Genomic DNA, 52,970 nt, shown 5'->3' on the forward strand with positions numbered 1-52,970 from the left:
CGGCGCGAGCGCGGTGTCGCGAGCCAATTCCAGTTTGGGCTCGTCGCGGTCAATCTCTGTTTCCCATTCCTCGCGGGCGATCAGTGCGCTGGAGTTGGCTTTAATGGTCTGCAGCCGCTGTGCACCGGCCTGACGTACCCGCACGCTGATGCCATGTTTGCGGAGTACGAAATCATCGGTATCAAAATACACGGAGGTGAGCTCTTGCTTGCGGCTGACATCGTTGGCCTGCTTCTTCAGCCACGGCAGCGCCATCGCCTGCTGCAGACCGCGCTTCGACGTGGCGAGCTTGAGTTCAATCTCCGCGCCCACGGTTCCTTCTCCTTACGATGTATCCAACTTAAACGGCCTTAATCTCTCAAAGCTCCGGTAAGGCTGGATCGTCAGCCGCCAACTAGGCTGTCTCCGGGCTAGTGAATATCGTTCAGTGGAAGTCGCAGCTCTGCGGCGCGCTCCTCTCGGTCCTTCTTACGGAACTCATTTTCCCGACGCTCGAAATCGAGCAATTCCTTTCGAGCCTTCTCTAAAAGGCGGTCACGCAGTGCCAGCGTCATTTGTGTGCGTTCAGTCATTGCTTACCCGTCCGCTGTGCCCCAGCGTATGGCAAAACTGGAGCTCCAAAAAGGTTCATTGGCGGAAGATTACGAATTTATGACGGCATCACCCGTCGAATGGCGCGCCTTGATTGTCCTAGTGGAGAGTCGGTTCGCCAGTACGTGTGAGCATCCTTTGGTTTCCAAAAATGGCTTAATTGCAATATCGGGCAAGGTTTCAAAAACGACAGTCTCATGCCCAATCCGGTCGGAACGGGCTGCCCGCGATAGAGTGGATCAAAATATCTGGCATACGAATACTCTGTGAAAATCTTGCGCAGCTTACCGCTTCGCTGCGCGGCTCCCACAACAAGCGAGAAGCCTTGATGCGACCGAACGTCTGTTGAGGGCCATTCGGGTTGGTTTGGCGCTCGGACGCAAACTTCCGGTCTACCTCTGTGAGCCGACAAATAGCTGCACCACGCTAACGGAAGCGAGAGGTTCGATGACAGTGATTTTAGTTCTTGCACACGGCTCCCGATCGATCGCAGCTTGATCGCGGAGAAATCATGGTTGCCCTAGTTCGCCTGGCAGGAGCCGCGGCCGTCGTTGGTGTCGGCGTCGCGATCGGCGTGGTTCATTATCTGCGCGGTCCGAGCCCCTTGGATTTCAGCGGCGGCGCGAAGGTTGCGCTTGCTGACTACAGGGGAGCCGACCCGACCGGCGTTCCGGCAGACCTCAGCCAGGCCAGCCTAGTCAAACGCGGTGAATATCTCGCCCGAGGCTGCACCAAATCTAACCGCGTCGCTGTTGTCGCCGACGATGCCGACGACGATGGTGTGGCGGGATGATTGCGCGAAGCTGATTCTGCTGATCGATCGCGCACGAGTCGAGTTGCGCGCGCAGGAACTCGCGGAGAAGCCGGCCGCCATAGTCGAGTTCGAGCCGGACGTCGATCTTCGCCTGCCCTTGGGACACATGCTGAGGGCACAGCTCGATTATATCGCTTCGATCGCAGAGGCCGGTGGGCCGACGCAGGGATTGTCGAGGGTTCAGACGGCGGTGATGCGGGAGTCTCTGATTGGGCTGCTCCTCTCCGGGCAACGGCACAATCTGAGTGATGCTATCGAAAGCCACTCAACGCACGACACTTTGCCGTCGAGCTATCGACGCGCCTGGGATTACCTCGAAGCGCACGCCGCGGAACCTTTCGATCTCGCCAACTTTGCCAGACAAACGGGCATCGGCATCAGATCGCTACAGATCGGCTTCAAACGTCATTTTGGCGTTTCGATTTCGAAGGCGTTGCAGCATATCCGACTGCGCCAACTCAAAAACAGGCTGTCCAAGGCGAGGCCGGACGATCGAGTTACGGATATCGCATTCGATCTTGGTTTCGGCCATCTCAGCCGGATGGCGCACGACTATCGTGCCAAGTTCGGCGAGAGTCCGTCTGCAACTTTGCGAAATCGTCGCGAGCAGATATATCGCACCTTCCATAGCAAGCCGCAGCGCCTTTGGGATGCGCTGCTTTTCCGCCTGAGATGGAGCGCCACCCTCCGAAGGCAAAGATCACACGTTCGAATCGTTCCGGGCGCGCCACTTCGGTACAAAACTGGGCACTCCAAAACCTGCCGTTTTTGCGCCCGAAGCTGCGACGAGCGCACGCAGGAGCACGCTTTTCGACCCCATGATGCGAACTTCTTTCGCCCCCACCTCGACGCGTTGTGCGAGCGCGCGGAGATGGTCGCGGCGATAGCCGCCCGTCTCGGTGCGCATGTGCCTGCGGGCCTGGCTGGCGGGCGAAGCTCTTTAGCACCTGCGGTGTGATGCTCGGCGCAGCCCGATCAAGCGAACCCTCGGCCCGCTCTGCGTCGGCGCGGGCCTGATCGCGGATGGCCTTCAACTCGGTCACGCGCTCCTTGAGCATCGGATCGGACACATCGGCGATTCCGTTTTCGATGGCGTCGTAGAGGCGCTTGAGCTTGGCGTCCGCCTCGGCCGCACGCTTGCGCAATTCGGCGATGTGCGCCGTTCGGCGCTTGCCGCGCTCCTCACGGCGGTCGAGCACGCATGACAGGATGTGCTCGAGACGTTTGGGCTGCAACAGCCGATGCTCGATGTGCTCGGCCACGACACTGTCGAGCTTTTCCATCCGAACGGTCCGACCCTTGCAGCCAGTCTCACCCTGCCGAGCCTTGGTGCAGCAGGTGTAATACCTGTATCTGCCGCTCTTCCCGGTCCTCAATGTCATTGCTCCGCCGCAGGCAGCGCAAAAGCAGATGCCGGTAAGGAGGGTGGGACCGCTCACAACGCGCGGCGCGGTCAGTGTGGGGCTGCGCGTCTTGAGCCGTGTCTGCACGGCCTCGAACTCGGTGGCGTCAATGATCGGCGGCACGGCCATCTCGACCACCTCCGCCTCTGGCTTTCGCTCGCGTGTTCTCCAGAATTTGGCGTTGAAGCGGTGGCGGCCGATATACGTGGTTCGGGTGAGAACTTTGTGCACGGCATCGACACCCCAGCGTCCGCCGTCACGCGTTCGAATGCCAGATTCATTCAGATGTTTGGCAATGGATTTGACGCCCATTGACCCGGAGGAGCCGCTTCCCTCGCGCGTCAGGCGGAAGATCAGCCGCACGGTTTCGGCCTGGATGGGGTCGATCTCCAGCGTCTTCTTGGTGCGGTGGCCGCGCTGCTCGGTGGCTTCCACGATGCGGTAGCCGATCGGCGGCAGCGCGCCATTCCAGAAGCCCTGGCGCGCATTCTCCTTCATCGCCCGCAGCGTGTGCTTGGCGTTTTCCTTGGACTGGTATTCATCGAACAGCGCCATGATCTGGCGGATCATGTTGCTCATCGTGTCGTCGCCAAGCTCCTGCGTGATCGACACCAGGCGCACACCGCTTTTGGCCAGCCGGCGAACGTAAAACTCAAGCTGGAACTGGTCGCGGAAGAAGCGGCTGAAGCTGTGGACGAGGATCACGTCGAACGCCGGCGGCTTGGTGGTCGCGGCGTCGATCATGCGCTGGAACTCCGGCCGCCGATCGTCGGTCGCAGACGCGCCGGGCTCGACATAATCGGCGACGATCTCCCACCCCCGCGACGCGCAGTAGCCCTTCGCCTGTCGGCGCTGGTCAGGGATGGAGAGGTCACTGTCAGCCTGCCGCCCCGTCGAGACCCGGAGATAGAGAGCCGCCCGAACCGCCGCAGTCATGCTGATGTCCCCCTTAGCCCTCTCCAAATAACTCGTCGAACAGATCGCCGAACCACGCTTCGAACACGTCGATCTCAGTTTCAGTCACCGGCACGCCGCTCGGCCAATCATCCGTCACTGTCCATGTCGCCGAAACGCGCTTCGCCCGTCGTCGACCAGGATGCGCGGGCGCACGCACATAGTCGTAGAGTTCGTCAAGTAGGGCGCGATCCGGCGGACATCGTAGCTGCGATTTGTGAGGGGGAGCCATGGCGCTACTGTGGCAAGCTTGGCCGATCCACAGAACGGCCGATGTCTACGCCAAGGCACGCTGCCGCGCTGCGACCTCGCACTTCCTCCGCAGCGCGAGCGCAGTCCCGCACAGCAAGCCATGAACGCATGGAAGCAAAAAAGCCGGGCCAACGGAGCGCAGTCAAGGCCGCAAGCCGGCGGAGCCGGTCGCGCGCAGCGCGAGCCTTGACGGCGCACCGTTGGTCCGGCAGCGCCTCCCATGCGATCATGGCCGACATCCTGCCGAAAACGCGCAACAAGACGCTACGCCGCGAACGATGGCGCTCGGAACGTTGATTTTGAATGCTTTCTCAGTTCGAGCGGCACCAGGCCGCTTCATACGGTGCCGCTGCAGTGCCATCCAAAATAATGTGCAGACAAACACTTACGACCCCCGACGGCCCGGAGCGACACCGTCGCTTTTATCTTGCCGTCGATCCCAGACCTTGAGACCTTGGTCGGCGCTCTCGGTCCCGCCGTGGCAATGTCCGGTGTGGCGGATAGCGGACAAGTGAGCGAGACACGGCAAGATCGTCGTGAATGACCCGCCTCCTCCGACATCGGGACCTGCGCCAAGTCCGTCGCCACGACTAAATTGGAGCTTCGTTGAAACGGACTGTGAACCCAAACTCGCTAGAACATTCGCCAAAACGCGACAGGAAAACGCCGATGACGAAATTCAGGTTACCTGGCCTGTTTGCAGCTTGGACTGCCGCAGTTCTTGCACTGGGATGGTCGAACGCATCGGCGTGCCAGGGCCCGGGATTCCACGGGAGTATTTTCTTCTCGGAGCAGGGGCTGCCGGAGGTCGGCGGCACCATTGCGGCCTATGTCGAAATCGTCGACCGGCCGCCGCCCGGCACGACCGGCGACAATCCGCAAGCATCGTATGCGGTGGTCGCGCACGTAACCAAGGTCGTGAGAGGAAAAATCGATCAGGAATATGTGACCTTGGATACGCAGGCTTCATCTTGCGACCACCCGCCCAGAGCAGGTGAAAAGGGCCTCATCATCGGCTACGCAAAAACGGACGCGGACTCGAATATCAGGATTCGGACGCTTTCCGAATCGAGGTACGGATTTGGATTCAGGATAAATGAAAGAATACGCGCCTGTCCTATGCCGCAGGCTGCCGCTGACGCCTTGATCATCGCCTACGGCACCACCTGGGGAGAGATATATTCGTCGGTCTCGACAGTTGGACTAGGCAGGGAAACCAGAGCCTCGCGGGTCGTCGTCGAGCCAGGCAGCCGGCCGATTTACGCTATTCTCGGCAGCAGCGGTCCGCTGATATGGAAAATCGAGGGCGACACTACCCGCATCGACCGCGTCATCCTCGTGACGCCCCCCGGCAGCGAAAGTGCCTTTCCATCCGCAGTTGTCGGTGTTCCGAAAGACCGAATCGGCTATCTGACATGCCTGCCGATCGCTCGCGGCGGACTGGAGGAAGACACCCTGGCGTATGTCATCCGACGTGAGCTTGGCCACATCGACAAGATCGCCGCCGCCCGGTCGACTTACCGTGTCTCGTTGCCGTCGCTCGCGACCACCGATATCAGCTTGTCTCCCACGAAAATTCCGGGCTTCGAGAAGCTATTCGATATCTCTGAAGTCAATTGGATCGGAGAGCCGAAGGAGTATGATGTAGCTCCGGGAAAATTCGGCATCGCGTCCCTTCTCGAGGAAGGACGGTTGGTTGAGCTGGACAAAATTCCGGATCCCCTCAAGAAGCGGCACATCCCGGTCTACAAGATCGTAAAACCTGTCAGACGGCTTCCCGCCGGCAACAACTATGCGCTCTACGTCCTCGGCTCGGGCATTGCTCTTCCGGAAGACCCCAGATGGTCCTGCATATTCCTTGAGGAAACAGGGAAGCTTGCGCCGGCATCGGCCGGACACGAAGGCTGCATGGTCGTCAACATGAACAGCTCCGACGGGCGGGGTCCACAATGACCAGGCTTCCCCTCCGTCGTTTCCCGTCCTGCGGGAAGGATGTCGGCTAGGGAAGACAGCCGCCAGCGAGGCGTAGTGCAGAATCGCAGAATGTCGCAGCTTTGCCGCTTGGAGCGAACGGCGGGCTGCGACATCATAGGGGAACAGCGAACGCGTAGTGCCCATCTTCATCGGCCGTGGCGCGCCACTGTACGATTTTGCACGAAATTGTTGCCGATTGGCGCGCAACCGCCGCATCAAAGCGCCGACGGCGCGCCTCCTTTGTAAATAGGCGCCGAAGTATGACCCCTTCAATGTCATATAGATCAGAAACTTATCGTGCCGATCGGCGTAAGGACCCCATGCCGAATAACAGTTGGCGCTTGCTCGCGAGGCGGGAGGCTGGCATCGAAGGTCAGATTTGCTGACCTCATAAACGACTCGCATATCGGGAAAACTTGGCTAGTCTAATGCTTTCCCGCACGGGGGCGTCTCATGTTCGACACAGCCACCACTGCGCTTTTGCGCGCGCTTCTCGACGAGGTTTGCGAGAGCGTTTCAGCGCGCGAAACCGGAGCGCGCACGCACGTCGCGTCAAAGATCCTGGAAGCCGCGACCCGTGGAGACGTATCGCCCGAAGACCTTAGACGGGTCGGCCGCGAAGCCCTTTCCGGGCGCCGACCATGTGGCGCTGAAAGCGAGACGCGGCGGTGAATTTTCAGGTCACGGTGTTGAAGGTCCTGGTGTCCTACCCGGACGGATTCGCTGTGATGGACGACATCAAGCGCGACATGGCGATCTTGGCGACCAGCGGCCGGGACTGGGCCGACCGGACCAAGCGGCTGGCTGCGCGCGTACCGGACCTCGATATATTTTCGCAAGGACTGGTCGGTCGCGAAAGCGGTGGGTGGAAGATCACGGAAAAAGGTCGGACCGTGCTCGAATTCATGGAGGCGCGCACCGTACTCAATCAATCGGTCGAGACGGCTCAGTCCGAGACGGTCGATGCACACGTGCCCCCTCTGCCGCCGCTCGCGGACCGGGCGAAGCGACGCCGTGAACGACGCGAGCGCCGCCGTGAAGGACGCGAGCGGGCTCGATCGAACGCGTCTTGAAGCCGCAAGCGCGTCAGAAGCAACAGGACACACCTCCACGCCTGATGAGGATTCGACGGAGAAGGCGTAAGCGGTCGATCCGGCCTCTGCGAAGTATTGCGGAGTTGCATTCGCAATGAAGCTGGCGTCGGTGCGCAGCAGGAATACAGGCCCGCATCGTCACAGCCCTGACACTACGTTGCTGTCAACGCCTGGTCCAAGTCGGCGATGATGTCATCGATATTTTCGATGCCGAGCGAAAGCCTGACATACCCTTCTGTAACATTCGTCTTCGACTGTACATCAGCGCTAAGTTGCTTTGCGGGATCGATCCGTCGCTCTTCGGCTTCTTGGTGATGCTCATACTGTTGATTAGAAACCCGAAAGTTATGGGCGAACACGTGGTCCGGCGCTGGCTCTACGCACTTGGTTGGGCATCCGTAGCCTTCTGCATCGTTGGGATGTTCGCCAGCTTAGTTTGTCCTGAACCGGACGCCAAAAATCGAAAATATAAGGGCTGCAGACAATCGCCGCGTCTCCTTGGTCGGCTCCGGGACATCGCATTCGAACCGCTGCGCCGGTAAGGAACTCCTGCTCGCCGCTCGTCTTGGTTCTGCGGAGGCGCAAATGCCCAAGCTCGAGAACCTGCGCAGCGAAGAAAGACGTCTTGGCGGCTGGAACATTGCTGCGGCCCTCGGCCTGTTAGCCGTAGCATTGCTGATCGATCGCGGCGCTCCGCCGAACCAAGATGCAGATGACGCATCGCCGATGCCATCCAAAGAAAAACGCGGCGCTTCCGCGTCCGCCCTATCTACGGAAGCTGAAAACGGCGGGCGCCACGCTAAATCGCCATAGCGGCCTTCCTCGCCTCCCTTTCGTATGTGCCCCAGGTCCGCAAGGCGTGGCCTCGCGGCTCGACGGACGATCTTTCTCTCTTCATGCTCGCGACGCTGACTCTCGGTCTCGGGCTCTGGATCATCTACGGCTCAATCCGGGGCGATTGGATGATCGTGGCCGCGAACGGGTAGGCGCCACGCTCGCGGCCATTGTTCTCGGCTGTAAGGTCCGCGATCTTAAATCGCGCGGCGGCTGAAGCCTCATCCACCGCCGAGGAGTGCTGATCATAGGGGTCGTCGCCGACCGAAACCACCATTTCAGCAAATCCGAGCAATGCGATATGCTGGTCCAAGGTCACGGCATCGAAGGTGATGCGCCCGCCGGTGCCTTGCGCTCCCTCACGGCGTTCTGTTCGAAGAGGAGTTCCTATGCCCTACGCGCTGTTTGAAGACGACCAGAAGCTCAGCAAGGAATTCCCTACCGAGGAAGAGGTTTGGGCTCACGCCGAAGAGGCCGGCCTTGTTGATTTTGTTGCTGGAAAGACAGTTCTGGAGGATGGGTACACTATTCAGCCGTGCCAGCCAGATGATGAGACCGGCATCCCTGTCCCGCCACCTGGGCTGTAGAGGTATCTGACACCCGCTTTGCGGACTTCGGACCCGACATTCTTATTGGTCCGCAAACTGTTTCTATTTGCGGTCAAACCATAAGTCCGCGACGTCTTTTAGGTGCAAGGCGGGTCGCGGCTTAGATCGGCAGGTTGTCGGTCATGCCGGGCGGTAGCTCGCCTTGCGTTGATCGCTCGGCAAGGAGCTGCTTCTCGGCTTCATACCAGAACGTATCCATCTTCCCGCACGGTTCGCCCGCACCTTTCCAAAGCTCATAGGCGCGCTTGCGGATCTCTTCTTCGCTTAAGTCTGACATCTCAAATTCCCTTGTTGCATGAGGCCCAAGCCGTCAATGGAACGGGAGTTCCTTGTGCAGCATCTGTCGTCCTTCGGACCACGCCGCGAGCCCGCTTAGAAATCCTTTATAAAATTGGAAACGTCGTTTCCTCCGCACGTTGGTGACAACAAAACCTACGGAGGAACTTTCATCATGCGGCTATTAGCATTCGCAGCACTCGTGGCGATCTCCAGTGTGACGGGACCAGCCATTGCCCAACAGACGACGCCATCGCAAAGCCTCCAGAACGAGGCGGACAAGGGCATCAAGACACAAAACTCAGGCGCATCGGGATACGTCGGTGAACAGGACAAGCCCGGCTCGGCCTCTCGTATGCCAGGCGACGCGACTCGGGCGGACACATCCGGCACGGTTTCGACAGCTCCGAGCGCCCAGAATTCTGGGGCGGGGATTAGCGGAGCGCCAGGCGGCAAAAACGGTCCCTCGCAACAGGGCACCGTCGGCTCGGCGTCCCAGAACCTCTCCGTGCAGGAACAGGATCCGGCGAACGTAAAGGGCCTGCCGGGAAACAAGAGCGGGCCGCCCGCAAAGCGATGACTTGCAACGTGCAATGCTATGCGCCCCGCATCGGCAACGGTGTGGGGCCTTCCGTCGCTCAGGGACGAAACGCAGGAGCGTGGCTTGGTCGCTGAAGGAGTTGCGCCATGAGGATTTCGAGCGTTGCACTTGTCTTGGCTATAGTCGCCCCCTGCGTAACTTTTGCCCAGAGCGGAGGCGGCGGAGGCGGTAGCGGTGGTGGCGCCGGCAGTTCCGCTGGTCGCGGCGCTGGTGGGGCGGCTTCCTCCGCGGGCGCGGGAGGCTCAGCCGCAACGTCTTCGTCCGGCACCGGCGCAGGGGGCGCGGCGAATCCGGTTGTAACGGCAGCTCCGTCGACTGAAGCTCCCAGCACGAATACCAATTCGACGACAGGCAACGCTAACAGCACCGCGGCAGGCCGATCTGGACCAAACCAAGGAATGGCTAATGGTGACCGAATCGGAAACGTCCCATCCCCCGGCACCAATAGCGTCGGAGCCGCAGCCTCATCGGCAACGCCGGCTGCAAATGCGCAGGCAACCGCGCCTGCGGGAGGAATCGGCCGGCCAACAACCACCGATCAAAGCGACAGCGATGCGAGGATAGATCAAGAGAACAATAAGGCCGACAGAACGGTAGGCAAAATTTGCAAAAACTGTTGAAGCACGTGTTGTTATTGGTAGTTGTCGCATCCCTTCCGACAGTGGCTGCGGACGCGAAAGGCTGGCGGCACGATCATCGCACATCCGCTGCTCCGGTAGCAGAGCGACAGGACCGGGCAAAAATTACGGCCGAGCAGAACCGCGACCCCGCTGACAAAGCTTTGGACAAGAAGATCAGAAGTATCTGCCGGGGGTGCTAAATGAGGGCTCTGCCGTCAACCCGCGCGAGGCCAGAACTAGGACGCGCCCGCCGTCGGGCGCCTAAGACCAGTAGCGCGGATCTGCTGCCGTCGCTCTCTCTCAGTGGCGAACGGCGCTCCGATTTCCCGAGCTTTGTTCTGCACGGATGCCTTGCTTCTCTTCAATGCGACGGACGCTCGCGAGGCCGAAGCGCCTTTGCGCACTAGGTCCCGCAGTTGCTCAATTTGTTGCTCAGTCCAGGATCGCGATGTCACACGCGGTATCGTTGTTCACATCATCAATGTTATTGGACCGCGGCCAGCCCGGTTCTCAACTGAGATTTGCTGCGGGCGTTCCTAAGCGCGAGGAGCCAGACCAGCCGGTTCGAGGTGGACTCAAGGATGCAAATACACCGTCCAGATGGTGACAACGGTCACCGCCGCAATGGCGAGGCTGATAAGCAGGAGGGCCAGGACGCTTGGACCGGGTTCGACGGGTCCGTGGGCGATACGGCGGTCGCGATTGAAGTACATGACGCAATTCCTCTCTCCCTGGGAAAGTGGCGGCAGCAGTGATCTTTCCCGCGTAGGAACGATGGGCCATACTCCCGCGTTCAGACTCGCCGAAGCACCAGACCAGGAAATGATGATGGCTGAAAAATTTGATCCGGCGCCGACAGACAATCATGCATCCGACCCCAAGCGGGATATTCGCCGCGACAAGGCGAAAGATGACGAGCTGCAAAAGGGATTGAAGGACAGTTTTCCAGCTTCGGACCCAGTCAGCAGCACACAGGCATCGAAGGCAACGCCGGACGCGTGACAGGAGAAGAAGATGGGATTAGCGGCTTATGATATTGTTGGCGGAGCCGGCGAGTGGCACGTGCGGCACGATGGTGAGAGTAAGAACACCTATGAGACCAAGGAGGCCGCGTTTGAGGCGGCCGTTGTGGCAGCGTCGCTGGCGCTGCGCCAGGGCCACGGCGTGACATTGACGGTACCTGAAAGCGAGAGCACAACCGGCGCGGCAAATGCGGGGTAGGATTGACCGCGCGGGCAGGGCAGCGGGCCTTCAGCTCAAACCCGGCCAGCGCTCGAGTCTCTTGTTTGTCGTCGCGACCTCAATTTGAATATCGAAACGCTACTTATAGATCATCGCGTCGTGACTTTGGTCAGCCGAACTGCATAAGGCAATTCGGCCAATACAGCTCGGTCGCCTATTTCAATGCCCCCGAGGACCATTTGCGAAAACGCACACGTCGCTTTCGCACCAGAGATCACCAGCGTCTCGACTTGACGCCAGAAGCCGTTGCAACGCGCCATTGGCGAACGCTCCATAGGTTTGTCTGTCCATCCAACAGCGGGCGGGTAAACCGGTTGAGCGGCTCCACAAGTTCAAGCAACTGCGGGTCAAGCCGCTCGCCAGTGACGCATTCCCCATTTCTCGTAATACGCCCTACAGGCCCCTCGGGCGGCTTCTTTGTTTTGAGGGAGGAATGAACCGGGTGAAGATGGTCTGCTCCGGGGCGTGTCCGACGATCTCGGCAGCAGTGGCAAAATCCGGTTCATCGACGGCGTCAGCCATGGTCCGTCAGGTCCGAACAGAATTTGGAAATCAATGCGAAGATGAATCGTGGGGCCCAAGTGGCGCCAACAGCCTATCATCCTCGTCTCCGTTAGAGCTTCCGATAGGTCACATGGGCGGTCGCAAATGGAATGCCTGCCCGCCCCGCGCGGCCTCGCACAATGCAGGCGTGGCCATCGATGGCATAAAACCAGTCGTCGAAGTTCAGCTTGGTGGACTTGCCGTCAGCTTGCGGGACATCCCGTGTGTATTTCCAGTGGAAGGCGCAACCGGTCTGTTCGCCCGTTGCTTCGCCTTCCAAATGATTTTCATGCCCCACGTACTGCCCCCTACCAACCTTACGGATGGTCCAATGCAAGGTGTCGCTGTGGCCGTCATCGAACTGGTAAGTCTCGGTAAAGAGGACCGTGTCGGTGTCTTCTTCCAATTTACCCTGAGCCGTGATGGTCGCCCTGCGCTGCAAGCCGCCGATAAGGCTCTCCATGACGGCCCAGCCCTCCAGGCTGCCAAGGAAGAAGACCTCGGGCAAGAATACCGGAACGCTCCCTTTGAAATCGTCGAGTTTCACTGCTGATGATCCGTGTTGAGGCGCGAAGCCTATCGGCGCGCGGCGATGACCCCGATCATGAACGCGACCGCCAGTGACGGTAACGGTGCCTCGCGAACCAAATCGCTTAGAATCGCTTTCCATTGACCCGGCGCAGTTCCGTCCTCAAGAGTGTGCCGGACCCCGCGCGCCGCTTCCCGTATAGTGGCGGTTGTCTCGGAGAACGTCGAGGTCGAACTTTCAGATTGATGTTCATTCATGGCGCATTCTCCTCTCCGAACAATGAGCGCGTCGAAAAATTGTTCCTGGCTTACGTCCGACGGTTCACCCGCGGCGATGAGGCGGGGCCCGCGAGTTTGGTCCATTCACTGCTAAGGCGAAGCCATACTTCCTTGTCGAGCGGGCTGGTGGTTCTCTCCGCCTCGCGTTCACAATCCCTGGCTTCCTTGCGGCAATGGTCTGCAAATCGCTCGTCGGTCATCACTGCTAACGCGCGGGCGAGCGCTTGGTTGTCAACGCGCAATTGCGATTGAGACGATTGGGTCTTGGTTTGCACGCTATGGAGCTTAGGAACATCTCCGTCCGACTCTTGTTGGGCCGATGATCGTCGCAGAGTGTCGCTTAATGCGGCGAAAGGAGTCCTGCGGTGGCCAGAACAGCGATCTTGAGGAAAGATCTCGAGCTTGTCGCGCTTCAGGAGATCCGCAGCTTTCCAGGTGGGGAGCATGTTGTGTCCGTCGAGATCGAATGCGGCGCAGAAGAGGACAGCGACATGGGCTGGCGACTTCATGTGATCGCCAAGGATGAAGCCGAGCTCGACCGCATCAACTATGCCGCGAAGACCACAACTGAGAGATTGAAACGCCGATATTGCCTCAAGTGGTGACCAGATGATCCATCACGTTTCTCTCGGCAGCAATGACGTCAAGCGCGCAAGAGCCTTCTACGATCCGCTCATGTCCCTCGTTGGACTGCGGCTCCTTAAGCACTCGGAGCGTTCGCTCCACTACGGCGCCTCCGACATCATTTTCAGCATTCAAACTCCCACAGACGGACAGCCGGCAACCGTCGGAAATGGGGTTCACGTAGCTTTTCAGGCGCCGGATCGCGAGACGGTCAGACGCTTTCACTCGTCCGCCCTGGCGAACGGCGGCGTCGACGAAGGGGCTCCGGGCATTCGGGAGAATTACAATGCCAACTACTATGGCGCATTTGTCCGCGACCTTGATGGCAATAAGATCGAGGCGGTGACTTACACCGCAAGAGAGAGCTTCTAAAGTCGGACCGACAAACGGCGCATCGTCAGCGGCCAGCTCACTCTGACGTTCCCGGAGCAAGTGCGAACTGCGATCGATCTGCTGAACAGTTCCACAATGCGCCCAGCCTTGCGGGTATCCTGGAAAGCCCGGTCCGCTCGTGACATCCGAGAAGCCTCCGTGTCCATCACCCGTCGATATTGCAACCTTCGGGCCGGCACCGCGTTCGTTTCTGGAACATTTTCGGAGGTTTCGTATGCCCGATACATCTCAGGTCAAAGAGCACATGGACGTCATTTCGTCCGACCGGAAGACAGTGGGAAAGGTTGACCACCTCGATGGGCCCGACAAGATCAAACTCACCAAGCAAAGCTCACCGGACGGGGAGCACCATCATTTCATCCCGGTGTCTTGGATCGACCATGTCGATCAGCATGTGCATCTGAACAAAACGGGTGCCGACGTCACGGCGCATTGGCAGCACGGGCGCGGTTAGGCGGACCAACGGCTCGGTTTTTAATGTGTTAGCGGACACAGCAGGTGTGCTCGTCCGGCAAAACGGCGGAGGCCGTCATGACTGATCCTGAGGACAGAGCCCTCACGTGGAGCTTTAACAGGCGCGCATTCATCGGCGGAGCGGCCGGTACCGTTGCATTGCCTCTTGTTGCCAAAGCCGCCGGCGATGCAAACACGGCCGCGGTCGCGGCGGACCTGAGTTTACCGGTTGACGTAACGCTCCAGATCAACGGCGCGACGAGACCCCTTAATATTGATATTCGCACGACGCTGCTCGATGCGCTCCGAGAGCACGCCGGTCTCACCGGTTCCAAAAAGGGTTGCGATCACGGCCAATGCGGCGCTTGCACCGTCATGGTTGACGGGCGACGGGTGCTTTCGTGCCTGACATTGGCGCTGACTGTCCAGGACCAGCCCATCACTACAATCGAGGGGCTTTCTCAGGGTGACCAATTGCACCCGATGCAGCAAGCCTTCATCGACCAAGATGCCTTCCAGTGCGGGTACTGCACTCCTGGCCAGATCATTTCGGCGATCGCGTGCGTGAAGGAGGGCCACGCGACCACCGATGGCGACATTCGCGAGTTCATGAGCGGCAATATCTGTCGTTGCGCGGCCTACCCCAACATCGTAGCGGCAGTCAAGCAAGCCGCGCCAGCAGTGTCGGACGAGCAGAAAGGCTGAGCATGCGACCCTTTGCCTACAGCAGACCAACCGACGCCAATTCTGCCGTGCAGGCCCTGTCGGCGGCCGCGTCCGCCAATTCACCGGTCGCGGATGCAGCCATTCAGGCACTCGCCGGTGGCACCACCTTACTGGATCTGATGAAACTCGACGTGATGCGTCCGAGCGCCCTCGTCGACATCAATCCGCTGTCTGACGTGTGGTCGGCCGTGAACCTCGATGGGGGCAATCTGAAACTGGGTGCGCTGGCACGGATGTCTGATGTCGCCGCGCATGCCGACATTCAAAAAAATTATCCGGTCGTCGCGGATGCCCTCAAACTAGCGGCCAGCCCGCAGATCCGAAATATGGCCTCGCTCGGGGGAAACGTCCTGCAGCGAACCCGCTGTACCTACTTTCGCGACGTCAGCTATGAAAACTGCAACAAGCGAAATCCGGGATCGGGATGCGCTGCCATGGACGGCTTCAACCGGACCCATGCGGTGCTTGGGACGAGCGGCCAATGCATCGCGACCTATCCGGGCGACTTTGCGCAGGCGCTGATTGCGCTAAACGCTACCGTCGAAATCATTGGAAAGTCTAGCGCGCGTACCGTCTCCTTCGCCGAGTTGCACAGGGCGCCCGGCAATTCCCCGCAGATCGAAACGACGTTGATGCCGGGGGAGTTGATCTCGTCCTTCTCGATTCAGGGGCGCTGGCCTCGGTCGACGTACTTCAAGGTGCGTGACCGACAATCATACGAATTCGCGCTCTCGTCAGCCGCGATTGCGCTCGAGGTTCAGGACGGCACGATCCGGGATGCCCGGATCGCGCTCGGTGGCGTAGCGACCGTGCCGTGGCGGGCGCGGAAGGCCGAGGGTCTACTCAAAGGCGAGAAGTTCGATGATGCACTCGCCTCGCAGGTCGCCGAAGCGGCATTTGAGGATGCTGTAGGCAGTAAACATAACGCATTCAAAATTGCGCTCGGCAAGCGCGTCGTGGCACGGGCGCTACATCAAGCCGCCGCGATGGAGATTTGAGATGTCGACAGCAGCGCCCGAACCAAAGGCCAACATGGGCCAGCCCATTCCGCGCTACGACGCCGTAGCCAAGGTGACCGGAAAGGCCCAGTACGGCGCAGACGTGGCGTTGGTGAATCCTGTTTACGCATACCTCGTCACCAGCTCGATCGCCAAGGGACGCATCGACAGCTTCGACCTGGCGGACGCCAAAACGGTTCGCGGTGTCGTCGATATCGTGACCCACGAAAATGCGGAGAAGCTAAAGGAAGCCAAGCTGTTCAGCAACGGCGGCTATACATCTAGCACGATCCAGCCTCTGAAGTCGGCCGACATCGCTCAGGATGGCGAAATAGTCGCAGTTGTGTTGGCGGAGACTTTCGAAGCCGCACGGCAAGCCGCCTACGCGGTGAAAGTCAACTACACGGCAGCGGTTCCGACCACGACATTCGGATCGCCAGGAACCACATCCGCGCCCGCCAAAGGACAGTTGGCGCAATTCAAGGAAGACCCGAAGGTCGGCGACTTCGCAAAGGCTTTCGAGTCTGCAGAAGTTAAAATCACGGCCGAATACGGAACGCCGGCGCAGCATCACAATCCGATGGAGCTATTCGCCACCAGTTGCGTCTGGAATGGCGACAGCCTGACCATCTATGAGCCCAGCCAGTATGTGCATGGTCTCAAGAACGGTGTTGCCGAGCAGCTTGGCATCGATGCCGACAGGGTCAGGGTCATCAACTCCTATGTCGGGGGCGCCTTTGGCTCGAAAGGGTCTATGACGCCGCGCACCGCGATCATTGCGTCGATTGCTAGGCGACTGGGAAGGCCGGTCAAGCTGGTCGCCACCCGCGACCAGGGCTTTACAATCGCCACGTTCCGGGCTGAGACGCGCCACCAAGTGAAGCTCGGCGCCACTCGAGATGGCAAATTGACTTCGCTTCGTCACGAAGGTTGGGAGATCTCGTCCCGTGCCGATCCCTATGCGGTCGGCGGAACCAAGACCACGACACGAATGTATGAGTGCCCGAACATTGACAGTCTCGTCTCGATTGTGCGCGCCGATCGCAATACCCCCGGCTTCATGCGCGCCCCTCCCGAGGTACCGTACATGTTCGCGCTGGAAAGTGCGATGGACGAACTCGCCTATGAGTTGAAGATGGACCCTATAGAGCTTCGGCGCGTCAACGACACGATGAAGGAACCGATCAAAGGTAACACTTACACCTCTCGGTCGTTAATGGCGTGCTTCGATGAGGGCGCGAAGGTCTTCGGATGGTCGCAACGCAAGGCAGAACCGAAATCGATGACGGACGGCGATTGGTTAGTGGGCTACGGCTGCGCCACAAGTTGCTATCCGACGCAGATGGCGCCTGCCGCGGCGCGCGTCCGTCTCCAGCGCGACGGCCACGTGAAGGTACAAATCGCCGGACACGAGATCGGCAACGGCGCTTACACCGTCATCGGTCTGGTCGCCGCAGAAAGGCTCGGCGTACCCATCGACAAAGTATCGGTCTTTATCGGCGACAGCGATCTTCCGCCAGCGCCCGTGGCTGGCGGTTCGAACTCAACCGCCAGCACCTGCTCCACTGTCATAATGGTCTGCGAGCAGATCCGACAGAAGCTGTTCAAGGCTACTATGCCCGACGAGACCCTCATCGATAAGGCCAAGGAAACGGTCGGCGTAGGACAGACCCCGGTCACCCGCGCAGCCAAAGGCGATCGCCAGATCGACTATGAGCGCGCGTTCGATGCGTTGGGCGTCAGCGTGATCGAGGAATACGGCGAGTGGAAGCCGGACGGCGCTCCCATGGACGCGTTTCGCGCCATGAACAAGGGGCAGATGAGAATGGTTGGCGGTCCAGAGATGAAGGACAAGATCGCCTACGCATTCGGAGCCGAATTCGTCGAAGTGCGTATCAACAGATGGACCCACGAAATAACGGTGCCGCGCCTGCTCGGCGCGTTCGCGGCCGGCCGCATTATGAACCCTACGACTGCTCGCAGCCAACTCATGGGTGGGTTGATCTGGGGCATGTCTTCGGCACTGCATGAAGCCACAGAGCTCGATGAGCGCTATGCGCGCTACGTCAATGACAATCTGGCCGACTATCTTTTGCCGGTGAACGCCGATGTGCCGAGCGTCGAGGTGATCATGCTGACCGAGCAGGACGACCACATCAATCCGGCAGGTGTCAAGGGCATCGGCGAATTGGGTAACGTCGGGACCAATGCCGCTGTTTGCAACGCGATCTTTCATGCCACGGGCCAGCGGCTCCGGAAACTACCCATCAGGCTCGAGCAACTGGATATTTGATAGATCCTATAGCGTCACGGAGGGCACGCCGCGATCTAAGACTGGCCGCGGCATTCCATCGACCCAGAGGAAGTTCTCCCAAAGCCTGTAGCGATCGGAAAATCGGCTCGCAACAGCGGGCGCGAGGCTGGCTGCCGAAAGTTGCTCGTGATGTGAAGGCGTCCAATGAGGTCGAGTTCTCCGTACTCCGTCACGCCGTTTCAATTCTGGGGCGCCGGCGGTCTTGTCGATGTCCAAGGACGCAAGATCCGGTCGACCGCGGCACCAAGCGCAAAACCCGCAACGACGTCGCTCGCCCAATGCGCAAGCAACGTGATCCGGGTCAGCGAAAGCGCGACTGCGATGGAGCGAACTGCGCGGCGCCGCGCCGGCGGGAGCAGGCCGGCTGCGGACGCCAGCGCCCCCATGTGGACGGCATGACCGGATGGAAAGGCATCGCGGGCCCGCCCGGAAAAGGGAACGCCATGCCGATGGCCGACAATTGTGAGCCGGTCCGGGCTGGTCTGGTCGAACGCGGATTTCAGGATATGAGGTAGCACGGTCGTCACCAGCGAAACCGTCAGAATGTGATTTGCGAGCGGCGCCTGCTGCGGCTTGCGGAGCTGAACGTAGAGCCAGCCTGCCGCCGCCAGCGCGAGCAGCACATGTTTCGTCGGCGCCCCAGGTGAGTGCCTCCGCGGCATTCTCAACGTCATCATCGGTATGAGCTGCGATCGCATAAGCGATCGCAGTATCGATCCGAGTGGGCTTGATGGTTACGAGCGCCATCGGTCCACAGCTGGGCAAATGTTCTCCATGATAGTTTTGTAAAGCTCGGGCGCCGGTGATGGTTCCTGAGCTGAGCTATCGGCGACTACGGCTGTCCTGATCCGCCTGCCGAGCCGTAGACCTGGCCGGTCGCGTAGCTCGCGTCGGCCGCGGCAAGCTGCACGTAGATCGAGGCGAGCTCGGCGGGCTGGCCGGGGCGGCCGAGCGGCGTCATGCCGCCGAACTTTTCGAGCTTCTCCATCGTAGCGCCGCCCGAAACCTGGAGCGGCGTCCAGATCGGCCCCGGCGCAACGCCGTTGACCCGAATGCCCTTCGATGCGAGCTGCTTCGCCAGCGACTTCACGTAGTTCATGGTCGCCGCCTTGGTCTGCGCGTAATCATAGAGATCGGGCGAGGGATCGTAAGCCTGCTCGGACGTCGTACCGACAATGCAGGAGCCGGGCTTGAGATGCGGCAGCGCCGCCTTGATGATCCAGAACGGCGCGTAGATGTTGGTCTTCATGGTCGCATCGAAATCCTCCGATGAGACGTCGAGGATGGAAGCGCGCGTCTGTTGACGGGCGGCGTTGTTGACGATGATGTCGAGACCGCCGAGGCCCTGGATGGCTTGCTCGACCAGCTTCTTGCAGAAGGCTTCCTCCTTGAGGTCGCCGGGAAGCGCAAGGCCGGTACGGCCTTCCTTCTTGATCAGCGCGATCACCTCCTGCGCGTCCGGCTCTTCCGCGGGCAGATAGTTGATGGCGACATCGGCGCCTTCGCGCGCATACGCGATCGCAGCCGCGCGGCCCATGCCGGAATCGCCGCCAGTGATCAGCGCCTTGCGGCCGGCGAGTCGCCCGGAGCCCTTGTAGCTGGTCTCGCCATGATCGGGACGCGGCTCCATCTTGCGGGCAAGGCCGGGCCAGGGCTGCGACTGCTTCTTGAACGGCGGTTTCGGATAGCGGGTGACGGGATCGATGAGGTCCTGCTCGGCCATATCGGTGCTTCCTTTCGCTGTCGAAGATGCCAGCGAAGCCGCAGCAAACGTGGCGCTCGCCGCGCGGACGATCTGCCGGCGGGATAGTGAAGTCTTGTTGAGATCTGCCATGACGGCCTCCGCAGTTTTGCAATCCTAACCAGCGGAGAAGAGCATTGTTGCTAACGGAGGACGCCGGCAGAGCCGACGTCCTCCAAAAGACTTACTTCGACTGTCCGACGCTTGGCGCCTTGCCGAGCTCCTGCGCCATGTCGAGATGGTGGCGCAACGCCGGAAGCGTCTTGCCGGCCCAGTCCTTCAGCGCAGCGGTGTCGCCGCCGTTGGCGTAGCGCTCGAACAGCGATACCGCGTCCTTATGCGCGTTGACCTGGTAGGAATCGAAATCCGAGCTGAAATCCTTGCCCGTGGCACCCTTGAGCTTGTCCAGCTTGCTCTGGTGCGCGCTGTCGAGCGCGGTCGGTAGCGTGGCCTGCACCTTGCCGTCCCCGACAAGAGCCTTGAGCTCACTGCTGGTCTTGGTGTGGTCCGTTACCATCTGCTGAGCGAAGCTCTTCTCCTGCGCGTTGCCCTTCTGCTCCGCGAGCTTGCTCGATTCGATCTCGAACATGTCGCTGACGGCGACCTCCTTAACGAAATCGGCAGTCGTCGGCGCGACGCCGAGCGCCGAGTTCACGCCGGTCTTCTCGCCGAGCGACTGGGCGAGCGCTGGGCCTGCGAGCAGTACGCAGGCAGCGGCGATGATGGTGTGTTTCATAGTTCGATCCCTCTGATTGGCCGCGCGGCCGCTTGCCGCGCGAATCTTTGCGCCGACCAACACTGAGCCGGGGCCGATGTTCCTAATCCGTCGGGTTGCGGCCGGTGCGGGGATTGATCGGATCGGTCGGCTTCCGCCGCAGTCGCTCCGGCAGGAAAGGTTCGGACGGCGAGGCCGACGGCGTCGCGCGCACGTCGGCATGATGCTGCGCCCGCTCGTGTGGCGTCTGATTGGCATTGATCTGGTGCTTCACATCGACGCCGTCGACGGGATCGTTGACGCCATGTTGAATGTCACGGAAATCACCCATGGTTCACCTCATTCCTTTCCAGGCATGATCTTTTCCAGCACCTGGCGTGCTGCGCCCACGATCACGCCGCTCTCATTGGGGTCGCCTTTCATCAGGGCGAGCGAGAAGTTTTTGGCCTGCTGCAACGTGATGTGCGGCGGCAGCGGCGGCACCTCGGGATCGGTCTTCACCTCCAGCACGACCGGCGTCTCGCTCGCCAGCGCCTGCTCCCACGCGGAGCCCAGCAGTTGCGGGCTGTCGACGAAAATGCCGGTGAGACCGATCATCTCGGCAAACCGCGAATAGGACACGTCTGGAATCTGCTGCGAGGCCTCGAATTTGGGGTCGCCATTGATGATGCGCTGTTCCCAGGTCACCTGGTTGAGGTCTTCGTTGTTGAAGACGCAGACGACAAAATGCGGATTGCGCCAGAACCGCCAGTATTTCGCGACGGTGATCAGTTCCGCCATGTTGTTCATCTGCATGGCCCCGTCGCCGACCAGCGCGATCACGGGTCGTTCCGGGTGGGCGTATTTCGCGGCGAGCGCGTAGGGCACCGCGGCGCCCATCGAGGCGAGGCCGCCGGAGAGCGAGGCCATCATGCCGCGCCGGATCTTGAGGTCGCGCGCAAACCAGTTGGCGCAGGAGCCGGAATCGCTGGTGATGATGGCGCGCTCGGGCAGGCGCGGTGACAGTTCCCAGGCGACCAGCTGCGGATTGATGGGGGCTGCGGGCTGATGGGCGCGCTCGTCCAGCGTCTTCCACCATTTGGCCACGTCGTCCTCGATGCCCTGGCGCCAGGCGCCGTCGCTCTTGGGCGCGAGCCGCGGCAGCAAGCTCCGCAACGTCTCCGCGGCATCGCCGACGAGGCTGACCTCCATGGGGAAACGGATCGACGTCATGCTGGCATCGATGTCGATCTGTACGCCGCGCGCGGCGCCTTCTTTCGGCAGAAACTCCGCATAAGGGAACGCGGAGCCGACCATCAACAGCGTGTCGCAATCCATCATCATGTTGTAGCTGGGCTCGGTGCCGAGCAGGCCGATCGAGCCGGTCACCCAAGGCAGGTCATCGGGCAGCGCGGCCTTGCCGAGCAGAGCCTTGGCGCAGCCGGCGGCCAGGCGGTCGGCGACCGCGATCACTTCGTCGGTGGCGTGCAGCGCGCCAGCGCCGATGAGCATCGCGACCTTCTTGCCGGCGTTGAGCACCCCTGCGGCGCGATCGAGTTCGGTCTCGCGCGGTATTACGCGCGGAGCACTATAGCCGACAGCGGAATGCAGGGTGCCGTGCGCACGGGGCGGCGCTTCGTAGGGCTCTTCCTGCAGGTCGTTTGGCAGGATGATCGCGGTCGGGGCGCGGCGCGCAAGCGCGATGCGCACGGCGCGATCGATCAGATGACGCACTTGAGCGGGTGTGGACGCCTGCTCGACATACGCGCCCGCGACGTCCTTGAACATCGAGACGAGATCGAGTTCCTGCTGATAGCTCCCGCCGAGCGCGTTTCGCGCCTGCTGGCCGACGATCGCCAACACCGGCTGGTGGTCCAGCAGCGCATCATAGAGACCGGTGATGAGATGTGAGGCACCGGGTCCCGATGTGGCGATGCAGACGCCAAGCTCGCCGGAAAACTTCGCATAGGCGCTGGCCATGAACGCGGCCATCTCCTCGTGCCGGGCCTGTACGAAATTGATCTTCGCCTCCGCCCGGTTCATCGCGCCGAACACGCCGTTGATGCCATCACCGGGGTAGCCGAAGATATGGCGGACGCCCCACTGGTGCAGACGCTGGACGATGAAGTCGGAGACTGTCTGGGCCATGGTGGGGCGGCTCCCGGTTTTCTGTTCGAACACGGAGAACGGCGCGTTGCGGATGATGTTCCTGCGCGCCTGGCGGATTGCCGAGCCGTTTAATGTCGGGCACGCCTGGTTCCTACATTCCCAGCGACACTCCGTTTTGGGAACCGTGCATAAGGCCCAACATCGGTTCGCACTCGAAGCGCCCGTGCCCCTCTCATTGAGACCGTGGTTCGGCTTAGGATAAAGGATGCGGTCAGACAACGTCGCGGAAGGGCTGTAATGCGCGTCTCGATCTGTCGGTTCTAGCGAGCTTGAAGACAATGAAAAGAAACAAGCTGCCGAGATAAACTCGGCAGCCCATTTTTCGTTGTCAGGCCTTAGGGCGGAATGTTAGCGACCGGTTGGATCTTGGCTTCTGCCCGGACGAACATTTTGGGGGCCGCCTTGGCCGCTGTTGGCACCTCCGTTGGATCCGGCGCCCGCAGTGCCAGCACCGCTGCCTGTGCCACTTGTGCCGCCGCTGGATCCGCTACCGGCCCCGGAGCCTGTTCCTGCACTTGTGCCGGCGCCGGCACCCGCGCCAGCCCCTGCCCCGCCGCCCGCCTGCGCGTGGGCCAGACCGATCGACGCACCGGCAAGCAACGTACATACAGCCATCGAGAAAATTGCCTTTCGCATTTTTCAACTCCGTTTGACGTTGATGCTAATCAACCGAAGCTACATGCGGACGTTCCTGAGAACTGGCGTGCCGCCTCGATGATGCTTAACGTCACGGCGCCTGCCGCAGGAGCCACTTTACTGAGGTGCTTGCAAACAATTTACTCGCGTCGCATTTTTCGGTCGCTTACCCCCATGGCAATCCGAGATTTGGTCGTGGGGTAGCGTTCTGTCGAGTGCGACTGAGTTGATCGTTGATAGCAGGCCCCATTGCCTGCTATCAATTCGTAGCAACGCATTACGGCGGAGGTCGGGGACCCCCGACACGGCTTTTATGCCAGCGATTAGAATGGGCCATCCATTCGGCAATCGGCTCGCCATCGCGATGCCGGCCTCCAGCCTCCGCGCCGGCCCAAGCCGCGACAGCCCCGAACAACAATGCTGCAGCCGTCGAGAAGGCGATAATAATGCTCGCCGCACGGGCCCTTGAGATCGCGCTCTTGGCATTGGCCAACGTTGTATCTACCCGCCTTTCGGCGTCCGGCGCTGCCAGCCCGGTCAACGCAGTGACCTGCTGAACAAGATAGGCGCGATCCTCGGGAAGGACACCGTTGTGGCTCGAAGCGGTTGCCAGAATTCGCGCGGCTTCAGCCCGCTCACTGGTCAGATCAACGTTCGGCGGCCGCCGAGGGGCACGGAAAAGATGGTCGAGCTCGTAACTTAGGACAGATGGCTCGGTAGCCGACGGCGGCTGCGTAGTTGCGGACGGACGGTTTGCGGCACCCGCTATCAACGCGGTCAGAACGGCTCCGATCAAGACCCCCAGCGCCCAGGCAGCAACGCCATGCAGTCCGTCGCGCGTCTCAATGTCGTCGGTCGCCGAAGCGTAGGGTGGCCGGACGCGCCCGGCAAGATAGCCGCCGCAGCCAAAACTGATAAGGGATTGGAAGATCAGGTAGACACCCGACAACAGCCATAGCGCAACGGAGGCATCCCTCCAGGTCGGCGCAGCGGAGGCCATGCCTAGGCCGAGCGCTGTTCCAAAGGAGATCAGTATCAGCGACAACGCCGTCGCGACGAAGGCTCCGACAATGACGGACGTCCACTGCAACCCCCACGGCCTGGTCAGGCCGGTGGCTGGGAGAGTCTCGGTTTCGATCCCGGAGAGCGGTTCAATGGTCATGGCGTCTTACCGAAGACCGAGCAGCGACAGGATGAACATGACGACTACGATCAGGCCCACGAGATAGATGATCCCATTCATGTGAAGTCCTCCTTCTTCGCGACTTCAATGCTAGGCACGCGATCAGGTTCCTTGCTGGCCCACAATCTGCCGCCTGTAATCAAGGAAGGCCGCGCTTCTCGATGGCCGAGTAATCACCGGAGGACTGCAGGGTTGCTTCAGCTGTCACTCCCGTCCGGACGGGCGCCCCGGACAGAGGCGTCAGGCTTCATCGGGCCTGGAAAGACACCACGAGCCCGTGCCGTTAATGCTACGCCGAAGTGCCTTTTCGCACGACGATCGCTGGGACAGGCAACAGCCATCAACCTAAGTCGACTCAGCGTGGCGTGCTTGGTTCCTGGCCAAGGTGTTCAGGCGCCCGTACCCCAGCGCTTGGCGCGAACGGCGTGATACCGCGCATTCGTCTGCGGCTTGATGAAGAGAGCCGCGACGGCCGGATGCTGTCTGCGTATCTCGGTCTCGATCGAGACGACGCACTGCTCGATATCATCGGCGCGCTTGTCGTCCGCGAACTCGACGCTCAGCGCCGCGACGACCTCAGCCGGCGACAGTTGCACCGTCAGCAGCCCGTTGGCCCGGAGCACGCCGGGTGACCGTCGCGCGATGTCGAGGATGGATCGTGACAGATCGGAATGAGCGGGTTCGCCGATGAGCAGGCTCTTGCTTTCCCTGGCGAGCCCGATGGAGGTGATGCCCAAGAGAATGCCGATCAAGATCGAGCCGACACCGTCCCAGATCGGCTGGGCGAACAACACCGCAGCTGCGGTCGCGGCAACCGCAATGACGATGCCGACCAGCGCCGCGCTGTCCTCTAGCAGCACCATGAATGCGGGCGGGTCCTTGCTGCGGACGAAGGCCTCGTACCATCCGATGCGCGAGGTCTCCGACCGGAAGCGCCGCCAGGCGAAGAGCCACGAGATTCCCTCGAATACAAAAGACATGCCGAGCACGATGAAGCTGACGATGGGATCTTCGATTGGCTCTGGCGCGGTGACGTGGAGAACGCCCTGATAGAGCGAGGCGCCCGCTCCGAGCGCGAAAATCAACAGAGAGACAATGAAACTCCAGAAGTACAGCTCGCGCCCGTAGCCAAGCGGATGGGATTCATCAGGCGGACGGCTCGCGCGATGGTAACCGTAAAGCAGCAGCACTTCATTGGTGGTATCGACCACCGAGTGCACGGCTTCGCTCATCATCGCCGAGCTTCCCGTCCAGACAGCAGCTCCGATCTTGGTGACGGCAACGAGGAGGTTGCCGACGAGCGCGGCATAAACGATGGTCTTCGACGATCCTTCCGCCGTCTTGCTCACCCGACGACATCCTCAATTGGCGACCGCGATCAACCCGCGGCGATTGGCAGCGACAGCCATGTCGCTCCTCATTTCGGATCCGGATCCGAGAGTTCGGCCCCCGGGTCCTCGAACCGACCGCTGCGGGCGAGCTTGACAGCGCGGCCCAGCGCCTTGGCTGTATTCAGCACCTCCTGCTGAAACGTGTGGTCTTCGTCCAGCTCCCGGTGAGAGGTCGCATATTGTTCCATGTAACCGACATAGCCGTCCGTCTCACCGAAGCGGCCGGCCGAAATCAGGTGCATGTCGGTCAGCCAGTCGGATAGGGTTCGCCGCACGCCCTCGGCGCCGACGCTGTCGCCGTGAACGATGAGGCCGAAATGGCGGCCGGCGAGATGACGCGGATACGGCCAGCCCTTCAACTCGAGCGCCTTGGCTTCGGCGGCTTTCTTGCCGTGCGTCGATGTCGGATCCGGGTTGCCGCCGTCGGCGCAGACTAGGCGATCCATCATCGCCTTGAGGCCGCCCGGCACGTGGTACCAGTTCACCGGCGTCACGATCAGGATGCCGTGGGCTGCCACCCAGAGCGGATAGATCTCGTTCATCCAGTCGCTGGTCTGGCCGAGCGAATAGTTGGGATAGCAGCTGCACGGCCAGTGGCAGAGCGGCATGGCGGTAGAGACGCACGACTTGCAAGGATGAATATACTTGCCGAATTCGGAGGTCAGGCGGGAAAGATCCAGGATGTCGACGGCGAAGCCCATCTCGACGAAGACGGGCTCGGCGAGCTTGACCAGGCGCCAGGTCTTGGACATCTCGCCCGGACAGGTGTGCTCGCTGCGCGCCGAACCGTTGATGACGAGAATACGCGGCGTCGCGCTAGCGTCGTCGTGCCGGCGCTGTGCCTCGAAGATGGCGGTACGCGTCGCCAGCCAATCGACGGCGAGCTCGTAGTCAGGATCGGCGAACCCCACACCCGCCTTTCGCGTTACTGGCGATTTGCGCGAATGGCTGTAGGCATCCCAGGCGGCCCCAACGATCGCATCGAGTTCCCGCTTTAGCGGAGCGAAGGCAGGATCGACGAACTGGCTCCTGTAACGGCTCTCAAATTCCTCACGGGACAGCTTGACGGGCGGCATTCCCTTGCGCACGTCCGGTTCCGTCATGCGGGCGCCCTCGTTGGATTGGTCCAATCCGACTAACCCGAGGATCGGGACACCGTTCCTAGGCGGTGGGGTGGCGGAGGCAGTCTCGCCGTCGACTGAAATCCGACAGCATTGCACCCTTCGCGACTTCTTCGGCCAATAGGAACGCTCGCCGCCTTTCGGCGTCAGCCGGTATGGCAAAACTCATCAAGGTTCGATTTCACCAGTTCGGCGGCACGACGTGCTTCGTGTCGACCGGCTCGAACAGTCAGGACCCGACGCCGGTCAGATCCTGGTTTCCGTTCGGCCGCCAGCGTCAATCCGGTCGACTTCAAGATGAGGTCCGCGCGCTGATCGAGAAACTGCGCAAGGACAAGCAGCCGGTCGCGTAGTCATTCGCGCCAGAATTCCGTCAGCTCCTCGGCGGTGACGAGATCAACCTGGCCGTGGAAGCGCGTGCGGTACATCGTCATGAGCGCATCGTGCCCGACGTCGGAAGAGCTGCACAGCGCGTCCTCCACGAGGACGACCCTGAAACCAATGTCGACGGCACTCAGAACCGTCGATAACACGCAGACATCCGTCTCCGCACCGGTGATGACGACCGTGCCGACGCCCTTTTCAATCAGTAGACTTGCCAGGGCTGGATTGCTGAACGCGGAATAGGCCGGCTTGTCGATGATGCGAACCGGCGGGACGTAGCGGGCCAGCGCCGGCACGAGGTCGAGAGCGAAAGGCGGAAGATGATCGCGAGTGGCCTGCCGCCAGCGCCGGAAATAATTCTGCCACTGCCCCGGGCGATCCTCCGGCGCCGCCGGCGTGACGAAGCGCGTAAAGATGGTTCTCGCCTGATAGCGCGACACGATCGACACGATCATCGGCAAGACCCTCTCCATCCAGGGCGTTTGCCAGAGGCCGCCTGGCGCAAAGATATTCTGCATATCGATGCACAGGTGCACGGCATCTTGGATTTCGGCAACCTCGGACCTGCTGCTTCTCATCGTCCCGACCGATACTGTTCCAGCGCCCGCGCCAGATAGGGCGCCGTGCGGCTCGACTTGTGCTGCGCGATCTCCGCCGGCTGTCCCGGTGCGACGACCCGCCCTCCCTCATCGCCCGCACCAGGCCCAATATCAATCACCCAATCGCTCGCCGCGACGACGCTCATGTCGTGCTCCACCACAATCACGGTGCTCCCCGCCTCCACCAGCCCGTCGAGCTGAACGATCAGCTTTTCGACATCGGACGGATGCAGGCCCGTGGTCGGCTCGTCGAGGATGTAGATACTTCCGGACCGCTGGGTGCGCTGAAGTTCCGTGGCGAGCTTGACCCGTTGCGCCTCGCCGCCGGACAGCTCCGTCGCCGGCTGACCAAGACGGATGTAACCGAGGCCGACTTGCCGGATCACATCGAGCGATTTCGCAATGGGGGCATTCTCGACGAAGAATGCAGGGGCCTCGTCGACCGTCATTTCCAAAACCTCGGCAATCGACTTGCCTTTGAACTTGATCTGAAGCGTCTCCCGATTGTAGCGGGCACCCTGGCACTCCGGACAAAGCGCATAAACGCTCGGCAAGAACAGCAACTCGACGCAGACGAAACCCTCACCTTGGCAGGTGGGGCAGCGCCCCTTCGGCAGGTTGAATGAGAACCGCCCTGCATCGAACCGGCGTCGACGTGCCTCGTTCGTCTGCGCGTACAGCTTTCGCACGTCGTCGAAGAGACCCGTGTAGGTCGCCAGATTGGAGCGCGGGGTCCGACCGATCGGCTTCTGGTCCACGACCACCAGCCTTTTCAGGCGATCGAGTCCTTCAGCGATTTTGCCGATCGAGGTCTCAACCGGGGCGCGTTCAAGGGCGCCTTCGTCGTCATCCTTCGGCACATGAGACTGACCAAAATGCCGGCTCAGCGCCTCGACGAGAAACTGGCTGACGAGGCTTGACTTGCCCGAGCCCGATACGCCGGTGACCGTCGTCAATACGCCCAACGGGAATGCCACGTCGATAGCTCTGAGATTGTTGTGCGTGATGCCGCTCAGCCTGAGCCAGCCCTCCGGCGTACGCTCCATTTGCTGGGGTGGAGTAGCGTGACCAAACAGATATTTTGCGGTGCGCGATCTCTCAACGGATTTCAGTCCATCGATCGGGCCGCTGTAAAGGACCTCGCCGCCATGCCTACCCGCATCAGGCCCGACATCGATGATCCAGTCCGCATGGCGCACGACGTCCAGCTCGTGCTCGACGACGAAGAGTGAATTTCCTGCCCTCTTCAGCCTGTCGAGCGCACGGAGGAGTGCCTCGGTGTCAGAGGGATGGAGCCCTGCGGACGGCTCGTCGAGCACATAGACCACGCCAAACAGGTTGGAGCGTACCTGCGTCGCCAGACGCAGGCGCTGGAGCTCTCCCGGAGACAGGGTAGGCGTGCTCCGCTCCAGGGTAAGATAGCCGAGACCCAGATCAAGCAGCACACTAAGCCCTGCGCTCAGATCCTGCGCGATCCGCTGCGCGACAATCGCCTTCTCCGGATGAGCGTCCTTCCGACCGGGTGTGCCATTACAATAGGGCCCCATAAGCTCCGCCAGCTGCTTCAACGGAACGCGCGCCATGTCGGCGATATCCATGCGGGCAAACTTGACGGACAGCGCCTCGGGCTTCAGCCGCTTGCCGTGGCAGGCCGAGCATTCGGCGCTCAACATGAATTGCGAGGCCCGCTTCTTCATCATCGCGCTGGTCGTATTGGCGAACGTCTCCATAATGTAGCGCCGGGCGCCGGTGAAAGTGCCCTGGTAGCTCGGCTCCTCCTTCCGCCGCAGCGCTCGCTGCACCTCCTTGAGGTCATAGCCCGCATAGACCGGAACCGTCGGCTGCTCGTCCGTGAACAGGATCCAGTTTCGAGCCTTTTTGGGAAGCTCGCGCCAGGGCGTATCAATGTCGTAGCCAAGCGTCGTCAGGATATCGCGCAGGTTCTGGCCGTGCCATGCCGTCGGCCATGCCGCGACGGCGCGCTCGCGGATGGTGAGAGTATCGTCGGGCACCATGGAGCGTTCGGTCACGTCGTAGACCCGCCCCAGGCCGTGGCACTTCGGACAGGCCCCTTCTGCCGAATTGGGCGAGAAAGATTCGGCATAAAGCAGCGGCTGCGACTTCGGATAGTCGCCGGCACGCGAATAGAGCATCCGAATCAGGTTCGACAGGGTCGTGACGCTGCCGACGCTGGATCGCGTGGTCGGTGATCCCCGCTGCTGCTGGAGCGCAACAGCCGGCGGTAGCCCTTCGACTTCGTCGACTTCAGGCACGGCCATCTGATGGAACAGGCGGCGGGCGTAGGGCGAGACAGATTCGAGATATCGTCGTTGCGCCTCCGCGTACAGCGTCCGAATGCCAGCGACGACTTTCCGGAGCCGGAGACGCCGGTAAATACCACCAGAGCCTCACGCGGAATGTTCACGTCGACGTTCTTCAGATTGTGCTCGCGCGCACCGCGCACCCTGACAAACCCGCGAGCGGGTTGCCCCGCGCCCTGTTCCAGCTTGGAAACCTTGTCGTCCATCAATCGCCGCCAATGCCGTTAGGGCAGATAACGGGCCCCAAATCCCAATGATCCACTCGCGCAGTCACTTGGAACATTATCGATCGCGCTGGTTCGTTCTAACGATCGCCGGATATGAGAGCGCATTTTGCTGTTCCCATCCTGGGTCGACAAGTGATGAGCCATCTCTGCCGACCGTCTGGATCCTGGCGGATACACTTGCGATACGCTCTGCGGGCCGGCGATATCGATCGTGACGAACGCGCTGGCCGATACCGCCAAATTCGCGTTGGCCACCCTCGCGCTTGCGAACATCACTCGCGCTCCATCAGGAGCGGCGTTTCACCCCGCGCGGATGCGCCTCTTCATCGACCTGTTTGACGTGATAGCCGGCCGGCAGGAGCTGGCCACCTTCCTCGTCCGCGACCGGAACATCTGTGACAAGCCCCTCGATCAAGGCGGTCTCCCAGACCTCCTTTTCCGTCGCGAACGGGTTACCGATTTGTCTTTCGCCTTCAAAGAGTGCGTACATGTTGCCTCCTACGACTAGATGCTGATCAGCGCGATAACGAGATCCGGCCGCTTCTTACGGCGCGGATGAACCACGGTTTCCGTGATCGTCACCTCGAGCGTTGGCTGCACCGATCCAGACAGAGGGTGGGCTCCGCGCAGCATGCCATCCTGCAGGCCGATCACAGCGTGAAGATGCAGGCTGGCCTGCCGTCATCGCCTTGCGCGACGTCGCCGAGCAGGCTCAGCACCTCGCATTGCTCGTTGACTTCGATCGGTTTGAACGTCTTGGCCGCAAAATCGAACCAGCTGACCTCCGCTTGTGAAAAAGCGCCGATCGCCGAGACCGAAGCGCCGGTAATATTCTCGCGATTGGCGAACTCCGTGACGGATTTGAAAGCCTCCTCGCCCTGATCCAGAATCAAGACAAAGACCCGCTCGACGCCGTCGTTGATCGTCTTCGATTTCATCCAAAACTCTCGCTGTTGTGATATCCGCTGTGCGATCCTCGGTCCGGTCAAGTGGCCGAGATCGGCATCTCTCACGCTTCAACGACACGGCGCTCGCAAAGTAGGACGACGAGCGGCGCTGCGCGGCTACTCTTGCGGTGGTTGTCCATTGGAGGCGGATACACCCCCGTCCACCGCTACGTTGGCGCCAGTCATGAAGCTCGCATCGTCGCTTGCGAGAAACGCGATCACGGCGGCGACTTCCTCCGGTTCGCAGACCCGGCCTAACGGGATCCGCTCGGCGAACTTCGCCAGCAGCTTCTTGTCGTTCATCATGTCTTCCGTCATGCCCGTACGGGTGAGACTGGGACAGACCGCGTTCACACGGATGCCCTTCTTGCCGAGATCGAGGGCAAGGGCACGCGTCAGATTGACGACGGCGCCCTTCGCCGCGTTGTAGGGGCTCATGCCCCAATCGCCACCAGTCCCGGAGACTGATGCCGTGTTCACGATCGAGCCCCTGGTCTTTTCAATATGGGGCAGTGCCGCACGGCAGCCGTAGAACACGCCGTCGACATCGGTCGACATTACCTTGCGCCATTTCTGGTCGGTGATTGAAGCCGGGTCGCCGCCTTCATGGACGCCGGCGTTATTCACGATGACGTCCAGCCGGCCGAAGTGGCCGACGATGGCCGCGACCATTCCATCGACGGCACGCGAATCCGAGACGTCGGCAGCCTGAACCAGGACCTGGTCGGCAGGCAGGCTCTTGGCCACCTTTTCGAGTGAGGCTTCAACGCGGTCGACCAGCGCCACTTTCGCGCCCTCCGCGACGAAGCGGCGCGCCGTCGCTTCTCCGATACCGGAAGCTGCTCCCGTGACGATGACGACCTTGCCGTGGAACCTGTCGGCCATGCGAATCTCTCCTGCTGCTTTCAATCCTCATAACCGTCGTCGCGACGATCGGGTCCTATCTTCCCACCAGATCCAGTCTTTTCAGGAACGATGTTCGAGACGATCGATTGTTGGACAAAACCCCGAAACGAAGGATTGGCCCCATGGATCTGACCGGCAAAAAGATCGCCATTCTCGCCACGAATGGCTTCGAGCAGGCCGAGCTGGAAGTGCCGCAGGAGCGCTTAAAGAAGGCCGGCGCGACGGTCGATGTCGTCTCGCTCGCCGCAGGCGAGATCAAGGGCTGGAACAAGAAGGATTGGGGCCGGCCGGTAAAGGTCGACAAGACGCTCGACGAGGCATCGGCCGCCGACTACGACGCAATCGTATTGCCCGGCGGGCAGATTAATCCGGATCTTCTACGGGTTGAGCCCAAGGCGCTGAAGTTCATCAAGGATATTTTCGATGCCAAGAAGATCGTGGCGGCCGTCTGCCACGCCCCTTGGCTTCTTATCGAGACCGGGATCGCGAAAGGTCGCAAGATGACCTCATTCAAGTCGATCAAGACCGACGTCGCGAACGCCGGTGCGAAGTGGGAAGATGCAGAGGTCGTCGTCGATCAGGGCGTCATCACCTCCCGCAACCCGGGCGATCTCGAGGCGTTCTGCGCCAAGATCGTGGAAGAGGTCAAAGAAGGTCGACACACCCAACGCAGCGCGGCCTGAAGACGATGAAGAGCGCCAAGTTATCGGGCGAGGCTGGTTCGGAGACCCGCGTGGCAATCCTCGAATCCGGCGAGGAAGCATTCACGACGCTCACGAAATTCGCCAACGACGCCGGCATCACGGCGGCGTCGCTCACGGCCATCGGCGCCTTCGAAAGGGCGACCGTTGGCTGGTTCGACTTCGAGAAGAAGACCTACAAGAAGATCGAGGTCGCGGAGCAGTGCGAGGTGCTGAGCGCGATTGGCGATATCGCGGTCGGCGACGACGGAAACGCGAGCCTTCACGTGCATGTGGTTCTGGGCTTTGCCGACGGCACGACCCGCGGCGGGCATCTCCTCGAAGGAAAGGTTCGGCCGACGCTCGAGGTTGTCATCGCGGACACGCCAGCACACCTCAGACGCAAGAAGAACCCAGATCTCGGCATAGCGCTGATCGATATCGCCAAGGGAAAGACGTGACGAGTCGGTGTGGTCGACGTCAACCAGACCGACCGCCTCGCACTAGGTTTCGTTCTTTCGGTACCTCAGGCGCGTGACCTGTTCGGCCACGCGATCCAATGCCCGATTTCGATAGCGATAGCTGAGGACGCCGTAGATCAGCGCCGTGAGGAGCACAAGCGCCCCAAGGAAAAAGACGGCTTCGAGACCCATCTTGCTCTCCTTTTGATGACCTACGCCGCGCGTCGCTTTCGGGTCTTTGCCGCCTTTTTGGCGGACCTCGAACGCTCCGACGCCGGCCGCTTGGCCGAAGCCGCGCCGCCCAATCGGCCACCCTTGCGGGACGGCGAGTGATCTTCCTTAGTGCCGCGTCCTGAACCGCTCTTCTTTCCGCCGTGGGTTTCCTTGTTCACGGTGGCCCAGGCGCGCCGTTCGGCTTCCTTTTCAGGAACCCCGCGGTGCTCATAGCCTTCTTCGATATGCTCGGCCTGCCGCTTCTGCTTGTCCGTGTAACTTGACTTGTCGCCACGAGGCATGTCGTTGCTCCCGTCAGTTGAAAATATTCGTTTTAAGACCGGGAAAGGCCGCCAGTTCCAATCTTAGGACGTCTCTCAACGCGGAAGCGATGCGAGGCCTAAGCATGCAAACCGATGAAGCGGCCCCCGCTGCTCGCTCGCGGATCAGGAGGCGGAGCATCGATTCACTGGGTATGTTTGCGGAGGCACTCAAGGACAAAATTGGGCCAAGGACGACCGCCTCGAGGAAGCCGGCTGACCTTTTGGAGGGGTAAATGCGACGGGGAACGTTTTGGCGGCCAGCGCCTTTAGCGCTGTCTGCTCCTCGGCGAGGCGTCTCTCGATAAATTGGCGCTCCATGTCCGACAGCCTCGTCCCTAGCAGGCGTTGATAGCGGTGGATGTTGTTGCGGTGCGCACGAATGCGGGCAAAGTCTTCGTCGAGCATCGTCGTCACTCCTGACGGTCGTCACGGTCCTTCGGTGTTTAGAAAACTGGGAAAGAGAATTTCCCGACCCAAAAAATATTCGGGGCGATACAGGAGTCAAGATTCCCGCGGCGGTCGAACGTCCAAATTCTTGACCGGATCACCCAACGGCGTTTGCTGCGCCGCAATGGCTGACAGCTCTGCACCGCGACCGAGCGCGCATGGATTTTTTTCGATCCGCCCCTTGAAACGACTTCTCGTTTTTCTAATTGATTTTTCGCCGCGAGAGCGGTGTGCCGGGCGCCTTCACGGGTCCGGCGCGGGCGCCGGGCCGGGCACCAGACCCGCTCTGACTCCAGCCTTGCGCTCCTTGTATCCATTTGCTCTTTGGAGGACTTGGTTATGAGGACGACCTTTGACTTCGCGCCCCTGTCGCGCTCCACCATCGGCTTCGACCACCTGGCTGACCTTGTCGACAGCACGCTCCGCCAGGCGAGCGAAGACCACTATCCCCCGTACAACATCGAACGCACCAGCGAGGATCACTACCGGATCTCGGTCGCCGTCGCCGGCTTCGGAGCCGACGACATCGCCGTGACGGCCGAGCAGAATGCGCTCACGATCGAGGGCAGGACGCCTGAGGAAGCGGCCGGCGAATACCTGTACCGGGGCATCGCCGCGCGTCCTTTCCGGCGCGTGTTCAACCTCGCCGACTACGTTCAGGTGAAGGAGGCCTCCTTCCGCGACGGACTGCTGATCGTCGATCTCGTCCGCGAGGTGCCGGAAGCCATGAAGCCGCGCCGGATCCAGATCGGAAGCGGCGCCTCTCCCGCCTCGCAGATCGAGCAGAAGAAGGCGGCCTGACGCCTGATCGAGGTTCGACGGCGGAACGCGGCGCGCGCAAGCGTGGCCGCGCTCCCTGGTCCATGCAACGAAGGAGAAAAACTATGGCAGTTCGTGATCTCATTCCCTGGTCTAGAAACCAGGAGCTCGCGCCGGCGCGCGCCACCCACGATCCGTTCATGACGCTGCATCGCGAAATGAACCGGCTGTTCGACGACGTCTTCCGCGGCTTCGGCGGCACAAGCTTGTCGCCGCTCATCGAAGGGCAATTCGGCTGGCCCAAGATCGAGCTCAGCGACACCGACAAGGCGCTGACAATCTCGGCCGAGCTTCCCGGTATGACGGAGAACGACGTCCAGATCGAAATCGCCAAGGGGGTGCTGACCATCCGCGGCGAGAAGAAGAGCGAGCGCAAGGACGAGGGCAAATACTTCACCGAGCGCTACTACGGCTCGTTCCAGCGGCAGATCGCGCTCGAGGACGTCGCGGAGGACAAGGCCGAGGCTTCATTCAAGAACGGCGTCCTGTCGATCTCGCTGCCGAAGTCCGAGAACCCGCGGGCCGGCGTCAAGCGCATCGCGATCAACTCGCAGTAAAGGACCATCACGGGCGGCGGTCGTCGCCGCCCGAAACCCGTCCCGACGAAAGGAGCGTAAAGGGAGGCAATCGATGACCAACGCCAACACGAACACCGGCAATCTCAATCCATTCTTCCATCCAGCAGCTCACTATGCGTCTCCGGAGGACGTCCTGAACGACGACGAACTCTCCGTACCGGAGAAGCGGATCATCCTGTCGTCATGCGTCCGACATGTTCGCGGTCGAATCCTGTCCCGCGCTACGCGAAATTCCCGGCATGGGCCACACGATCCGGCTCGCGGACATCCTCGCCGCGCTGAGGCGGCTCGACGGCGACGACGATCCGCCGCCCCCCGGGGGCGTGCCGATGCGGCTGCGGCGGCCTTGGGCCGCCGCCTTGCGGAGGTAAGCGGGATGCTCACGCAGGCTGTCGTGACGATAGTCCTGCTGGGGCATGCTTCGGCGACGTGGGCCGTCCCGTTCATTGCATTCATGAGCGAGTTGGGTGACCGGCCCGTGCAGCGAACGTAGGCGACACTCTGACGCTAATCTCGCGCCCGGCACAGGACGGCCGATCCGGATGCTGCAGCGAACCGGCGTTCCGACGGCAGCCGCGGAGCTTCTGCTGTCGTGGATGAGAGCGAAAGTCGACGACCTCTGCGAGGAGCGCGAGGCGCTCCGCAAATCAGGCGCCTCACTTACCGGTCGGTCTTAGCGATCGAGGAAGCGGAGGAACGAGCACGTGCCGATCGCAGTTGTCCTGCATAAATATTTCCAAGGAGGAGGATGACGATGGAAACGGAAAGGCGTGAAACAGGAACGTTGATCGGTAGCGACAAGGTCGAAGGCACTGCCGTCTATGGCACCGACGCCCAGAAGATCGGCTCGATCGAGCGCGTGATGATCGACAAAGTCAGTGGCCAAGTATCGTACGCGGTTCTCGGCTTCGGCGGCTTCCTGGGCATCGGGGACGATCACTACCCGCTGCCGTGGCAGTCGTTGAAGTACGACACTGGCCTTGGCGGGTACCGAACCAATCTCACCGCAGACAGGCTCCAGGGTGCGCCGAAGTATGGCAACGACAACGCCTGGGATTGGGAAGACCCCGGACGAGCGAGAGCAATAAATGATTACTATTCTGGATTCTGACGCTTGCCGGCAAGTGGGCTAGCCGACGGCGATCAAGGCGTCAGCCGTCGGCAGAAGCGCAGAAGCGCTCTGTCCAGAAACTTGAGGTGTCGGCGGTGCGAATACTCCTCGTCGAGGACGACCCTCTCATCCGCGAGTTCGTGGTTGAGGCTCTGCGAGAGGAAGGATTCCACGTCGTCCATGCAGCGAATGGCGAGGAGGCGCTGGCGTGGTGCGGGCGGCGGGTCGTCGACCTTCTCATCACGGACGTCAAGCTGCCCGGGAACGTCGACGGGATGGCAGATCGCCGAACGCTGCCGCGAGCATGATTCCGGACTCCCTGTGATCTATGCGACCGGTTTCTCACCCGTCTCGCCCCGTCCCGTTCCCGGAAGTCTGACGTTGCAGAAGCCCTATCGTCCGGAGGACATCGTCAGGGCCGTCAGGCGGGTAGCTCCGGATCATGCGTAGGCGCCGCCAACGCCGCAGCGGGAATTCCGCGAACGGCGAGTTTCGGCGACGCCAAGCTGATCCGGAAATTCGGGGACGCGCCGGGCGACCGGCTCGCGTTGCTAAGCCCGACTAACCCGGGAGCGGATGCTCGAGGAAGAAGCGCAGCATCTCCGTTGTCGCATCCGGCCCGCGCGGATCGGTGTAGGAGCCGGCGGGACTGCCGCCCGACCAGGCGTGGCCGGCACCGTGAACGTTCCAATGCTCGGAGACGGCGCGCCCGTCCGCGTCGGCAAGGATCGTGCGGGTGTAGGCGTGCCCATGGGGCACTCGTCCGTCGCTCACCTTCGCTTTCAAACCTGCCCCCTTGACGGACTGCTCGATAATCCGGTCGCCGTTGTTCGGATGCACCGTGGCGTCGCGATCGCCATGGAAAACGATGGTCGGCACCGGCGGTCCACCATCGGCAATTTTAGACCCGCCGCCCTGCCGCATGGCCAAGAACGCGGAGGGAAGATCGCTTGCCGCCCCGCAGGCGAGGCCGGAATGGATCCCGACGGCCGCGTACAGATCGGCGTGGGTCGCTGCCATGATGGCGGCGGCCGCCCCGCCGGCCGACAGACCTGCGACGTAGACCCGCTTCGGATCGATCGGATAGTCGCGCATGATTTGGCGAGTGATGCCTGCGATCAGCGAAGGCTCTCCGCCCTCCCGCTGCTGGTCGCCCGTGCGAAACCAATTCCAGCATTTCGCTTGGTTGGCTTCATTGGGCTGCTCCGGATAGACCACGAAGCAATTCAGCTCTTCCGCCAGGAAATTCATCCGGGTGCCCGCCGCGAAGTCGTCTGGCGACTGGGTGCAACCGTGAAGCATGACCACGAGGGGAAGCGGTTTTTCCTGCGAGTGGCTTGGGACGAACAGCTTGTAGTTCCGGCTTCCATTCGCGCTGCGGAAGGTGCCTGCGATGAACCTCGTGCCTTCGGGTGCGATATCCGTCGTGGCAGGCGGAGCGCGGGTCATCGGACCACGCAGGTTGAGTCCGGGGAAGTCTTTCAAGCGATCGAAGCGCTGCAAGGGAGTGGGAGAAACCCGGACAGCTCGTCGGCTTTCCTTCTCCTCGACGACGCTGGCCTTCACGTCGATGGTCGGCGGCTTGAGCCGAGCTGGCGCGACACGAGTCTGGGACGGTTCTGGCGACTCGCCGCGGAGCATGCGCTGCAGGAGCGCGGTGGCCTCGACCAGGTGGCCCGCACGCGTGAGGCGCGTGGCCTCAGAAATCCTGTTCTGATTCAGCATCGCATTCACCTAGTTCTGTCGGAGAGTGCGGCCTTGACCGCGGGAGTGGCGTGAAGGGCACCGAGCACCGAGACCGAAGCAATGGTGGCGCGGGCCAGCTCGGGGGTGACGTCCTGGGCGATGGTCGCGAGACCCAGCACGTTGATGTGCAGCATCTCGCCGGCGCGCCGCGCCGCTTCGAGATCCTCGCTGCTGTAGTTCCGCAAGCCCAAGTCCAAGCTCTTTCGGACCGTCGACTGCTTCACGACGTCCGCGTGGCGTTCGAGCTGGTTGCGGATGGCCGTCCGGATGAAATCCGTGCGGTTCGAATAGAACCCTTCCTGCACCATCAGATCGACCTGACCCAGATCGACATAGCCAAGGTTGATCGTGATCTTCTCGGTATCGGGGATCCGGGGTCGCAGCTCGCGAATATTGCCGGCCATGAAAGCATCCATTCAACCATCCAATTGGATGGCTCATGGATGTCATATGGATGTTCATGGCGGGGTTTCAAGGGAGCGAAAAATCGATTAGCTGGGCGCTGGTAGTTCGTCGGCCGGCCTCGGTTCGCGCCGATGTTCAGCGTTTGGCGCCGCGAATGCCGCAGCCGAGTGCCCCGCCGCGGCAGAGATCAATCCGCGGTACGCGCTTTCATACGCTCGCGCCATTCGGTCCGCGGAGAAGCGTTCCTCGAAGCGGGCGCGTACTTTTCGTCTGTCGAGCCGACCCAGATCGCCTACGGCTCTGACAGCCTGCTCCTCGTTCTCGACGATGAAGCCGGTCACGCCGTCCTCGACGACCTCTGGCACGGAGCCGGAACGGTAGGCGATCACTGGCGTCCCACAGGCCATCGCCTCGATCATGACGAGGCCGAAAGGCTCCGGCCAATCGATCGGAAACAACAGGGCCGCGGCCTCTGCGAGGAACGGCTGCTTCTTCACCTCGTCCACCTCGCCGACGAGCTGGACCGCCCGACCGTCGATGTGGGGCTCAAGTTGCTTCTTGAAGTAGGCTGTCTCGCCGCGCGGAATCTTGGCGGCAATGCGCAAGGGCATTCCGGCGGCGCGCGCGATGCGGATGGCGTCCTGGGGGCCCTTTTCCGCGGTCAGGCGGCCGAGGAACGCCAAATAGGATCCTTGATCGAAAGACGGGCGAAAGTTGTTCGATGGCAGTCCGTGCTGGATCGTGGCGATCCAATTCGCCTCCGGTAACGGCAGACGCTGATGGTCCGATATCGACACGAAGCCCGCGCCGGGAAACTGCCGCAGCACCTCGGAAAGGCCCGGCAGGTCGAGCCGGCCATGCATGGTGGTCACGAAGGGCACGCCGAGCCGACTGAGCAGCGGAAGGGGCAGCCAGTCGATGTGCGCGTGGATCACGTCGAAGTCTTTCGCACGCTTTGCGATCGCGTCCAGCAGCACGGCGCAGGCGGCATTTGGATCGGCGCCCTTCCGTCCGAGACGCAGCGCGCGGGGCCACACGGAATGAAGCTCGCCTTTCGTCCGGGAGTCGCCGCTCGCGAACAGCGTGACGTCGTGGCCGAGCTCGACCAGTTCATCCACCAGCCATGCCACGACCCGTTCCGTGCCTCCGTACAGCTTCGGAGGGACGCTTTCGGCCAGGGGAGCGAGTTGAGCGATGCGCATCAATGCCGATCCTCTAGACCGAAAACATCGAGCGGAAGAACAGGACGATGGCCGCGGAGGCGAGTTCTGAGACGGCCAACAACGTCCAATCCGGCCTGGCGCTGCCGACCGCAGTTCGCCTGACGAACCCCTCCACCAGCCTCAACATTCGTCTTCGGGAAGGCGCTCAAGGTAAGCCAGGCCGAATCCCGTGAGTTCTTCGGCATCGCTCACACGCGCTTCCCATCTCCCTTGCAGATGACGCTCCAGCAGGCTGCGGCGGGTGTCGGAAGCATCGACATCGCGGTGCTTCGCCAGGTAGAGAGACCAGACCGTATGTACCGCCGTGCGCAGCGGGACGTCATCGACCATGTTCGGCTCCGACGAGAAGAGATATCGCTGGATGCCAACTCGTCTCGGAAGATCGAGTTTCTATTTTTTCCCGAAAAATCGTGTCCCGTCGAGGCGAGTCATTTGACGGGAGCGAGATGTTCACGCACGCCTGCAAGCTCGGACTTGAGGGCGTCCGTGACTGCGCCTACGTGAGCGGCAGCGGCAACAATTGGGTGAAGAAGACCTGCGCGGAGCGGTAGACCCTGACCATCGCCGGTTTCGCGCTCGACGAGGGTCAATGAGACGGTATCTACCTCGGCCGACGCAAGGACGGCGAGCTGAGCTACGCCGGCAAGGTCGACCATGGCGTCGACAAGGCCTCCGCCGCCGACCTGCAGAAGCGGCTGGAGCCGCTGATCCGGAAGATGCAGCCCTTCGCGAAGCGCGTCGGCCACAAGGGCATCCAAAGTTGTTAGCGGAGATCGAGTACCGGGCCACATCCGCGGAAGGCAAGGTCCGGCATCCCTTCTTCAAGGGCTTGCGGGAGGATCTGTGTTCGGTAGGCGCCTCGCCGCTCGACCTGGACGCCGCTGCATTGTCCCCGCCCGCAAATGCCTCGACTTGCAACGGCGACCCTGAACCTAAACGCCCATCGCGTTCAACGTGGCCATTTGCTCGCAAGCGCCCTTACCAGGACGGCAGCCCATGAGGCCGCCGGACTTGGATTGACCGGCTCGGTACGGCTAGGCGGGTACCGCCCGCCCTCCAAAACTTCCTGACGACCCAGAGGAACGATAGCTCGACTGCCAGGTTTTCCCGAAGCCCCTGCCCCAAGGGGCAACCCCGAACTGGCCCCCAGCTCACCGCCCCCCAAGCCCCCGAGCTGGGGCTTTTGGTCGTCTGCGAGCCCGCCTAGGGGGCTGGTGAGTTAAGGCCCCTCAGTCCTCAGTCCGTCGGCTCTGCTCCGAGAGACTTTTCAGCCCCGAGAAGCTTCAGCGCGGTATCGATCTTGGCGAGAAGCGCCTGGATTTCGGCACGCTCGTTCGGGCCGGGTCCGGCTTCAAGCCGCGCCAGCAGTTGCTCTTTCTGTCCTAGCAATCTGGCAAGAGCGGACCTCCGATCACCGCAACGTCTATCCGTATGAAAGGGCCGCTCGGGAGCGGCCCTTTCTTTGGTCACCAACGGCCGGTGCCGAAGCTGAAGCCGATGCTCGGGCCACCGCCGTAGTAGCCGTAGCCGCGATCGTAGTATCCTGGTCCGCCGTAGTAGCCGTAGCTCCGGCGCACGACGTAGCCGTCATCGTCGCCGTAATAGCGCTGGACATAGCGGGGACCGCGGGTCCGGAAGCAGCGGCCGTACTCGTTGCAAACGAGCCGGACCTGGTCGATGCCCGATAACTCGGGTGAACCGGCCGCGGTCGGATTGAGCGGAGCGGCAGGGGCAGCCGACGCCAACAAGGCCGTCGCGAAAGCTCCAAGTGCAATTGTCTTCATGAGCGTTCTCCTTACTTGGCGAGATCAGTCGATCTCTTCGATGATACGACGTTCCTGCGGTTCTACGATGTAGGTGCGGCTATCCCGGTGAATGTATCGGTAGTCCCGCAGACTCGGCACCTCGCGATAGACCTCGTCCGGGAAAGCATCGATCTCCACGCCGTCCGGCACTCGCTCGCCTCGGCGGATCTCGGTTCGCACCGTACTGCCGGTCGTTTGCCGTTCGCGCTCGACGGGACGCGCCTTGGCGTGCTTGCGGATCACCTCGCGGTCACGATCGCTGAAGGTGACATTGCGCTGCTCGGAGCGCGCCGGCGCTGCCGCCGTCGAGCGGCCCGAGTACGGCATCACGGCGACGATCTTGTAGCTGGAGGGCTCCACGATGACGATCTCGTCTTTCACCAGAACGAAATCGTAGCCTCGGTACTGGGGCACGATCTCGACCACCTCCGCCGGCAGCGGTTGCACGCGGACGTCGCGCGGCACGACCGTGCCGACCGACAGCGAGAAGTTCACGTTGTTGAGGGGCTGCAGGTTCAGGTGCGAAATCGACGTGCTGATCCGCGTCCGCTGCTGATCGTTGATGTTCACCGACGCATTCATGTTGGTGTTCGATGAGCGATCGGCCGTGTTCTGCTGGTTGTTCGGCTGCTGGGCCGTGTTGGTCGAATTGCTGCCGGTCGGAGACTGCGCCTGATTGCTGGTCGAGGCCGGCGGATTCGCGCTCTGGGTCTGGCCGGACGAGGGCGAATTGGTCTGCGCCTGGTTCGAGGGCGTAGTGGTCTGGTCGGAAGGCTGGCTGGTCTGGGCCTGATTGGTCGAGTTGCCGGAGGTCGGCGCCTGCGTGGTGTTGGACCCGCTCCCGGAATTGGACGACTGGTTCGCAGCGTTCTGACCGGTCGAAGAAGGCTGCTGCGTCTGGGCCGAGTTCGTCGAAGGAGTGCTGGCCTGCCCGGACGAATTGGACGACGGTGTAGTGGACATGGAGGACGGCGTCGTCGTGGAAGTGGAATCCTGCGGTCGTTGCGCGGTCGGCGAATTTGAGCTCGAAGTCTTGGGAGACGACTGCGCAAATGCCGAAGTCGCAATCGCGACTGCAGCGGTCGTAGCCAAAAATAAACGTTTGTTCATTTGAAACCTCCTGAATGCGGTCGCCCGTTAACACGCGATGGTGGGCTGAGTTCCAGATCGGGAAAACTCGGCAATCAGAATTGCACGTGCGCCGACGATTTGTTCCGGCGAGAGGAAGATTGCTGCGACACCGCAGCAGCGCGCGCTACGGCATCTTTCGGGAACAACTGGAACTTGCAACTGAACCCCTCGTTAGGAGTGACTACTTTGAAGCCACTGGAGGAGACAGAAATGAAGAAGCTGATCGTTTGCGGCGCGCTCGCCGCGTTCGCTCTGGGTACCCAGGCGGCCAGCGCCGCCGAGTTCTACATCATCCGCGATGCCACCACGAAGAAGTGCACCGTGGTCGACACCAAGCCGACGACGACCACCACGACAGTCGTGGGCGACGGTGTTTACAAGACCAAGACGGAGGCGGAGTCCGCAGTCAAGACCACCAAGGTCTGCACCGAGCAGTAAGAACTTCGGACGGACCGGCATCGGCTCAGGCGAATACAGTTGCTATTCCTGTTGTGGGTCGTCGCCGGGGCGATCGTCATCGGCGGCGCCGGCTATTGGTAAATTCACATGCGTTGAGTAGATGGAAGTTCGCTTCGAAAGTGGCCCGTCCAATCCCTCGGATGGGCCACTACTCCGTCAAGCGATGCTGTCCAAAGGACCCGCGTCCCAGCTCCCAAGGCATTCGAATACTTTCGGAGACCCCGTACAAGGCGACCGGCGCGTTGACGCCTCCGGCGGTCGGAAAAGCAAAGTGAAGGCCGACATATTGCGCGTTGCCTGTCGCACCGCCTCAATACCACTCACATTCTTCATCAAGGCGATCTCGCCCTTTTGTTCGCGACGTATCGCCGCGCCATCAGCCGCAGGCGCAGATCGCCGGATGAATGCCACTCGTCGCCCGCCATCTGAACAGCCCCCGCAATGATGCAGGCTCATCATACGGATACGACCGCGTCAAATTCGGCGCCGGCCGCTTTCCGCACTTCCGCCATTTGTGCCGGCGTCAAATATCCCGGCATCGCCGCGCGCTCATCGCTGGAGCAAATCGGCATCGGCTCGCTAAACGAAGCGGCAGCTGGAAAACGCGTTGGGATGCGCTGACGTCGGCGCGTCCCGCTCGGGTCATTTCGCCGGCACGGCGCACATTCCCGACCGATCGGCGCGCAACGCCGGCTCAAGGAGCGAGCGGGACTTCCGGCTGGCGCATCGACGACCGAATGATCCGCGCCGAGACCGATTTTCCGGCCGGCACCTTGCTCTGCTCGGCATGATGGGAGAGCGGGATCAACACATTGCACTCGGGATAGTAGGCGCCAATGCATCCCTGCGGGATGTCGTAGGAATACACCATGAGCCCGTGCTTCTCACGGCGAACGCCGTCGGCCGCCTCGGTCGCGAGGCCGATCGCGTCTCCGTCGGTCAATCCGAGCTTGGCAATGTCGGCCGGATTCATGAAGACGACGTCTCGGGTCCCGCTGACATCGCGCAGTCGGTCCTCGTAGCCGTAGGTCGTGGTGTTGAACTGGTCGCTCGACCTCAGCGTCATCAGCCGGAATAATCCCGCTTTGTCGGCGAAACCCGTGGCCGAAAGCTGCTTCGGAGCGAAGAAAGTCACCCGACCGGTTTCCGTGTCGGAAAAATCCCGCTTTCGCGCCTTGTTCGATCGATAGAATCCTCCCGGCTCCGTCAGCCGCGCATTGAAGTCCTTGAACCATTGCGGGTATGTCTCAGCGATGGCGTCCCGGATTTTCGAGTAATCATCGGCGCGCTCAAGCGCGGACTTGCACCGCTGCAGGACGAGCTTGGCATCCATGTGTGTGGCGGACGCCGCAAGCACTCGCGGCGCACGCCTGACGAATTGTCGGCGCTTGGCGATCGCATTGGTTTTGACGGCCTCGCCCTGACGCGCACGACCCGTCTTGTGGCCAAGGTGGACAGCGCCGCAGTCCAGGACGGTTTCGACCTCTATCTTCACGGCTTCTTTGTCACCGACGACGGCAAATGGACGGTGGTCCAGCAAGGTATGAACGAGGACAGGCGGCAGGCGCGACGCTATCATTGGCACTCCGAGGGACTGCGAAGTTTTGTCGATGAGCCGCACAGCGCGATCGACGGTCCGGCACAAGGCGAGATCGTCAATCTCATCGATCGTCGCGCTGATGCCTCACGCCGGGCGCAGCTCGATCTCCTCGCCGCCCTCGGCCCCGACGGCATTGCCCGTCAATATGCCGAGCTGACGCGGCCGACCGCAGTTCAGCCCGACCTGCCTTACCTGATCATGCCCGATCATCACGACGTTCGCGCAAGCGACGTCTTTATCCGGCGGCTCCACGGCACGCTCGCCGCGGCCGCGGAACGCGGGCCGGTGGACTTTCCGGAGCTCCTCCTTACGCCGGGCGTCGGTGCTCGGACTGTGCAGTCATTGGCCATGGTGGCCGAAGTCGTCCATGGCGCGCCCTTATCGCTTCCGCGATCCGGCGCGTTTCTCGCTCGCCCATGGTCGGCAAGGACCGCCACCCTACCCTGTGCCGATCAAGGTTTACGACGAGACCATCCGTGTCCTGAAATCTGCCGTGCAGCAGGCAAGGCTCGGCCGCACGAGGAGATGCAGGCATTGAAGCGGCTGGACGACCAGGCCCGCAAGGTTGGAACGAACGGCCACCGTGCCGTCGTTTGAAACGTTTGTGGCGGGCGAGCGCGCTCGCTCCCCCTCCCTGGATGGCCGTTCGGTCTTTGGCTGGGAAGCCGACCTTGCCGGGCGTTCGCCGGTCCTCAAATCCTGAGCGAGAGCTTATGAGCCTGGACGATTGGCATGGCGCGCGTTCTCATTGGGACATCCGGTTGGCACTATGACTCCTGGCGGGGTCCGTTTTTCCCCGAGGGCCTGCCACTCAAGGGGCAGCTTGACTATTACGCCAGCCAATTCTGCACGACCGAGCTCAATGGCGTTTTCTACCGCACGTCGACTGAGCAGGCTGTCCGCGTCGAATGGCACAATGCGACGGGCAAGGACTGTTTGCGTGGAAGGCCTCCAAGTTCATCACGCACTGGAAACGCCTGTCGGAGAAGTCGGTCAACAGCCTCGAGTTGCTGGAAGATCGTCTGACGCTGCTACGTGGGAAGGCCGGACCGGTTCTGTTTCAGCTGCCGCCGAACTTCGAAGTTGATGCCGATCGGCTCGCATCCTTTCTCAAGTTGCTGAAACGACGGCGACGATACGCTTTCGAATTTCGTCATCCGAGCTGGTACGAACCACGCATCTTGAAGCTACTGGCCGCGTGGAATATCGCGCTTTGCATTTCCGACCATCACGACGCGCCGGCGCCGTGGAAGCGCACCGCCGATTTTGTCTACGTCCGAGGCCACGGTCCAGGCGGACGGTATCGTGGGCACTACAAGCCCGCCCAGCTGGCCGACTGGGCCAAACATATCCGCAGTTGGAAGCGCCAGGGATGCGACGTCTATGTCTATTTCGACAACGATCAGAAGAGCGCAGCGCCAGCCGATGCCAGGAAGCTTTGCAAGCTTCTTGGATTTGCCCGGCGACAGGATCGCAGGCGATTGGATCGGCTTTTGGTTGAAAGCCTGGCTGCGTCGTCAAGCGTTTCGCGACTTGCGTCGCTTTCGACGGGCAAAGCGCACGATCAGACGGGTTAGCGCAGGCTTGTATACAAGCGCCGACGCTTGCTTCGCCGGCAACCATATCACTTCGCGTTGTCCGCGCTCGGGCCAGCGTCGTTTTTGCGCTCGCACTTTCAGCGGGAACAGCCGGACATCGCAGGCGATCTTCCGCTTGCCCTTTCGATTATTGCGCCAGTAGGTGCCGATCGCCTTTCCCCTGACCTTTCTCAACAGACCAGCTTCCTCGAAAGCCTCGGTCTCGGCGGTACGCTGCGGCTCTCCCGGCTTTGGCGAACCCTTGGAGATCGACCAACGCCCTTTTCGCCGCGTCGTGATCAGCAGCACGCTCAGTTCAGCCTTACCCAACTGGAAGGGGAGTGCCGCAAACTGCTTGTTGCCCACGCCGCTCCTAAGCGTCGTATTCTGACTGTTGCGTGGAACATCGGAGAGCGCGCGCAAAGCCCTAAAGCTCAGCGCCACATGCTTGGGACCGTACGCAGCGCCTCCCGGCCAGCATTCCCTGAGCTCCTCGATCGACGAACGCCCCTGGCGAATGGCTTCCAGCAGTCCCGATGCGACGTTGGTTCTCATGATGTCGGAGTGCGGCATATCTCCGCAAATCTCGTCCAACACCGCGCGAAGCATCGCGGCCGTCTCACCATCGAGCATATCTACCTCCCTGCCTCAATGGGTTCTGCCGACACCCTAGCGAGGGTCCGCGCGGGACGGCTTAACGTATGTTAACGCGGGTCTTTGGGGCAGCGGACGGAGCGCCGACGGGCCAGCTGGACGACCTATTCGAGTCACTTCGGCATCGGATCCTTGAGGCCGTGACCGGGATCGACCAGCCGGCCCCCCGCGCAAGTGTCACAGCATTTGCAAGCGCCCGCGCGACGTTCGAGACCTCCTGCTGAAAGCGGGCGTCCTCATCGAGAACGGCGTGCGACGTCGCGTATGGCTCCACGATCGAAGCGGTGACCTACACGGCACGCGAACGCATGAAAGCCTAGGCCGCCCTAGTCGCTCAATCTTTGCGCCAATTATTCGTTATGCAACTTGGCTTCGTGATAGTTCACGTAACGCGCGGCGTGCAACGTCCTCCAGTGCTTCGAGCCTGGTGTTGCCCTTTCTCGCTGCCTGAAGGAGCTTCTTCGCAACATACTTACGTGTTTCATGATCGCCGCCGCAATTTGGAAGCTTTCGGCAAATATTCTCCAACGCAACGTCCACGTTGGCGACTGTGCCCTGGTCCAACTTGATCATGGTCTTTCTCCATCGCGTCGTCGGGAATTTGCGATGACCTTCACGTCTTCGCTGGTCTCCCGCGTTTTGCAAATACAATACCGAACATATATGCTGCATTTCGCAGACTACCTGCCTCCTTCAAGGCCCGCGTTCGCTCGGGTCCATGCGGCAGCGCGCGGGCCTCTTCGAGCGCCACCAGGGCCTTTGCCTCCAGTTCGTGATCCGGACGTCGGAAGTTTTTCTTTTCAGTCATTTGCCAATCAACAGTGCGCGCTTCACAAAATCTGTCACCGCCTAGAAACCCAATCTGCGTCGTTCCCACTGCACCGTCACTAACCTGTGTTAGGAGAAGAGCCTGCCGTCGGGGGTCGATGGCCCTTCCTTCTGGGGTTGCTTGTCCCTCTGTGAAACTAATCCTCGCCCCGCATGAAGGAACCGCCGGCTTGGCTGAGCAGCTGCCGCTATTCTCCGGCTCGCCCCTCGTTCCCGATGGCCTGCGCTACGCTGCCGATTTCATTTCGCCAGCGACCGAACGGGATTTGATCGAACGGATCGCAACGCTGCCGCTGCAACCATTTCAGTTTTGCCGATATGAGGGCAAGCGGCGTGTGGTGTCGTTCGGCTCTCGGTACGACTACATGCTGCGCCGTCCGCAGGAGGCCAGCCCGATTCCATCATGGCTCGCGCGGTTAATTGAACGCATCGAGGAGTCGGGGGGTGCAAACACCAAGATCGCCCAAGCTCTCTGTACCGAATACGATACCGGCGTCGGCATCGGCTGGCACCGCGATAAGCCGCACTTTGACCGAATATTCGGGCTGTCGCTGGGATCGTCCTGCAGATTACGTTTTCGGCGCCCTGCGGCTGACGAATGCAGCGCTATACGCTCGATGCGGCGCCACGGTCGATCTACATGATCGCGGGTCCGGCCCGACAGGAACGGGAGCACAGCATTCCCGCTGTGGAGGCTCTCCGGCATTCGATCACCTTTCGAACCATGTGAATTGCTCCTGACCGACCCCTCGCTACCTCGGCGACCTATTGGCGGTCAGCTAATTCGAAAGCGCCGTCGACGGTACACAGCTTTCGCATCCCGATACGAGAAGCTTCATCTCTCCGTCGAGGAACCCGCGCGCGGCTGTCCCTCATTGTCTTCAAAGATGACCATCAAACGCCCGCCTGTCTCGACAGCACGTTCAAGCCATTTGATCGACTCATCGACCCAGTAATCGCGGTTGACGGGATCGGCCTCGGCCTTCGCCCGACAGGCTGCGGCTTGCGTGAGGCACGCCGTCTTGCGGTCCATTGTCATTTGCCGGCGCTTTGCAGTCCGGGCGAACTCAGCCACTCGTTCATCTGAGCGGCCGTTTCCGCCTGTTTCGCCTTTCGCAGGAGAGCATCGCGTTGTTGTCCGTCGGGGAGGTTTCCGGCGGCCGCCCGCGCTTCGCCGGCGACTCGCTGCAACCGTTGGTCGAACGGCACCGTTTGCTTTCGTCGATTCCGCTTGGCCGTCATGAGGCGTCCTGGTTTACCTATCCGTTGCCCGCAAGACTGCGGCGGCAGCGGCTGGTCGTCGCTAACCCAGGTTATTCAGACGCTCAGAAAAAACTGCCAAGACAGCGGAACTATTTTGGACTTGGGGGTACCAATTGCCATTTGCCCGGGGCACCGAAGCGGCCTACCGCCGATGGAGATGGGCTTCCGGACGATTGGAGCAGTCGGGTCCCCGTCCTTGCGCACCCGAATGTCAATCCACCTTGTGAGACACGGCTTCGACAGGCGCGCCGAGCGGAAGTTCAATGTGGCATGAAAGCCCGTCGGATCCGAAAGTCATTTTGGTCGACGCCTGCAAGGAAGCCACCAGCGCGCGCTCGATCAGCTCGCGACCGAAACCCTTTCGAGGCGGGGCCCTGGAAATCGGCACACCTGTCTCCTTCCAGTCCAGCGCCAGCATTGGCTGCCTGCCGGCATCATAGCGAACATCCCAGGAGATCGCGAGCGCCCCGTCAGGATACTTGAGTGCACCGTACTTCAGCGCATTGGTGGTCAACTCGTGCAAGGCAAGACCGAGCGTCTGCAGGAGCTCGAAATTCAGCGCAATCGGCGGCCCCTTCACTTGAACCTTGCCGCTTTCAGTCGCGCCGATGGCCTCGATCTCAAATCGAATCAAATCGCCGAGGTCGATCTTGTCAGCCGATCCTCCGCTGACGAGACTCTGGACCCGACCGAGCGATGCGAGCCTGGCGGAGAACGCGTCAAGCGCCTCGCCCTTGCCGATCGTTCTGCGCGAAATCGATTGAACCACCGTCAACAAGTTGCGCGTGCGGTGCTGCAGCTCCGCAATGAGGACATTCTGCCGGGCCTCGGCGACCGTAATCGTGGTGATATCAACAAACGCGATCACCACGCCTTCGATCTTCTGAATGCCGTCACGGTAGGGCGACAGGCGAACAAGGTAATGCGTAGCGCCATCCTCGGTTTGCACCCGGCGTTCGAGGGCTTCGCCGCTGTCGAGGACACACCTGATCTCGCCGGCCAGACCGGCAAGATTGAGCCTGCTCGACAGATCGGTGATGGGGCGGCCGCGATCTCCCGGCAGGATATTGAATATTCCGGCGACCGTCGGCGTGAAGCTTCTGATCGTCAGCGCCCGGTCTAGGAACACCGTTGCAACGTCTGTGCTCTCAAAAAGGTTCTGCAAGTCGCTATTGGCACGGTCCAGCGCGTCGACCTTGGTGCTGAGCTCGGCATTGACTGTGTGTAGCTCCTCGTTGACCGACTGAAGCTCTTCCTTGGAAGCCTCAAGCTCCTCGTTGGTCGATTGCATTTCCTCGTTGACCGAGACCAATTCCTCATTCGATGATTTCAATTCCTCCAGCGCCGTTTCGTATTCCTCGATCATCGACTGCAGTCGATCTCGCGTCTCGCGCAGTTCACGCTCGACATGCAACGCAACGCCCTGGTGCGCGGAATTCGCGCGCATCAGCGCTTCTTCACGGCTGAGAACCGGTCCCTGATCGAGAAACACGATCATATAGAGCGGCTCGTTTCCGCTATCGCCAAACGGATCGACCAGAATGTCGACGATCTGGACACCGCCGGCGTCGCTTTCGAGCGCAACGCCCTCGCGCGAGGCCGCGCGGCCGGTCTCGACGGCCTCGCGGAACGCCGTCCGCAAATCGAGCCGCAATCCCCGGCGCGCCAATGTCAGAAGTTGCCGCGTCGGCGCGCCGGGTGGCGCTTCGAGGTATTTTCCGGTCTTGCTAGAGTAGTAGATGACGTCGCCATCGCGATTGGTAACAACATGGGCGGGCGAGAATCGATCCAGGACGTATTCGTCCACGCTTTGGCGCAACAATAGCCCGCTCAACGGTGGACGGCGCGGCACCAACTCGCCCAGTTGGCCCGGCTTCAACGTATTAATGAGGATCGGAAGACGGATATTGGAAGCCACGTCGGACCGGCGGCGAAAGATGCGATGCTTTTTCTCGATCGGGATGAACAGTTCCGCGAACTGACTTACATTCTCCGCCGAGCCCAGAAAGAGATATCCATCCGGCCGCAACGCATAGTGAAACGTCGGTATCACCTGATTTTGCACATCGGCGCCGAAATAGATCAACAAATTGCGGCAAGAGACCAGGTCGATGCGCGAGAACGGCGGATCGCGGACGACGCTGTGCGGCGAGAAGATGCAGAGTTCGCGGACGTCCTTGGACACCACGTAGCTGCCACCGTCCAGAATGAAGAAGCGCTTGCGCCGCTCGACCGAGACGCTGTCCAGCAAGGCCTCCGGATATCGCGCCACGCGAGCTACCGACAGTGCACGCTCGTCGATATCGGTCGCAAAGACTTGGACGCGCGGGATCGCCGACAGCTTGTCCATATACTCGCGCAGCAACATCGCGATCGAAAAAACCTCTTCGCCCGTCGAACAGCCAGGCACCCACACCCGCACCGTATCGTCGGCGCCACGTCCGTCGAACAATTTGGGGATCACCGAGGCGGCAAGGCCTTCGAATGCATCGGCGTCTCGGAAGAAGTTGGTCACATTGATCAAGAGGTCGCGGAATAGCGCATTCACTTCCGGCGGCTCCTGCCGCAGCCGCTCGACATAGCCCTCGATGGTTGCGTGCTGCCTGATTTGCATCCGACGCAGCACCCGCCGCATGAAGGTCTTGACCTTGTAACCGCTGAAATCGTGGCCGATCTGGTTGCGCAAGATGGCGTAGATTTCCGGCATCGCGGTGTGGATGCTCTGCTCGTCGGAAGCGCGATGCGACTGGTCGATCATCCGTTCGATCAGCAGATTTCCATGGCCGAACTCGACGAGCTTCTCACCCATCTTTTCGACTGGAATGGCAAAGTCGACGAAGCCCGTTGCGATCGCGCTTTCCGGCATATCGGGATGGTTCGGGCCAAAACTATCCGCCACCTGCGCCAAGGTGATTCCGCCCCGCTCCTTGATGGCCTTGATGCCGAGCGTGCCGTCGCCGTCACCGCCAGACAGCACGACACCGGCGGCCATCTCGCCGACGTCAATCGCAAGTGAACTGAAGAAGATATCAATCGGCTTTCGCTCGCGCCGGCCAGCATTCTTCTGAACCTGCAGACGCTTATGCTCGATGGTCAGGATGGCGCTGCTGGTCAGCACGAACACGCAATTGGGCTTGACCTCGACATCGTCCGTGATCGTCGTCACCGACATCGTCGTGAGCCGGCTTACAACTTCGTGGAGCAGAC

60 protein-coding genes and 8 pseudogenes (1 of these 68 running past the window's edge) are annotated in these 52,970 nt (G+C 61.3%); 32 read left to right on the top strand and 36 right to left on the bottom strand.

Annotated features, from left to right (window positions below; all coding sequences use genetic code 11):
• The coding region (locus tag FXB40_RS00775) for a CYTH domain-containing protein (protein ID WP_148770215.1) at nt 1-312 on the bottom strand (312 nt) is incomplete at its 3' end.
• Between the two features lie 98 nt (nt 313-410).
• A complete protein-coding gene (locus FXB40_RS47530; RefSeq protein WP_187436580.1) occupies nt 411-572 on the bottom strand; it encodes a hypothetical protein in 162 nt (53 codons plus the stop codon).
• 530 nt (nt 573-1,102) lie between these two features.
• Here FXB40_RS47530 and FXB40_RS00780 point away from each other — a divergent pair.
• Together FXB40_RS00780 and FXB40_RS50275 are read left to right on the top strand one after the other, a co-directional pair.
• The gene (locus tag FXB40_RS00780) at nt 1,103-1,384 is read left to right on the top strand and encodes a hypothetical protein (RefSeq protein ID WP_148770217.1); all 282 of its coding nucleotides are present in this window, start codon (nt 1,103-1,105) and stop codon (nt 1,382-1,384) included.
• Nucleotides 1,368-2,363 carry a helix-turn-helix domain-containing protein gene (locus FXB40_RS50275; protein ID WP_430646349.1) on the top strand — a complete coding sequence of 332 codons (996 nt, stop codon included), beginning with the start codon at nt 1,368-1,370 and terminating at the stop codon, nt 2,361-2,363. Before FXB40_RS00780 ends, FXB40_RS50275 begins: the two co-directional genes overlap by 17 nt.
• Nucleotides 2,364-2,712: 349 nt before the next feature.
• On the opposite strand, the pseudogene FXB40_RS50280 reads toward FXB40_RS50275, so the two are convergent.
• Nucleotides 2,713-3,744: pseudogene (locus FXB40_RS50280) on the bottom strand (recombinase family protein); the annotation flags it as partial.
• A gap of 939 nt (nt 3,745-4,683) precedes the next feature.
• Here FXB40_RS50280 and FXB40_RS00800 point away from each other — a divergent pair.
• The 3 genes and pseudogenes from FXB40_RS00800 to FXB40_RS00810 all read left to right on the top strand — a co-directional run bounded on the left by FXB40_RS00800 (nt 4,684) and on the right by FXB40_RS00810 (nt 7,061).
• Complete coding sequence (locus FXB40_RS00800) at nt 4,684-5,967, top strand: hypothetical protein (protein WP_148770221.1); 1,284 nt, start codon at nt 4,684-4,686, stop codon at nt 5,965-5,967.
• A gap of 474 nt (nt 5,968-6,441) precedes the next feature.
• Nucleotides 6,442-6,641, top strand: a pseudogene (locus tag FXB40_RS48870) (hypothetical protein).
• A 15-nt stretch (nt 6,642-6,656) separates the two neighbouring features.
• Complete coding sequence (locus tag FXB40_RS00810; RefSeq protein WP_148770224.1) at nt 6,657-7,061, top strand: hypothetical protein; 405 nt, start codon at nt 6,657-6,659, stop codon at nt 7,059-7,061.
• 173 nt (nt 7,062-7,234) lie between these two features.
• Here FXB40_RS00810 and FXB40_RS50285 read toward each other — a convergent pair whose 3' ends face one another.
• Complete coding sequence (locus tag FXB40_RS50285) at nt 7,235-7,441, bottom strand: PLP-dependent transferase (RefSeq protein WP_148770226.1); 207 nt, start codon at nt 7,439-7,441, stop codon at nt 7,235-7,237.
• Nucleotides 7,442-7,667: 226 nt separating this feature from the next.
• On the opposite strand from FXB40_RS50285, the gene FXB40_RS00820 reads away from it, so the two are divergent.
• Both FXB40_RS00820 and FXB40_RS48875 read left to right on the top strand, forming a co-directional pair.
• The gene (locus FXB40_RS00820) at nt 7,668-7,895 is read left to right on the top strand and encodes a hypothetical protein (protein ID WP_148770228.1); all 228 of its coding nucleotides are present in this window, start codon (nt 7,668-7,670) and stop codon (nt 7,893-7,895) included.
• A gap of 26 nt (nt 7,896-7,921) precedes the next feature.
• Nucleotides 7,922-8,068, top strand: coding sequence for a PQ-loop domain-containing transporter (locus FXB40_RS48875; protein WP_246207243.1), 147 nt, complete (start codon nt 7,922-7,924; stop codon nt 8,066-8,068).
• Here FXB40_RS48875 and FXB40_RS48880 read toward each other — a convergent pair.
• A complete protein-coding gene (locus tag FXB40_RS48880) occupies nt 8,020-8,229 on the bottom strand; it encodes a hypothetical protein (protein WP_246207264.1) in 210 nt (69 codons plus the stop codon). The genes FXB40_RS48875 and FXB40_RS48880 overlap by 49 nt on opposite strands.
• 76 nt (nt 8,230-8,305) lie before the next feature.
• Here FXB40_RS48880 and FXB40_RS00830 point away from each other — a divergent pair, with 76 nt between their 5' ends.
• Nucleotides 8,306-8,503 (top strand): hypothetical protein, encoded by a 198-nt coding sequence (locus FXB40_RS00830; RefSeq protein WP_148770230.1) that lies wholly within the window; start codon nt 8,306-8,308, stop codon nt 8,501-8,503.
• 121 nt (nt 8,504-8,624) lie between these two features.
• On the opposite strand, the gene FXB40_RS00835 is transcribed toward FXB40_RS00830, so the two are convergent.
• Nucleotides 8,625-8,801, bottom strand: coding sequence for a DUF2934 domain-containing protein (locus FXB40_RS00835; protein ID WP_148770232.1), 177 nt, complete (start codon nt 8,799-8,801; stop codon nt 8,625-8,627).
• Nucleotides 8,802-9,155: 354 nt separating this feature from the next.
• Between FXB40_RS00835 and FXB40_RS48885 the strand changes: the two genes are divergently transcribed.
• On the top strand, nt 9,156-9,380 hold the full coding sequence (locus FXB40_RS48885; protein WP_430646351.1) for a hypothetical protein: 225 nt from the start codon (nt 9,156-9,158) through the stop codon (nt 9,378-9,380).
• Nucleotides 9,381-10,596: 1,216 nt separating this feature from the next.
• Here FXB40_RS48885 and FXB40_RS47535 read toward each other — a convergent pair.
• Nucleotides 10,597-10,734, bottom strand: coding sequence for a hypothetical protein (locus tag FXB40_RS47535; protein WP_187436581.1), 138 nt, complete (start codon nt 10,732-10,734; stop codon nt 10,597-10,599).
• Between FXB40_RS47535 and FXB40_RS00850 the strand changes: the two genes are divergently transcribed.
• Together FXB40_RS00850 and FXB40_RS00855 are read left to right on the top strand one after the other, a co-directional pair.
• Nucleotides 10,733-11,023 (top strand): hypothetical protein, encoded by a 291-nt coding sequence (locus FXB40_RS00850; RefSeq protein ID WP_148770238.1) that lies wholly within the window; start codon nt 10,733-10,735, stop codon nt 11,021-11,023. The two genes, FXB40_RS47535 and FXB40_RS00850, sit on opposite strands and share 2 nt — an antisense overlap.
• Nucleotides 11,024-11,035: 12 nt before the next feature.
• A complete protein-coding gene (locus FXB40_RS00855; RefSeq protein ID WP_148770241.1) occupies nt 11,036-11,242 on the top strand; it encodes a hypothetical protein in 207 nt (68 codons plus the stop codon).
• A gap of 634 nt (nt 11,243-11,876) precedes the next feature.
• On the opposite strand, the gene FXB40_RS00860 is transcribed toward FXB40_RS00855, so the two are convergent.
• Complete coding sequence (locus tag FXB40_RS00860) at nt 11,877-12,353, bottom strand: DUF3833 family protein (protein WP_148770243.1); 477 nt, start codon at nt 12,351-12,353, stop codon at nt 11,877-11,879.
• A gap of 709 nt (nt 12,354-13,062) precedes the next feature.
• On the opposite strand from FXB40_RS00860, the gene FXB40_RS00870 reads away from it, so the two are divergent.
• From FXB40_RS00870 to FXB40_RS00895, 6 genes are all read left to right on the top strand, one after another.
• On the top strand, nt 13,063-13,218 hold the full coding sequence (locus FXB40_RS00870) for a hypothetical protein (RefSeq protein ID WP_246207245.1): 156 nt from the start codon (nt 13,063-13,065) through the stop codon (nt 13,216-13,218).
• A 4-nt stretch (nt 13,219-13,222) separates the two neighbouring features.
• Nucleotides 13,223-13,609 (top strand): VOC family protein, encoded by a 387-nt coding sequence (locus tag FXB40_RS00875; protein WP_148770247.1) that lies wholly within the window; start codon nt 13,223-13,225, stop codon nt 13,607-13,609.
• Between the two features lie 235 nt (nt 13,610-13,844).
• Nucleotides 13,845-14,084, top strand: a complete 240-nt coding sequence (locus FXB40_RS00880) for a DUF2171 domain-containing protein (RefSeq protein WP_148770249.1) — start codon at nt 13,845-13,847, stop codon at nt 14,082-14,084.
• 77 nt (nt 14,085-14,161) lie between these two features.
• The gene (locus FXB40_RS00885; protein WP_148770251.1) at nt 14,162-14,788 is read left to right on the top strand and encodes a (2Fe-2S)-binding protein; all 627 of its coding nucleotides are present in this window, start codon (nt 14,162-14,164) and stop codon (nt 14,786-14,788) included.
• Nucleotides 14,789-14,790: 2 nt separating this feature from the next.
• Nucleotides 14,791-15,807: an FAD binding domain-containing protein gene (locus FXB40_RS00890; RefSeq protein ID WP_148770253.1), complete on the top strand. Its 1,017-nt coding sequence runs from the start codon at nt 14,791-14,793 to the stop codon at nt 15,805-15,807.
• Nucleotide 15,808: 1 nt separating this feature from the next.
• Nucleotides 15,809-18,100, top strand: a complete 2,292-nt coding sequence (locus FXB40_RS00895) for a xanthine dehydrogenase family protein molybdopterin-binding subunit (protein WP_148770255.1) — start codon at nt 15,809-15,811, stop codon at nt 18,098-18,100.
• Between the two features lie 200 nt (nt 18,101-18,300).
• Here FXB40_RS00895 and FXB40_RS00900 read toward each other — a convergent pair.
• From FXB40_RS00900 to FXB40_RS00940, 8 genes and pseudogenes are all read right to left on the bottom strand, one after another.
• Nucleotides 18,301-18,868 (bottom strand): annotated as a pseudogene (locus FXB40_RS00900) (phosphatase PAP2 family protein).
• Between the two features lie 85 nt (nt 18,869-18,953).
• The gene (locus FXB40_RS00905) at nt 18,954-19,844 is read right to left on the bottom strand and encodes an SDR family oxidoreductase (RefSeq protein WP_187436587.1); all 891 of its coding nucleotides are present in this window, start codon (nt 19,842-19,844) and stop codon (nt 18,954-18,956) included.
• A gap of 202 nt (nt 19,845-20,046) precedes the next feature.
• A complete protein-coding gene (locus FXB40_RS00910; RefSeq protein ID WP_148770259.1) occupies nt 20,047-20,598 on the bottom strand; it encodes a DUF4142 domain-containing protein in 552 nt (183 codons plus the stop codon).
• Between the two features lie 82 nt (nt 20,599-20,680).
• Nucleotides 20,681-20,908: a hypothetical protein gene (locus tag FXB40_RS00915; RefSeq protein ID WP_148770261.1), complete on the bottom strand. Its 228-nt coding sequence runs from the start codon at nt 20,906-20,908 to the stop codon at nt 20,681-20,683.
• Nucleotides 20,909-20,916: 8 nt separating this feature from the next.
• Complete coding sequence (locus FXB40_RS00920) at nt 20,917-22,704, bottom strand: thiamine pyrophosphate-requiring protein (protein WP_148770263.1); 1,788 nt, start codon at nt 22,702-22,704, stop codon at nt 20,917-20,919.
• A 934-nt stretch (nt 22,705-23,638) separates the two neighbouring features.
• The gene (locus FXB40_RS00930; RefSeq protein WP_148770265.1) at nt 23,639-24,523 is read right to left on the bottom strand and encodes a hypothetical protein; all 885 of its coding nucleotides are present in this window, start codon (nt 24,521-24,523) and stop codon (nt 23,639-23,641) included.
• Nucleotides 24,524-24,933: 410 nt separating this feature from the next.
• The gene (locus tag FXB40_RS00935) at nt 24,934-25,893 is read right to left on the bottom strand and encodes a cation diffusion facilitator family transporter (RefSeq protein WP_148770267.1); all 960 of its coding nucleotides are present in this window, start codon (nt 25,891-25,893) and stop codon (nt 24,934-24,936) included.
• Between the two features lie 68 nt (nt 25,894-25,961).
• Nucleotides 25,962-27,038, bottom strand: a complete 1,077-nt coding sequence (locus tag FXB40_RS00940) for a flavodoxin family protein (protein WP_148770269.1) — start codon at nt 27,036-27,038, stop codon at nt 25,962-25,964.
• Nucleotides 27,039-27,211: 173 nt separating this feature from the next.
• Here FXB40_RS00940 and FXB40_RS00945 point away from each other — a divergent pair, with 173 nt between their 5' ends.
• Nucleotides 27,212-27,409 (top strand): hypothetical protein, encoded by a 198-nt coding sequence (locus tag FXB40_RS00945; RefSeq protein ID WP_148770271.1) that lies wholly within the window; start codon nt 27,212-27,214, stop codon nt 27,407-27,409.
• Here FXB40_RS00945 and FXB40_RS00950 read toward each other — a convergent pair whose 3' ends face one another.
• Together FXB40_RS00950 and FXB40_RS00955 are read right to left on the bottom strand one after the other, a co-directional pair.
• Complete coding sequence (locus tag FXB40_RS00950; protein WP_148770273.1) at nt 27,410-28,018, bottom strand: cysteine hydrolase family protein; 609 nt, start codon at nt 28,016-28,018, stop codon at nt 27,410-27,412. It lies immediately after the preceding gene.
• A pseudogene (locus FXB40_RS00955) lies at nt 28,015-30,566 on the bottom strand (excinuclease ABC subunit UvrA). Before FXB40_RS00955 ends, FXB40_RS00950 begins: the two are co-directional and overlap by 4 nt.
• A 232-nt stretch (nt 30,567-30,798) precedes the next feature.
• Here FXB40_RS00955 and FXB40_RS47540 point away from each other — a divergent pair.
• Nucleotides 30,799-31,095 carry a hypothetical protein gene (locus FXB40_RS47540; protein ID WP_187436583.1) on the top strand — a complete coding sequence of 99 codons (297 nt, stop codon included), beginning with the start codon at nt 30,799-30,801 and terminating at the stop codon, nt 31,093-31,095.
• Here FXB40_RS47540 and FXB40_RS00965 read toward each other — a convergent pair.
• Nucleotides 31,092-31,525: pseudogene (locus FXB40_RS00965) on the bottom strand (PPC domain-containing DNA-binding protein). The gene FXB40_RS47540 and the pseudogene FXB40_RS00965 overlap by 4 nt on opposite strands.
• Before the next feature lie 126 nt (nt 31,526-31,651).
• Nucleotides 31,652-32,419, bottom strand: coding sequence for a meso-2,3-butanediol dehydrogenase (gene budC, locus FXB40_RS00970; protein WP_148770277.1), 768 nt, complete (start codon nt 32,417-32,419; stop codon nt 31,652-31,654).
• Between the two features lie 143 nt (nt 32,420-32,562).
• Here budC and FXB40_RS00975 point away from each other — a divergent pair, with 143 nt between their 5' ends.
• Nucleotides 32,563-33,123, top strand: coding sequence for a type 1 glutamine amidotransferase domain-containing protein (locus FXB40_RS00975; protein ID WP_148770279.1), 561 nt, complete (start codon nt 32,563-32,565; stop codon nt 33,121-33,123).
• A gap of 5 nt (nt 33,124-33,128) precedes the next feature.
• Nucleotides 33,129-33,581, top strand: a complete 453-nt coding sequence (locus FXB40_RS00980; protein ID WP_148770281.1) for a PPC domain-containing DNA-binding protein — start codon at nt 33,129-33,131, stop codon at nt 33,579-33,581.
• 42 nt (nt 33,582-33,623) lie between these two features.
• Here FXB40_RS00980 and FXB40_RS48650 read toward each other — a convergent pair whose 3' ends face one another.
• The 3 genes from FXB40_RS48650 to FXB40_RS00990 form a co-directional block, all read right to left on the bottom strand.
• Entirely contained in the window at nt 33,624-33,773 is a 150-nt protein-coding gene (locus FXB40_RS48650; RefSeq protein ID WP_210352113.1) for a hypothetical protein, read from the bottom strand.
• A gap of 20 nt (nt 33,774-33,793) precedes the next feature.
• Nucleotides 33,794-34,096, bottom strand: a complete 303-nt coding sequence (locus tag FXB40_RS48655; protein WP_028160444.1) for a hypothetical protein — start codon at nt 34,094-34,096, stop codon at nt 33,794-33,796.
• A 189-nt stretch (nt 34,097-34,285) separates the two neighbouring features.
• A complete protein-coding gene (locus FXB40_RS00990) occupies nt 34,286-34,522 on the bottom strand; it encodes a hypothetical protein (protein ID WP_148770283.1) in 237 nt (78 codons plus the stop codon).
• Between the two features lie 381 nt (nt 34,523-34,903).
• On the opposite strand from FXB40_RS00990, the gene FXB40_RS00995 reads away from it, so the two are divergent.
• The 5 genes from FXB40_RS00995 to FXB40_RS48895 all read left to right on the top strand — a co-directional run bounded on the left by FXB40_RS00995 (nt 34,904) and on the right by FXB40_RS48895 (nt 37,380).
• Nucleotides 34,904-35,365, top strand: a complete 462-nt coding sequence (locus tag FXB40_RS00995; RefSeq protein ID WP_148770285.1) for an Hsp20 family protein — start codon at nt 34,904-34,906, stop codon at nt 35,363-35,365.
• A gap of 83 nt (nt 35,366-35,448) precedes the next feature.
• Nucleotides 35,449-35,940: an Hsp20/alpha crystallin family protein gene (locus FXB40_RS01000; protein ID WP_148770287.1), complete on the top strand. Its 492-nt coding sequence runs from the start codon at nt 35,449-35,451 to the stop codon at nt 35,938-35,940.
• 215 nt (nt 35,941-36,155) lie between these two features.
• The gene (locus tag FXB40_RS48890) at nt 36,156-36,332 is read left to right on the top strand and encodes a hypothetical protein (protein WP_246207247.1); all 177 of its coding nucleotides are present in this window, start codon (nt 36,156-36,158) and stop codon (nt 36,330-36,332) included.
• A 383-nt stretch (nt 36,333-36,715) separates the two neighbouring features.
• Nucleotides 36,716-37,072 (top strand): PRC-barrel domain-containing protein, encoded by a 357-nt coding sequence (locus FXB40_RS01015; protein WP_148770291.1) that lies wholly within the window; start codon nt 36,716-36,718, stop codon nt 37,070-37,072.
• An 86-nt stretch (nt 37,073-37,158) separates the two neighbouring features.
• Nucleotides 37,159-37,380 (top strand): response regulator transcription factor, encoded by a 222-nt coding sequence (locus FXB40_RS48895; RefSeq protein WP_246207250.1) that lies wholly within the window; start codon nt 37,159-37,161, stop codon nt 37,378-37,380.
• Nucleotides 37,381-37,633: 253 nt separating this feature from the next.
• Here FXB40_RS48895 and FXB40_RS01025 read toward each other — a convergent pair whose 3' ends face one another.
• The 4 genes from FXB40_RS01025 to FXB40_RS01040 all read right to left on the bottom strand — a co-directional run bounded on the left by FXB40_RS01025 (nt 37,634) and on the right by FXB40_RS01040 (nt 40,776).
• On the bottom strand, nt 37,634-38,797 hold the full coding sequence (locus FXB40_RS01025) for an extracellular catalytic domain type 1 short-chain-length polyhydroxyalkanoate depolymerase (protein ID WP_148770293.1): 1,164 nt from the start codon (nt 38,795-38,797) through the stop codon (nt 37,634-37,636).
• A gap of 5 nt (nt 38,798-38,802) precedes the next feature.
• Nucleotides 38,803-39,222, bottom strand: coding sequence for a CopG family transcriptional regulator (locus tag FXB40_RS01030; protein ID WP_148770295.1), 420 nt, complete (start codon nt 39,220-39,222; stop codon nt 38,803-38,805).
• An 87-nt stretch (nt 39,223-39,309) separates the two neighbouring features.
• Nucleotides 39,310-40,425, bottom strand: a complete 1,116-nt coding sequence (locus tag FXB40_RS01035) for a glycosyltransferase family 4 protein (RefSeq protein WP_148770337.1) — start codon at nt 40,423-40,425, stop codon at nt 39,310-39,312.
• 141 nt (nt 40,426-40,566) lie between these two features.
• Complete coding sequence (locus FXB40_RS01040; protein WP_148770297.1) at nt 40,567-40,776, bottom strand: hypothetical protein; 210 nt, start codon at nt 40,774-40,776, stop codon at nt 40,567-40,569.
• Between the two features lie 95 nt (nt 40,777-40,871).
• Here FXB40_RS01040 and FXB40_RS01045 point away from each other — a divergent pair.
• Nucleotides 40,872-41,290 (top strand): annotated as a pseudogene (locus FXB40_RS01045) (ATP dependent DNA ligase); the annotation flags it as partial.
• Nucleotides 41,291-41,912: 622 nt separating this feature from the next.
• Here FXB40_RS01045 and FXB40_RS01055 read toward each other — a convergent pair.
• On the bottom strand, nt 41,913-42,230 hold the full coding sequence (locus tag FXB40_RS01055) for a hypothetical protein (RefSeq protein WP_148770301.1): 318 nt from the start codon (nt 42,228-42,230) through the stop codon (nt 41,913-41,915).
• A gap of 24 nt (nt 42,231-42,254) precedes the next feature.
• Complete coding sequence (locus FXB40_RS01060) at nt 42,255-43,214, bottom strand: DUF1236 domain-containing protein (protein ID WP_246207252.1); 960 nt, start codon at nt 43,212-43,214, stop codon at nt 42,255-42,257.
• Here FXB40_RS01060 and FXB40_RS48900 point away from each other — a divergent pair.
• Both FXB40_RS48900 and FXB40_RS01065 read left to right on the top strand, forming a co-directional pair.
• Entirely contained in the window at nt 43,213-43,365 is a 153-nt protein-coding gene (locus tag FXB40_RS48900; RefSeq protein WP_246207254.1) for a hypothetical protein, read from the top strand. The genes FXB40_RS01060 and FXB40_RS48900 overlap by 2 nt on opposite strands.
• A 227-nt stretch (nt 43,366-43,592) precedes the next feature.
• A complete protein-coding gene (locus tag FXB40_RS01065) occupies nt 43,593-43,820 on the top strand; it encodes a hypothetical protein (protein ID WP_071910996.1) in 228 nt (75 codons plus the stop codon).
• Nucleotides 43,821-44,535: 715 nt separating this feature from the next.
• On the opposite strand, the gene FXB40_RS50065 is transcribed toward FXB40_RS01065, so the two are convergent.
• Nucleotides 44,536-45,174 (bottom strand): molybdopterin dinucleotide binding domain-containing protein, encoded by a 639-nt coding sequence (locus FXB40_RS50065; RefSeq protein ID WP_347339739.1) that lies wholly within the window; start codon nt 45,172-45,174, stop codon nt 44,536-44,538.
• Between FXB40_RS50065 and FXB40_RS01075 the strand changes: the two are divergent.
• Nucleotides 45,118-46,144 (top strand): annotated as a pseudogene (locus tag FXB40_RS01075) (DUF763 domain-containing protein); the annotation flags it as partial. The gene FXB40_RS50065 and the pseudogene FXB40_RS01075 overlap by 57 nt on opposite strands.
• Nucleotides 46,145-46,173: 29 nt before the next feature.
• Nucleotides 46,174-47,018: pseudogene (locus FXB40_RS01080) on the top strand (DUF72 domain-containing protein).
• On the opposite strand, the gene FXB40_RS50070 reads toward FXB40_RS01080, so the two are convergent.
• From FXB40_RS50070 to FXB40_RS47550, 3 genes are all read right to left on the bottom strand, one after another.
• On the bottom strand, nt 46,959-47,651 hold the full coding sequence (locus FXB40_RS50070) for an NUDIX hydrolase (RefSeq protein ID WP_347339740.1): 693 nt from the start codon (nt 47,649-47,651) through the stop codon (nt 46,959-46,961). The pseudogene FXB40_RS01080 and the gene FXB40_RS50070 overlap by 60 nt on opposite strands.
• A 378-nt stretch (nt 47,652-48,029) precedes the next feature.
• Entirely contained in the window at nt 48,030-48,245 is a 216-nt protein-coding gene (locus FXB40_RS01095; RefSeq protein ID WP_148770307.1) for a hypothetical protein, read from the bottom strand.
• A gap of 40 nt (nt 48,246-48,285) precedes the next feature.
• Nucleotides 48,286-48,480 (bottom strand): hypothetical protein, encoded by a 195-nt coding sequence (locus tag FXB40_RS47550; protein ID WP_187436585.1) that lies wholly within the window; start codon nt 48,478-48,480, stop codon nt 48,286-48,288.
• Nucleotides 48,481-48,670: 190 nt separating this feature from the next.
• Between FXB40_RS47550 and FXB40_RS01100 the strand changes: the two genes are divergently transcribed.
• Entirely contained in the window at nt 48,671-49,144 is a 474-nt protein-coding gene (locus tag FXB40_RS01100; protein WP_246207256.1) for an alpha-ketoglutarate-dependent dioxygenase AlkB, read from the top strand.
• 191 nt (nt 49,145-49,335) lie between these two features.
• On the opposite strand, the gene FXB40_RS01105 is transcribed toward FXB40_RS01100, so the two are convergent.
• The 3 genes from FXB40_RS01105 to FXB40_RS01115 form a co-directional block, all read right to left on the bottom strand.
• Complete coding sequence (locus FXB40_RS01105) at nt 49,336-49,533, bottom strand: hypothetical protein (protein ID WP_148770309.1); 198 nt, start codon at nt 49,531-49,533, stop codon at nt 49,336-49,338.
• A gap of 2 nt (nt 49,534-49,535) precedes the next feature.
• Nucleotides 49,536-49,742, bottom strand: a complete 207-nt coding sequence (locus FXB40_RS01110; protein WP_148770311.1) for a hypothetical protein — start codon at nt 49,740-49,742, stop codon at nt 49,536-49,538.
• Nucleotides 49,743-49,974: 232 nt separating this feature from the next.
• Nucleotides 49,975-52,970, bottom strand: the 3' portion of a protein-coding gene (locus tag FXB40_RS01115; protein WP_148770313.1) for a CheR family methyltransferase. Its footprint extends 142 nt past the window's final position; only the last 2,996 of its 3,138 coding nucleotides appear in the window; its start codon lies off the right edge, out of view; its stop codon occupies nt 49,975-49,977.

This window comes from Bradyrhizobium rifense (assembly GCF_008123425.1).
Lineage (GTDB): Bacteria > Pseudomonadota > Alphaproteobacteria > Rhizobiales > Xanthobacteraceae > Bradyrhizobium > Bradyrhizobium rifense.

What these genes read in the sequence shown, in the direction of transcription:
- FXB40_RS47530 (WP_187436580.1), bottom strand. Translation starts at nt 572, where the DNA reads ATGACTGAACGCACACAAATGACGCTGGCACTGCGTGACCGCCTTTTA.
- FXB40_RS48650 (WP_210352113.1), bottom strand. Translation starts at nt 33,773, where the DNA reads ATGGGTCTCGAAGCCGTCTTTTTCCTTGGGGCGCTTGTGCTCCTCACG.
- FXB40_RS48655 (WP_028160444.1), bottom strand. Translation starts at nt 34,096, where the DNA reads ATGCCTCGTGGCGACAAGTCAAGTTACACGGACAAGCAGAAGCGGCAG.
- FXB40_RS00940 (WP_148770269.1), bottom strand. Translation starts at nt 27,038, where the DNA reads ATGACGGAACCGGACGTGCGCAAGGGAATGCCGCCCGTCAAGCTGTCC.
- FXB40_RS00820 (WP_148770228.1), top strand. Translation starts at nt 7,668, where the DNA reads ATGCCCAAGCTCGAGAACCTGCGCAGCGAAGAAAGACGTCTTGGCGGC.
- FXB40_RS01060 (WP_246207252.1), bottom strand. Translation starts at nt 43,214, where the DNA reads ATGTCCACTACACCGTCGTCCAATTCGTCCGGGCAGGCCAGCACTCCT.
- FXB40_RS01095 (WP_148770307.1), bottom strand. Translation starts at nt 48,245, where the DNA reads ATGATCAAGTTGGACCAGGGCACAGTCGCCAACGTGGACGTTGCGTTG.
- FXB40_RS00945 (WP_148770271.1), top strand. Translation starts at nt 27,212, where the DNA reads ATGGCAAAACTCATCAAGGTTCGATTTCACCAGTTCGGCGGCACGACG.
- FXB40_RS01055 (WP_148770301.1), bottom strand. Translation starts at nt 42,230, where the DNA reads ATGAAGACAATTGCACTTGGAGCTTTCGCGACGGCCTTGTTGGCGTCG.
- FXB40_RS00930 (WP_148770265.1), bottom strand. Translation starts at nt 24,523, where the DNA reads ATGACCATTGAACCGCTCTCCGGGATCGAAACCGAGACTCTCCCAGCC.
- FXB40_RS00980 (WP_148770281.1), top strand. Translation starts at nt 33,129, where the DNA reads ATGAAGAGCGCCAAGTTATCGGGCGAGGCTGGTTCGGAGACCCGCGTG.
- FXB40_RS00885 (WP_148770251.1), top strand. Translation starts at nt 14,162, where the DNA reads ATGACTGATCCTGAGGACAGAGCCCTCACGTGGAGCTTTAACAGGCGC.
- FXB40_RS48900 (WP_246207254.1), top strand. Translation starts at nt 43,213, where the DNA reads ATGGAGGACGGCGTCGTCGTGGAAGTGGAATCCTGCGGTCGTTGCGCG.
- FXB40_RS01065 (WP_071910996.1), top strand. Translation starts at nt 43,593, where the DNA reads ATGAAGAAGCTGATCGTTTGCGGCGCGCTCGCCGCGTTCGCTCTGGGT.
- FXB40_RS00880 (WP_148770249.1), top strand. Translation starts at nt 13,845, where the DNA reads ATGCCCGATACATCTCAGGTCAAAGAGCACATGGACGTCATTTCGTCC.
- FXB40_RS00920 (WP_148770263.1), bottom strand. Translation starts at nt 22,704, where the DNA reads ATGGCCCAGACAGTCTCCGACTTCATCGTCCAGCGTCTGCACCAGTGG.
- FXB40_RS47535 (WP_187436581.1), bottom strand. Translation starts at nt 10,734, where the DNA reads ATGTACTTCAATCGCGACCGCCGTATCGCCCACGGACCCGTCGAACCC.
- FXB40_RS48885 (WP_430646351.1), top strand. Translation starts at nt 9,156, where the DNA reads ATGCCAGGCGACGCGACTCGGGCGGACACATCCGGCACGGTTTCGACA.
- FXB40_RS01000 (WP_148770287.1), top strand. Translation starts at nt 35,449, where the DNA reads ATGGCAGTTCGTGATCTCATTCCCTGGTCTAGAAACCAGGAGCTCGCG.
- FXB40_RS47550 (WP_187436585.1), bottom strand. Translation starts at nt 48,480, where the DNA reads ATGACTGAAAAGAAAAACTTCCGACGTCCGGATCACGAACTGGAGGCA.
- FXB40_RS00835 (WP_148770232.1), bottom strand. Translation starts at nt 8,801, where the DNA reads ATGTCAGACTTAAGCGAAGAAGAGATCCGCAAGCGCGCCTATGAGCTT.
- FXB40_RS00905 (WP_187436587.1), bottom strand. Translation starts at nt 19,844, where the DNA reads ATGGCCGAGCAGGACCTCATCGATCCCGTCACCCGCTATCCGAAACCG.
- FXB40_RS50275 (WP_430646349.1), top strand. Translation starts at nt 1,368, where the DNA reads ATGGTGTGGCGGGATGATTGCGCGAAGCTGATTCTGCTGATCGATCGC.
- FXB40_RS00890 (WP_148770253.1), top strand. Translation starts at nt 14,791, where the DNA reads ATGCGACCCTTTGCCTACAGCAGACCAACCGACGCCAATTCTGCCGTG.
- budC (WP_148770277.1), bottom strand. Translation starts at nt 32,419, where the DNA reads ATGGCCGACAGGTTCCACGGCAAGGTCGTCATCGTCACGGGAGCAGCT.
- FXB40_RS00780 (WP_148770217.1), top strand. Translation starts at nt 1,103, where the DNA reads ATGGTTGCCCTAGTTCGCCTGGCAGGAGCCGCGGCCGTCGTTGGTGTC.
- FXB40_RS50070 (WP_347339740.1), bottom strand. Translation starts at nt 47,651, where the DNA reads ATGCTCGATGGTGAGACGGCCGCGATGCTTCGCGCGGTGTTGGACGAG.
- FXB40_RS00875 (WP_148770247.1), top strand. Translation starts at nt 13,223, where the DNA reads ATGATCCATCACGTTTCTCTCGGCAGCAATGACGTCAAGCGCGCAAGA.
- FXB40_RS00895 (WP_148770255.1), top strand. Translation starts at nt 15,809, where the DNA reads ATGTCGACAGCAGCGCCCGAACCAAAGGCCAACATGGGCCAGCCCATT.
- FXB40_RS01015 (WP_148770291.1), top strand. Translation starts at nt 36,716, where the DNA reads ATGGAAACGGAAAGGCGTGAAACAGGAACGTTGATCGGTAGCGACAAG.
- FXB40_RS01040 (WP_148770297.1), bottom strand. Translation starts at nt 40,776, where the DNA reads ATGGTCGATGACGTCCCGCTGCGCACGGCGGTACATACGGTCTGGTCT.
- FXB40_RS01030 (WP_148770295.1), bottom strand. Translation starts at nt 39,222, where the DNA reads ATGGCCGGCAATATTCGCGAGCTGCGACCCCGGATCCCCGATACCGAG.
- FXB40_RS00995 (WP_148770285.1), top strand. Translation starts at nt 34,904, where the DNA reads ATGAGGACGACCTTTGACTTCGCGCCCCTGTCGCGCTCCACCATCGGC.
- FXB40_RS00850 (WP_148770238.1), top strand. Translation starts at nt 10,733, where the DNA reads ATGACGCAATTCCTCTCTCCCTGGGAAAGTGGCGGCAGCAGTGATCTT.
- FXB40_RS01025 (WP_148770293.1), bottom strand. Translation starts at nt 38,797, where the DNA reads ATGCTGAATCAGAACAGGATTTCTGAGGCCACGCGCCTCACGCGTGCG.
- FXB40_RS50065 (WP_347339739.1), bottom strand. Translation starts at nt 45,174, where the DNA reads ATGGATGCCAAGCTCGTCCTGCAGCGGTGCAAGTCCGCGCTTGAGCGC.
- FXB40_RS01110 (WP_148770311.1), bottom strand. Translation starts at nt 49,742, where the DNA reads ATGACGGCCAAGCGGAATCGACGAAAGCAAACGGTGCCGTTCGACCAA.
- FXB40_RS00975 (WP_148770279.1), top strand. Translation starts at nt 32,563, where the DNA reads ATGGATCTGACCGGCAAAAAGATCGCCATTCTCGCCACGAATGGCTTC.
- FXB40_RS00950 (WP_148770273.1), bottom strand. Translation starts at nt 28,018, where the DNA reads ATGAGAAGCAGCAGGTCCGAGGTTGCCGAAATCCAAGATGCCGTGCAC.
- FXB40_RS00855 (WP_148770241.1), top strand. Translation starts at nt 11,036, where the DNA reads ATGGGATTAGCGGCTTATGATATTGTTGGCGGAGCCGGCGAGTGGCAC.
- FXB40_RS00830 (WP_148770230.1), top strand. Translation starts at nt 8,306, where the DNA reads ATGCCCTACGCGCTGTTTGAAGACGACCAGAAGCTCAGCAAGGAATTC.
- FXB40_RS00915 (WP_148770261.1), bottom strand. Translation starts at nt 20,908, where the DNA reads ATGGGTGATTTCCGTGACATTCAACATGGCGTCAACGATCCCGTCGAC.
- FXB40_RS00800 (WP_148770221.1), top strand. Translation starts at nt 4,684, where the DNA reads ATGACGAAATTCAGGTTACCTGGCCTGTTTGCAGCTTGGACTGCCGCA.
- FXB40_RS48890 (WP_246207247.1), top strand. Translation starts at nt 36,156, where the DNA reads ATGTTCGCGGTCGAATCCTGTCCCGCGCTACGCGAAATTCCCGGCATG.
- FXB40_RS01035 (WP_148770337.1), bottom strand. Translation starts at nt 40,425, where the DNA reads ATGCGCATCGCTCAACTCGCTCCCCTGGCCGAAAGCGTCCCTCCGAAG.
- FXB40_RS01105 (WP_148770309.1), bottom strand. Translation starts at nt 49,533, where the DNA reads ATGGACCGCAAGACGGCGTGCCTCACGCAAGCCGCAGCCTGTCGGGCG.
- FXB40_RS00910 (WP_148770259.1), bottom strand. Translation starts at nt 20,598, where the DNA reads ATGAAACACACCATCATCGCCGCTGCCTGCGTACTGCTCGCAGGCCCA.
- FXB40_RS00990 (WP_148770283.1), bottom strand. Translation starts at nt 34,522, where the DNA reads ATGCTCGACGAAGACTTTGCCCGCATTCGTGCGCACCGCAACAACATC.